Source organism: Microcella pacifica (assembly GCF_009371975.2).
Classification (GTDB): domain Bacteria; phylum Actinomycetota; class Actinomycetes; order Actinomycetales; family Microbacteriaceae; genus Microcella; species Microcella pacifica.
This window is the reverse complement of record NZ_VIKT02000015.1, coordinates 1-55,791: the sequence shown is the minus strand read 5'-3', so window position 1 is coordinate 55,791 and position 55,791 is coordinate 1. Positions and strand designations below refer to the sequence as shown.

Here is a 55,791-nt window from a genome sequence, read left to right as displayed (position 1 = left end):
CAGGTCTGGCTCGTAGAGCTCGGTCTCGAGCGGTTCAGTGGTGACGAGCTCGTGCACTCCCGTGAGTATCTCGCTCGGGCGGAACGGGTACTTGGCGATCTCGGTTTCGTCGCTGATGCCCGTGAGGACGAGCACGGTGTGCAGGCCGGCTTCGATGCCGGCGACGATGTCGGTGTCCATGCGGTCGCCGATCATGGCCGTGTTCTCGCTGTGCGCGCCGATGCGGTTCATGGCGGAGCGGAACATCATCGGGTTGGGCTTGCCGACGACGTAGGGCTCCTTGCCGGTGGCTTTCGTGATGAGGGCGCTGATCGCGCCCGTCGCGGGCATGGGGCCGTCGGCGCTCGGCCCGGTCGCGTCGGGGTTGGTGGCGATGAAGCGCGAGCCGGTGCCGATGAGGCGGATCGCCTTCGTGATCGCGTCGAAGGAGTAGTTGCGGGTCTCGCCGACGACGACGTAGTCGGGGTTCGTCTCGGTCATGATGAAGCCCGCCTCGTGCAGGGCGGTCGTGATGCCGGCTTCGCCGATGACGTAGGCGGTGCCGTTCGGCATCTGGCTCGCGCAGAAGTCGGCGGTGGCCATCGCGGAGGTCCAGATCGACTCCTCGGGCACGTCGAGGCCACTGGCGCGCAGGCGCGCGGCGAGGTCGCGCGGCGTGTAGATGGAGTTGTTGGTGAGCACGAGGAAGGGCGTGCCCGTGTCTCGCCACTGCTGGATGAGTGCGGCGGCGCCGGGGAGGGCCGCGTTCTCGTGCACGAGCACGCCGTCCATGTCGGTCAGCCAGCACTCGATCTCGCGACGGTCGCTCATGCGGCTCAGCCTACCGAGGCGGTCGGGGGCCCGACGTGCGTCGCTGCGAGAGCTCCGGGGGTGCGGCCTCCGTTGCCGGCGACGGGATGCTCTGCGCATCGCTGAGCGTCGTGACGGGCATCCCGAGCCGGTCGCTCATGACCTGCACCGCCTCGGGGTTGGCGTCCATGCTCACGCTGCGCCGGCCGAGGTCGCGGGCGGCGGCGGCTGTCGTGCCGCTGCCGGCGAAGGGGTCGAGCACCCAGTCGCCCTCGCGGCTCGAGGCGGCGACGATGCGCCGCAGGACGCCGAGCGGCTTCTGGGTCGGGTAGCCGGTCTTCTCGCGGCCGTTGGTCGTGACGATCGTGTGCCACCAGACGTCGGTGGGCAGCTTGCCGCGCGCTGCCTTCTCGGGCGTGACGAGGCCGGGCGCCATGTACGGCTCGCGGTCGACAGAGTCGGAGTCGAAGTAGTAGGTGTCGGGGTTCTTGACGTAGACGAGGATTGTGTCGTGCTTGGTCGGCCAGCGCCGGCGGGATTTGGCGCCGTAGTCGTAGGCCCAGATGAGCTCGTTGAGGAAGCATTCGCGACCGAAGAGGGCGTCGAGGGCGACCTTCGCGTAGTGCGCTTCGCGCCAGTCGAGGTGCAGGTAGAGGGTGCCGTCGTCGCGCAGCACGCGGTGGGCCTGCTCGAGTCGCGGGGCGAGGAAGCCCCAGTAGTCGAGGAACGTGTCGTCGTAGCGGCCGAGAGTCTCGACGGTGCGGCGGTAGCTCGTGCCCTGGAAGCCGAGGTAGGCGCCGTCGGGGTCGCGCGTGCTCGTCGTGCTGCGGCGCTGCTGCGTTCGGCCCGTGTTGAAGGGCGGGTCGAGGTAGACGAGCTGCATGGTCTCGTCGGGCAGGTGCTCGAGGGCGGCGAGGTTGTCGCCGTGGAGGAGCAGGTCGTCGCCGTCGGGAGTCCAGATCTGCGGAGGTGCCGACTGCGGGATCGCGCGCTCGGGGGCCGACGGTGGCAGATCCGAGCGCGCGGGGTCGGAGAGAGGCGCGGCCGAGCGCGCGGGGGTCGACAGCGGCGCAGCCGAGGGCGCGGGGGTCTCTCGCGGCGCGCTCATGGGCCGAGGTTAACAGGCGAGGCGGGTCGCCGGGTCGGTGCGGTACTGCCGGCCACTGGGTGCCGTCCACTCGAGCACGCCGCCGCCTGCCTGGTGCACGAGCCAGGCGGTCTGATGCTTGAGTCGGTGGTGGGCCTCGCACAGGTGCGCGAGGTTGTCATGTCGTGTGGCCCCGGCGTGCTGCCAGTCGACCGTGTGGTCGACGTCGGCGCTCGCCGCGCTGCGACCGCAGCCCGGGAACCGACAGGTCTCGTCGCGGATGCGCAACCACAACCGCAGGTCGCGTGGAACCGCGTAGCGGTCGCGGCCGACGGAAAGCACCGCGCCCGTCTCCGGGTGGGTGAGGAGGCGGGTGAAGCTGGGGGCGTGAGCGGCGAGGCGCCGGGCGACGTCGGCCGAGATGGGGCCGTAGCCCTCGAGTGTCGCCGGCGGGACGGGAGAGTCGAGCGCGCCGCTGCCCCTGTCATGGGCCCTGACAGTTGCCCTGACCCTGGTGCTGGCGGAGCCAGTGTTGGCAGAGGGTGGGACATCGGAGGCGCGCTCAGCGCCGCGGTCGAGGAGGGTGAGGGCGGGCACGGTCACGAGGACCTGCGCCCGCACGCCGCGCCCCGCGCCCGAGCCGGAGACGATTCCGTCGTGCAGGAGGTCGGTCATGACGTCGGCGCGGCGCTGCGCGAGAGTGCGGTCGTCGCGCTGCTCGGCGTCACCGGAGCCGGCGAGACCCGTGGCGATCTCGCTCACACGCCGATAGGCCGCGATCGCGTTCTCGGCCGGAAGGTAGGCGGTGAGCCAGGCCATGCCGTCGCGGGCAGGCTCGAGGCGAACATCACGGCGTTCGCGAGCGTCCCGACACCGCTCGTCGATCGATTCGGGGTGCAGACGTTCGCGCACGACGCGGGCGCGTTGGCGGAGGCCCGCCGCCGTACGCGTGGTGGCCTCCGGCAGGAGGGTCTTCTCGAACTCGGCGTGCGATGACGCCGGCAGGTTGCTGGCCTCCTCGACGATCGCCACAGTGTGGGCGTAGCTCAGCGCACCCTCGCGCAGCCCCGCGTGCGTGCCCGGGAGGGTCGTGGTGAGGGCCGCACTCTCATTGAGGAGGGATTGCGCGGCGGACTCCGAAACACGTAGCGCGGTGGCGAGCTCCGTCGCGGCCACGCGGCGGGCGGTCACCGCGGTATCCCAGCCGCCCGAGCGCCCACCCCGCGCATCCTGCTCGGCAGCCGTCAGGATGAGGCGCCGCAGTTCGTCGATCGCGACCGCCCGCGACGCCGCGAGAGAAGCGGTCAGCCGCTCGAGCGCGACGATCGCGTCGAGGATCGCCGAGACTCCGCCGTCGACGGCAGCGGTCGCCGTGCGGGGGAGCTCGGAGGTGGTCATGCGTCTATTCGAGCAGGGACCACCGACACTCGAGAGGGGGAGACGCGGAGGCGTGTGCCCTGGGGAAAAGCCTTCTGATCAGGGCTTCTGTGAAGGAGCGGCGGGATTGTCACCGGATGGGTGTGCGGCCGCGGGTGGGTGTGCGGCCGCTGGCGGGACTGCGGGTGCAGGTGCGGGAGTGGCCGCTGGCGCAGCCGCAGCTGCGGCTGCGGGCTCCGGCTCACCGCCCGGCTCACCCACCGGCTCCACCACTTTCCGGCTCCACCAATTTCCGCCGCCGCCCGCGCAACTGCACGGCAAGCGCGAGCAGCAGCACGCCGAGCGCCGCGCCCGCCGCGGGCGAGAACCCGACGAGCAGGATCACGGTCACGCCCGCGACCCCCAGCAGCACCTTCGTGGCCGCGAGCAGGGGCGACATCGTCACCTCGCGGTCGTCGTGCCTGCTGCGGTCGAACTGCCGCACGAGCATGACGATCGGCACGAGCGCAAGGGCGATCGCCACGAGGAAGAGCGGCCGCGTCTGCCACCACTGCAGGCTCAACGGCTCGGGGAACGGCAGGTTCGAGATGAGCATGACCACCACGACGAGCACGATCACGGGTACGTGCCACAGGTAGATCGTCATCGAGTTCGCGTTCACCCACAGCCCCACGCGGGCGACGCGCGGCCTGTCGGCGACCGCCCGCAGCCACGGGTGCGCCGTGGCGAACAGCATCAGCTGACCCACCCCCAGCACGAGGATGCACACGGTCGGCGGGTTCAGGTTCTCGTACATGTCGGTCGAGTAGCCGAACACGGTCGTGAGGAACAGGAGCAGGGCGAACGCCGCGACGGCGAGCACGAAGAGCGCCCAGCGAGGCAGGACCCCGATGATGCCGTCGGCGTAGGCGAATCCGAGCTGCTGGATGAGCACCCACACGAAGAAGAGGTTGAGGGCTCCGAGCAGCTCGAGGCCCGTCGCGGCCACGACGGAGTCGACCGCGACCGCCGCGAGCAGCAGGGCGGCGAGGGTGAGGCGCGGGGCGCGCTCGTGCAGGGCGGTCATCCAGGGAACCAGCCCCGCGCATCCGATGTACACCGCCAGGAACCACAGCGGCTGCCCGATGCGGAAGCCGACCTCGCGCAGAATGTCGGCCGGCAGCCCGGTGAGGGCGAGGATCGCGAGCGTGAGCCCGACGAGCGCGAACAGCAGCACGGCCGGCCGCACGAGGCGCGTGATGCGCATGCGCACGTAGTCGGAGGCCGACACGCCAGCGCCCCGCAGGCGCCGCCACTGCGTGAGGCTCGAGAACCCGCCCAGCAGGAAGAAGAGAGGCATCACCTGCACGGCCCACGTGGACCACGCGAAGATCGGATGCCCGTCCAGAGCATTCGTGATCGTGAGCCCCTCGGCGCCGACCGTGAAGCCCGCCATCATCGCGTGCAGGCCGACGACGACGAGCAGGCACGCAGCCTTCACGAAGTCGACCGCGGTGTCGCGCCCCGTGCTGGGCACGGGTGGTGGTGAGGCGGCGGTGCCGGAATCGCGGCTGGCTGAGTCGGTCACGGCGCGTCAGGCTCCGGATGCTCGAAACGGGTCGTACGCACGCTCGCGCTGCACGATCTGACGGTTGAGGTCGGTGAGGCGGCGCACCAGCTCGGTGGGGTCCTGCGCGACGGACGCCGGCCAGCCGTACGCCGTCGCAACGGCGACGTCGAGCTCGCGGTGCAGGGCGGCCAGGTCGCGGAACCCGCCGTCCTCCATGAGGTTGTACAGCGCGGTTAGGCCCATGCTGTGCTCGCGGCACAGCTCGCTGCGGCGCGCATAGAGGGCGGATGCTGCGCTCGCCACCGCATGGCGCTGGTCGTCGGTCACGGGGTCGGGCCAGGGGAAGGTCGCGAAGACCGTCGTCGGCGTGTAGCGGAGGTCGCCCTTAAGGGTCGACGACTGCGCCCACGCCCACGCGTCGTGCGCTCGGGAGAGCAGGATTCCCATGCTGTAGTCGTCGTCGAAGGCGAAGACCATGTTGGCATTGTTGGCTAGCGTCCACGGGTCGAGCCATGTGAGGTTAAGGCGTTTGGCGTGGGCGCCGACGGCGATTGACCGCGTGAGAGGAGCAACTGCCTTTCGCAAGCTAACGCGGGGCTCACCGTATTGCCACCAGCGAAGTCGGTGATTCTCCCGTCGAACCGTCTCGCGGAAGGGCTTCACACGTTCACGGACGATGCTGAGCGCGGCGGGAAATCGCACTGCCGCCTCGAGTGACATCTGCGCGAAGTCGATGATCCACCGGCTCGGCGATTGGTCGGGGCGCGATGCGATGTCGTCGCTGGTCAGGAATGGCCTAACTACCCGCGCGTAGTCCGCAGAGTCATCGGCGAGCATCCCCTTCGCTTCGTCCTTGGTGACGATGAAGCCCTTGCCGACCGGGATCGGCCCCTGGAAGCACTTGTTCTTGTTGGCGGCGAGGGTCTGCGGCTCCCACCCACCCGCGAGGCCGTCGCGCAGGGAGGCCGTGATGCCGGGCACGTCGTCGCCGTCGAGCACGAAACGCTCGACGGGCTCGGCGGGCTGCTTAACCCAGTTGACGAGACTCACGTGCACTTTCGCGTCGCCCGGCCAGCGCTGCGACGACACGGCGTCGGTGATGACTCCGCCCTGCTCGACGATGTACTCGAGCGATGCCCCGCGCGCGGTGTTCTGCGAGACCGAGTTGGTGCCGACGAGCCCCGCCCGCTGCCCGGGCTTCAAGTGGTCGTGCGCCTTGCGGAACCAGTACACGCACAAGTCCTTGATGCCGATGCCGAAGGTCGAGCTGAGCCACTTCAGGTAGCCGTCACCGAGGCTCGCGCGCAGCAGCTGCGAGCCGAGGAACGGCGGGTTGCCGATGATCGCGTCGACCTCGGGCCAGTCAGACTGGAGGGCGTCGATGGCGCGGATTCCCGACAGGTCGGTGAGCGGCAGCACCGGTTCGGCGGTGCCGAAGCGCTCCACCATCTGACGGTGGCCCATCCACAGCGTGACGCGCGCGACCATGACGGCGACGCGCTCAATGTCGATGCCCCTAATGTTCGAGAGCGGGTAGTACGGCAGGTCGGCCTCGACCGGTGTGCCCTGCTCGGCAGCGAGACGGGCGTAGCGCTGCTTAAGCTCGTACTCGAGCGCGCGCAACTCGCGGTAGGCGACGTAGAGGAAGTTGCCGCAGCCGCACGCCGGGTCGAGCACGCGGAACGCGCACAGCTCGTCGAGCAGCGCTCGGCACTCCGCCGGGCTCGCGGCGGCGTCGATGCGGTCGCGCCAGGGCCGCACGATCGTCGGCGCGACGATCTTCATGATGTCGGCCTCGTGCGTGTAGTGGGCTCCGAGTCGCTCGCGGCGCTCGTCACCCAGAATGCCCTCCATGAGCGAGCCGAAGATCGTCGGGTCGACCGCGCGCCAGTCGAACTCGGAGGCACGCCGCAAGTGCTCGAGCTCGTCCTTGCTCATGAGCACCTTCGCAGGTCTAGCGAACAGCTCGCCGTTGACATAGCGCGTGCCCGTGTAGCGGCCCTTGCGGTTGTGGTCGCCCTTCTGGTTGAGCAGCTCGAACAGATAGCCGATGTCGCGCGCGCTATCCGGGTCGGGCTGGCTCAGCAGCTCGAGGATCGTCGACTGCAGCGGGTAGCCGTCGAGCATGCCGAGGTCTTCGGCGAAGAGGCACCACACCACCTGCATCGTGAAGCGCTGAATCTCGTCAATCGGCGCCGCGCCGCGGTCGGCGAGCGACTGGTACAGGTCGGCGATGTGGCGGGCGGCGTCGGTCGTGAGCTCGCGGCGGTGCTCGGCGAACACCGGCTCGATCGTCTCGCTCTGCAGGAAGAGCAGCGCGTCATACCGGTCGGGCAGCTCGTCGAGCGCGAACCGCGCGCGGGGTGCCTTCGGGAACCGCCCCGGCTCCCACACCTCGAACTCGCGGAAGTTGCAGGCCACGACCCATCGGGCCGCCTGCACGTCCTCCTCAGGGTTCGACGACTCCAACCAGTAGCGCTGCCGCTGCTCGGCGGCCTTCGCCAGGTCGACGTTCGGCGCCTTCATCTCGACGATGAGCACGCCGGGCCAGTGCAGGTCCATGAACCCGGCGGACTCGGTGAAATCCTCGAAGAGCGCCCCAATCTCGCCACGGTCGCTGCCGTAGCAGGCGAACAGCTCGTTGAGGAAGGTCTGCGCCTCAGCCTTCTCCGACCCCGTGTAGCCGCCCCACTTCGCGACGAAGGCGGCGAGGGCCGCCTGAATCTCGAGACCGCTGCGCACGGTCAGAGCAGACGGAGGGTGTCGCCGGCGTAGTAGGTGTCGTGCATGAAGCGCTTGTGCGTGCGCTCGAGGTCGGCAATGAGCTCGGTCAGGGCGAGCTCGACATTGTGCTCGCCGCCCGACTTGCGCACCCGCTGCAGGGCCTTCTTTGCGCGCGTGCGCGTGTGTTCCAGATTCAGCAACACGTCGCTGATCTCGCCGAGAGCCTGCTCGCGCGCGGCCTCGGCGGCAGAGCGATCGTTGGCTGCTGCGGCGCTCATCGTTCCCCCTCCGGGATCTGGGACGGTCACGTTGTCGTGTGCGGTCAGTCTACGTGTCGGCACCGACGCGCGGCGGAGTGAGAGCATCCGTGTGAGATATCGGCCGATAGCCTCCAGGTGTGAGCGAGCCCTCTCCTGAACCCACCCCCGAGTGGACCACCCACGGCCTCGGCCCGCACCCCCGCCCGTGGCCCGACGACCCGCGGCTCGACCCCGAACTGCTCGAACACGGCGACACCCGCAACGTGCTCGACCGCTACCGCTACTGGAGCATGGCCGCGATCGTCGCCGACCTCGACGAGCGGCGGCACCCCTTTCACGTCGCGATCGAGAACTGGCAGCACGACATGAACATCGGCTCGATCGTGCGCAGCGCCAACGCGTTCCTCGCGGCCGAAGTGCACATCGTCGGCCGCCGCCGCTGGAACAAGCGCGGCGCCATGGTCACCGACCGCTACCAGCACGTGCGCCACCACGAGAGCGTCGACGACCTCATCGCCTTCGCGCGTGCGCACGACCTGCCGATCGTCGCGGTCGACAACGTGCCCGGCTCCGTTCCCGTGGATGCTGCGCCCCTGCCGCACGCCTGCATCCTGCTCTTCGGGCAGGAGGGGCCGGGGTTGAGCGAGGCGGCACTTGCCGCGGCCGACCAGGTCATCGAGATCCGCCAGTACGGGTCGACGCGGTCGATCAACGCGAGCGCCGCGGCCGCCGTCGTCATGCACGAGTGGGTGAGGGTGCACGCGGCGGGAGCGGAGCATCCCGAATCTCACGGCGCTTGACGGCGCCCGCCGCAACCGGTGGACTGACCTCATGACTGCGATCACCGACGATCTGCCCGCCCAGCTCATCCGCCAGGAGCACGACGGGTGGGAGGCGCTGTGTCGCGGCGAAGGCGGCACCCACTACCACCACGCGATGACCGAGGACGCGGTCATGGTCGTCGACACGGGCGTCATCGAGCGCGGAGCCGTGCTCGCGGCGCTCGAAGGCTCCCCGTGGGACTCGTACGAGCTGAGCGAGCAGCGCGTCGTGCGCCTCGGCGACCGCGCGGCGATCCTCGTCTACCGGGTGCGTGCCGTGCGGGGCGACGACGTCGTGGATCGGCGCATGAGCACGACCTACGTGTATCAGGAGGGCCGCTGGCGCACGGCGGCGCACCAGCAGACGCCCGTGCTGTAGCGGCCGCTCGCAGGGCGTGCCTCAGCGCACGCGACGCACCCTGATCGGTCCCTTCGCCGTCGACGGGTCGACGACGCGGCCACCCTGCGTGATCTCGACCTCGCCCGCGGCGACGAGGCGTCGGGCCGCGCGTCGGGCGGGCTCCATGAGCACGCGCCAGGGCTCGGTCGCCGGATCGGCGGTGGGCGCATCCGGGCCGGCAGAAGCGACGGCACGCGCATCCAGGCTGGCGGCGGCGACGGCGCGCGCCGCCTCGCTCGGGCAGATCGTCGTGTCGGCCGCGCGGCTGGCCAGCAGGCTCCGGATGCTCGCCTCGAGCTCGCGATCCACCGCGGTCACGCCCCGCCGACGGCACGCGTCGCTGCACCAGCGCACGTGCTCCCAGTCGCGCGCCCACCGTGCGCGCCACTCGATGCGCCGGCCGCACGATGCGCAGGTCTTCGGTGCTCGCGCGGCCGAGTCGCCATCCACGAGGTCTCTCTGTCGGCCCACGCATACAGTGTCGGCGCCAACACCGTGAGTCGGCCGGGTGCCGCACTCCACGCGGCACACCCAGCACCCCGCCCATCTCCACAATTCAGGAGATGCGGCTCGGCCTCGGCGCCCACAGTCCCGAGGGTGAGGGCCGCACCGGCGTGTCGCGAGTCGGAAGCGCGCAGGATCTCCTGAGTTGTGGAGGTCAGCGTCGTCGCACGAGCAGCATCCCGACCACGGCGATGAGCGCGACGGCCACGCCGGTCCCGCCGAAGAGCAGCAGCGCGCCGCCCGCCTCGTAGGCGAGGCCGGAGACCGCGGCAGCGATCGTCGCGGCGGCGAGGCCGATGCCCCGCACCAGGCCCTGCGCCGCGCCGGCCCGGGCGGGGTCGACCGCGTGGGCCATGGCGGCGCCCGCGCCGATGACGGCGAGCGCCTGCCCCGTGGACTCCACGAAGCCCATGCCCGTGGCGACCCAGGGGTTGCCGATGATGCCGTAGAGGCCGACGATCGGCAGCAGGACGAGGAGCCCGCGCCAGTAGGCGGCGATTCCGCCGCGACGGTCGGCGAGGCGCCCTGCCCAGGCGGCGAGGAGAACGTAGGGGATGGCGAAGAGCACGTAGCTCGCGGCCGTCAGCAAGGGCCCGGCGCCGAGGTCGGCCATGTACCGCGGCCAGATGCCGTCGTAGGCGCCCGTCGGCACCATGACGGCCGCGTAGAGCAGCACGATGCCGACGATGCTGGGGCGTCGCAGGAGGTCGAAGCTCGAGCGTGGAGTGGAGGTCGCGGGAGGCGTCGCGGTGGGCTGAGCGGTGGGCTGAGCCGCAGACTCGGCGGTGGGCTGGGCCGCGGGCTCGGCGGCGCGGTCGAACCCGACGACACCGGCCGCGATGCCCGCCACGCCCGCGGCGATGCCGCCCGTGTACGGGTGCGGCTCGTCGCCGAGTGCGGGCACGGTGCGGTGCTCACGGAACCCGAGGAGGACGGGCACGAGGGCCGCGACCACGCACGCCGCAGAGACGGCGAGGATGAGGGAGGGCGAGGCGATCGCGACCGCCGCGCCCGAGGCGAGCGGCCCGACCGCGATGCCCGCGAGCTCGGCCGCGCCGAGGCGACCGAGCAGCTCGCCGCTGCGCGCAGGGTCGCTGCGCACGAGGAGGGCGCTCGCCGCGATGACGAAGATGCCGAAGCCGAAGCCGCCGAGCCCGCGCGCGGCGATGAGCTGCCACCCCTCGCCGGCGGCGGCGCTCAGGGCGAGGGAGGCGGCGACGAGCAGCACGCCCGCGACCGCCATGAGGCGAGCGTGGCCGCGGTCGGCGGCGGGCGCGACGAGCAGCTCGGCGATGAGGGCAGCACCGAATCCGGCGGCGGCGAGGTAGCCGATCTCGGCGGTGCTCACGCCGAGGGTGCGCTGCAGAGCGGGAATGAGCGGAAAGATGACGAAGGATCCGCTGGAGAGCAGCACCATGCTCGCGACGACGCTCGGCACGAGCCGCGCTGTGGGGCGGGGCGCGCGGGCGTGGGGGGCGGTGCGGGTGCGGCTGAGCATCCCGTTCTCTTTCCGATTCTGGGCGCGGTGCGCCACTGTTATCCAACTGGACAATAAAAGTAACACGTGCTGTCCACCTGGACAATGGGGCGCCGGTCGCGCCTATGCTCGAGGCGTGGCAGAACGCAAGACCTCCGACGAGCGGCGCGACGAGATCGTGCGCGCCACGCTGCGCCTTGTCGCCACCAAGGGCTTCGCCGGCGTGACGCTGCGGGATGTCGCGGCCGAGGTCGGCGTCGTGCACGGGCTGATACGCCACTACTTCGCGAGCCGCGACGACCTCGTCGCCGCCGCGTTCGACGACGCCGTCACGCGCGAGCTCGCGAGCGACCGGGCCCAGCTCGAGGGGCTGGAGCCGCTCGCCGCTCTCGCCGGCTGGCTCTCCGCCACGCCCGAGCACCACTACCGCGTGTGGATCGACGCGTGGAGCGAAGCGCCCCGCACGCCCGCGCTCGCCACCGCCCTCGACCGGCACCACCGCGACTGCGAGCGCATCCTCATCGACCTCATTGAGCGCGTCGTCGACGCGGGCATCGCGACGAGCGCCGACCCCGCCGCCGACGCGCGCATGCTCACCGCCGTCGCGGACGGCGTCGCGGTGCAGCACCACGCCATGGACATCATCGGGGTCGACGAGGCCGACACGATCGTGCTCGGCGCCGCGGAGCAGCGGCTGGGCCTCGCTCCCGGCAGCCTTGCGCGAGCGCACCCCGCGCCCGCGCGCGGGCACTGGGCCGCGGTCTGACGCGCGGTCGCCTCCCCGACTCCCCGTGCGGGCGCCCGCCCGCAGTCCGGTGCGGGCGAGGCCGATAGACTCAGGGGTCATCCCGACTCGATCCGAAAGGGACCGCCATGCCTGCCGTCGTCATCATCGGAGCCCAGTGGGGCGACGAGGGAAAAGGCAAGGCGACCGACCTCCTCGCCGGCCGCATCGACTACGTCGTCAAGTTCAACGGCGGCAACAACGCCGGGCACACGGTCGTCGTCGGCGACGAGAAGTACGCCCTGCACCTGCTGCCGAGCGGCATCCTCACCGAGGGCGTCATCCCCGTCATCGCCAACGGCGTCGTCGTCGACATCGAGGTGCTCTTCGACGAGCTCACGGCACTCGGCGCGCGCGGTGTCGACGTGTCGAAGCTCCTCCTGAGCGGCAACGCCCACGTCATCACCCAGTACCACCGCACGATCGACAAGGTCACCGAGCGCTTTCTCGGCAAGCGCCAGATCGGCACGACCGGGCGCGGCATCGGCCCCGCCTACGCCGACAAGATCAACCGTGTCGGCATCCGCGTGCAGGATCTGTTCGACGAGAAGATCCTGCGGCAGAAGGTCGAGGGCGCGCTCGACCAGAAGAACCACCTGCTCGTCAAGGTCTACAACCGCCGGGCGATCCTCGTCGACGAGGTCGTCGACGACCTGCTGGCCTACGCTGAGCGCCTGCGCCCGATGGTCGCCGACACCGCCCTCGTTCTGCACGAGGCGCTCGAGCGTGGCGAGACCGTCCTCTTCGAGGGCGGCCAGGCGACGATGCTCGACGTGGACCACGGCACCTACCCCTTCGTCACCTCCTCGAGCTCGACGGCGGGCGGCGCGGCGACCGGCTCGGGCATCGGGCCGAACCGCATCGACCGCGTCATCGGCATCGTCAAGGCCTATACGACGCGCGTCGGCGCCGGGCCCTTCCCGACCGAGCTCTTCGACGAGTCGGGCGAGTTCCTGCGCAAGACCGGCTTCGAGTTCGGCACGACGACGGGGCGCCCGCGCCGCTGCGGCTGGTACGACGCCCCGATCGCGCGGTACACGGCGCGCATCAACGGCGTCACGGACTTCGTCATGACCAAGCTCGACGTGCTCACGGGCCTCGAGCGAATCCCGGTGTGCGTCGCCTACGAGGTCGACGGCGTGCGGTTCGACGAGATTCCCGTCTCGCAGAGCGACTTCCACCACGCGAAGCCGATCTACGAGGAGCTGCCCGGGTGGACCGAGGACATCACCGGCGCACGCACCTTCGACGACCTGCCGGCGAACGCGCAGGCCTACGTGCTCGCGATCGAGGCGATGAGCGGCGCGCGCATCTCGGCGATCGGCGTAGGGCCGGGCCGTGACGCGATCATCCAGCGGCACGACCTGCTCGACTGACGGCCTCGCGCATGTACCCGACGACCCCGCCACCGTTCGAGGAGCTCTCCGGCTACGGCGTGACGCTTGAGCCGTACCGCGACGAGCACCTGCCCGGGCTCACGGCGGCGCTCGCGCACCGCGAGGTCTTCGCGGGCGGCTGGGGCGGCGGCCCGGCGGGCTTTCGGGAGGGGGAGGATTTCGCCGGCTGGTTGCCGACGTACCTGCCGATCGGTCGCGGGCATCCGTATGTGGTGCGGGATGCCCGGGGCGAGGTTGTGGGAACCTCGAGCCTCACCGACTTCGCCCCGATCCTGCAGTACGCCCACCTGGGCTGGACGGCCTACGCGCCCGAGCACTGGGGCTCGGGCGTCAACGCCGCTTGCAAGCTCCTGCTGCTCGGCCACGTCTTCGCGCACGGCTACGGCCGAGTCAAGCTGCAGGCCGACATGCTCAACGAGCGCTCGCGCGCGGCGATGGCGGGCATCGGCGCGCAGTTCGAGGGCGTCGTGCGGCGCGAGCAGCCGCGGTCTGATGGCTCGTGGCGCGACACCGCCCAGTTCGCGGTGACGATCGACGACTGGCCCGACGTACGGGCCGTGCTCGAACGGCGGGTTGCGCAGCGCCGCGCCTAGGCACTCGGTCCTGGGGCACCGGTTCTAGAGCGCGCCGCCCACGGGTGCGAGCGGCGGCGGCGTCGCCGTGAGGCCGGCGCGCGGGGACTGCTGCCGGCGCAGCCAGCGCAGGAGGGGGAACTCTCGCGGCCAGTGCCGCACGATCGTGTACAGGCCGCGCCAGAGGCGCACGAGGAGTGCGCCATCGAGGGCGAGTGGGCTCGCGGAGGCGGGCAGCGTCAGGCGCCGATCGGTCGCGATCGTGCGCTGCGGGCCGATGTGGATGCTCAGGTCGATGTCGTCGTGCATGCGCGCGTCGTGGCGGCACACCTCGCCGCGCACCTCGTTCCACACCGTGCGCCGCATGGCGAGGGCCGAGCCCCACAGCGGGGGGTGGCCAAGCGCGAGCCCCACGAGCGTGAAGTACGACCGCATATAGAGGCGCGAGGAGCGCAGGTGCGGTCGACCGTCGTCGTCCATGAGCGTGCCGCGGCCCGTGACGGCGGCGAGTTCGGGGTGGCGCTCGAGCAGCTCGCAGACCGAGGCGATCCAGGTCGGGCCCGGCACGCTGTCGGCATCGACGCGGGCGATGAACTCGCCGCGCGCGGCGTCGTAGCCCGTCGCGCTCGCGGCCGGGATGCCCACCTCGCTCTCGTGCAGCACGACCGCGCCGTAGCGGGCGGCGACGGCGGCGCTGTCGTCGGAACTGGCGTTGTCGACGACGATGAATTCGAAGGGCGGATGCGTCTGCGCGGAGAGCGCGTCGAGGCAGCGCTCCACGTGGTGCCAGTCATCCCGCACCGGAATGACGACCGAGACGGTCGCCCGCGGACTATGTCGCGCCGCGCCTGTGAGCGTGCTCATCGCCATGGTGTCCCCCCAGAACTGTCATCCCCTCAGGCAACCCAAGCGAACCGTCCGAGTGTCGTCAATCCGACCCCCACCCCCTGGCGCGCGCCGCTGCGGTGAGCTACTATCCGCTCCCCGCTGTGCCTTGATCGACAGCCTGGACGCGAGCGGCCCCATATCGCTCTTCACGACAGCCCGTCAACCCCCTTTTCGTGGGACGTTCAGACTTCTACCGTCATGGACATGACTCTGACGACACACCAGGTTTCGACCGCCACGACGCCGCGCCACCGTGCCGCCTCGTCGACGGTCCTCGACCCGACGACCGAGCGGCTCACGCTGCCGCGGGCCGCCGGGCCCGTCAGCGCGGCGATCCGCGTGACACTCTCCGCCTCCCCCGACCAGCCGCGCATCATCCTCTCCCTCGTGGGGCAGATCGAGCGCGCGATCATCGCGACGCCTGAGCTGCTCGCCGACGAGGACCTCCTCCTCGCCGACCGCATGCTCGAGGGCCTGCACGAGGATCTCTGGGCGGAGGTCGACCATCGCTGGGTGGAGGACCCCGAACTGCAGGAGGCCCGGTCCACCCTGCGCACGGCGATGCTCGAGGAGCGCTCCACCGCAGGGAGGTAGCGCGAGACAGTACGCTGTGGAGCATGGACGCCGCTGCCACCGATGAGCTCGCCTCGCTGCGCAAGAGCATCGACAACATCGACGCGGCGCTCGTGCACCTCCTCGCCGAGCGCTTCAAGTGCACCCAGACCGTGGGTCGGCTCAAGGCGGTGACCGGCATGCCGCCGAGCGACCCCGACCGGGAGCGCGTGCAGATCGAACGCCTGCGAGCGCTCGCCGAGGAGGCGGAGCTCGACCCCGCCTTCGCCGAGAAGTTCTTGACCTTCATCGTCGCCGAGGTCATCCACCACCACGAGCAGATCGCCTCCACCGGCAGCATCGGCACGCCGGGAGACGCCTGACGACGTCCGCCCGCCCGCGGGTTTCGGACGGCGCGATCGGCGCATGACATCCGCCGCCTTGCCGGGCAGTAGTCTCACTCCGTGAGTCACGAGAACCCAGCGGGGGCGACGCCAGAGAACTCCGGCGCAGCCCCGTTCGACGGCGATGAGCCGGCACCCGCGACCGTACCGGTCGCCCTCCCCGAGACCACCGAGGCGGCGCCCGCCGCGACGTCCACCTCGGAGACCTGGATCGCCATCCAGTTCGGCCTCGCCGGTCTCGTGTGGGGCGCGAGCTTCCTCTTCATGGCGCTCGCCCTCGAGGGCCTCTCGCCCGCGCAGGTTGCGACGGGGCGCACCCTCTTCGGCGCGCTCACCCTCGGCCTCATCGCGCTCGTCACGCGCGACCGGCTCCCCCGCGACCGAAGGGTATGGGGCCACCTCGCCGTGCTGTCGGTCACGTTCGCCGCCCTGCCGTACCTGCTCTTCGCGTGGGCTCAGCAGTACCTCGCCTCCGGGGTGACGAGCATCCTCAACGCGACGACCCCGATCATGACGGCCCTCCTCGCCGGTCTGCTCTTCAAAGTGGAGACCCTCACCCGTGAGCAGATCCTGGGCATCGTCGTCGGCACCCTCGGCGTCGTCGTCATCGTCGGCCCGTGGCAGGGGCTCGGCGCGGGCACGGGCGGCATCGTGCCGTACCTCGCCGTGCTCGGCGCCACCGCCTGCTACGGCGTGAGCCTCAGCTACATGCGCCGCTTCCTGCGCGACAGCGGCTTGAGCGCCATCATGCTGTCGTTCGTCATGATCGCCCTCGCGGCGGTCTGGATGCTCATCCTCACGCCCGCGATCGGCCTCGACCCGGTCACCCTCACGCCCTCGGTGGTCATCGCGATCGTGCTGCTCGGGGCCCTGGGCACGGGCTTCGCCTACGCGTGGAACCAGAACGTCGTGCGCGTGTGGGGCGCGACCCGGTCGGCGACCGTCACCTACATCTCGCCGGTCGTGGGTGTCGCGCTCGGCGTGCTCGTCCTCGGCGAGGTGCTCGTGTGGAACGAGCCGGTCGGCGCCCTGCTCGTGCTGCTCGGCGTGCTGCTGGCCCAGCGACGGCTGCGGCTGCCCGCGCGGCGACGGGCTCGCGTCGGGGTCGTCTAGCGCCGTTGTCTTTCGCGCGCCGCGCGGTGGAGTCCCGTTAGCGCGGGTCGCTGCGCGAGACGATCCGGTGCATGACCTCGAGCAGGAGGGAGCCGATCGCGCTCGCCCCTACCGCGACGAGCACGAGGTCGAGCGGAGCGGCACCGAGCTGCAAGAAGTCGACGGCAGCGGGGATCGCGAACACCACACCGAGACCCGCGTAGGCGGCGACCACGACGAGGCTCGTGATCCACGTGAACGGTCGGGAGAGGATCACGAGAACCCACAGCGCTGTGAGCGTGAGGGTGATGACGGCCGCCGTCTGCACGACCGGCGGGGCGTATCCGCCGAGGTAGGCGTAGGCGACGACGGAAATGAGCGTGCCGCCGACGACGAGCCCGGAGGGGATGCAGAACCGCGCGGCACGGGTGAGGAACCCTGGCCTGTAGCGCTGGATGTTGGGCAGCAGCGCGAGCACGAGCGCGGGCAGCCCGATCGTGAGCCCGTCGACGATCGACAGCTGCCGCGGCAGGAACGGGAAGGGCCACAGGAGCGCCCCGAACACGACGGCGAAGAGGATCGCGTAGGTCGTCTTGGAGAGGAAGAGCTTGGCGAGCCGTTCGACGTTCGCGATGACCTGCCGACCCTCCGCCACGACGCGCGGCAGGCGACTGAACTGGCCGTCGAGCAGCACGAGGCGGGCGACCGCGCGCGTCGCGGCGGCTCCCGAACCCATCGCGATGCCGAGGTCGGCGTGCTTGAGCGCGAGGGCGTCGTTGACGCCGTCGCCCGTCATCGCGACCGTGTGGCCGAGCCGTTGCAGCGACAGAACCATGGCCTTCTTCTGCTCCGGCGTCACGCGCCCGAAGACGCGGTGCTCGGCCATGATGGCGTCGAGCTCGGCCTCGCTCCCCTCCTGATCGGGGTCGGGCAGCTGGCGGGCGTCGAATCCGGGACCGTCGTGCTGGATGCCCGCCTCGCGCGCGACCGCGGCCACCGTGCGCGGGTCGTCGCCGGAGATGACGCACAGCTCGACCTCCTGCTCGCGAAAGTAGCCGAGCGTCTCGTGAGCGTCGTCGCGCACCTTCTCGCGGAACGACACGAGGGCGACCGCCGTGAGGTCGGCGGGCAGGTCGGGCTCGGGCGGCCTCTCGCCCTCGGGCGCCTCGATGGGAGGGGCGAGCACGACGTCGGTGCGAGCGAGTACGACGGTGCGCTCGCCGGCCGTCGCGCGCTCGTCGAACCGCAGCAGGGCATCCTCAGAATCGGGCACGTCGGCGAGGACGATGTCGGGGGCTCCGAGCACCCACGTGCCGCGGGCCGGGCCGTCGGCGAAGGAGACGGCGCTCCACTTGCGGCGGCTCGAGAACTCGATCGCTCGCACCGGCTGCTCGGTCGGCGGCTCGGTGAAGCGCTCGACGAGCGCGCGGGTCGTCGCGTTGGCGTCGCGGTCGGCGCCCATCCACGCGAGCACGGCTTGCGCGGGAGGCGTGAGGTCGGTTGCCCTGAGCGGCTCCACGCCGTCGAGCACCATGCGGCCCTCGGTGAGAGTGCCCGTCTTGTCGAGGCACAGCATGTCGACGCGCGCAAGGCCCTCTACGGCCGCGAGCTCCTGCACGAGCACCTCGTGCTGGGCGAGCTTCACGGCGCCGACCGCGAGCGCGACGCTCGTCATGAACACGAGCCCCTGCGGGATCATCGCGATGAGGCTCGCCGTCGCCGCGACCGCCGCCTCGCGCCACGCGCCCGACTCGATCGCGACCGCCCACCCGCCCGCCGCCTGCATCTGGCCGTTGACGACGATCGTGCCGACCGGCAGCAGCAGCACGGTGATCCAGCGGATGATGCGCGCGATGCCGCCGCGCAGCTCGCTGCGCACGAGCGAGAACTGCTTCGCCTCGGCCGTGATGCGCGCGGCGTAGGAGTCGCAGCCGACCCGGGTCACGCGCGCGAGCCCGCTGCCCGCGACGACCGTCGAGCCCGACATGAGCTCACGCCCGGGGCCGGAGGCGACGGGGTCGGCCTCACCCGTGAGCAGCGACTCGTCGACGTCGAGCCCGTGCGCCTCGATGACCTCGGCGTCGGCGGTGACCTGGTCGCCCGCGGCGAGCACGAGGATGTCGTCGAGCACGACCTCCGCGGTGGGCGCCTCGACCGTCGTGCCCTCCCGCAGCACGCGCGCCTTCGGGGCGTTGAGCACCGCGAGCCTGCTGAGAGTGATCTTGGCGCGGAACTCCTGCGCCACCCCGATGACGACGTTGGCGATGACGAAGAGCCCGAACAGGGCGTCCTGCCAGTAGCCGAGCACGAGCAGCAGCGCGAACGCGCCGCCGACGATGAGATTGAACAGCGTGAACAGGTTCGCCTGCATGATGCGCCAGAACGAGCGCCCCGTGCTGCTCGGCATCGCGTTGCCCTGGCCGCGCTCGAGGCGCTCGCGCACCTCCGCCGCGCCGAGCCCCTGCATGCTCAGCCGCCGACGAGCGGGCCGAAGTGCTCGGGCAGGGTGCCGCGGTGCGCCGCCGCGAGGTCGGCGTGGCTGAGCGTGAAGCGGTCCTGGATCTCGAGGCCGTCGACCTCGCCGTCGGTCACGCCGACGCGCAGCACGGGCACGTCGCGCCCCGCACACAGGCCGCGGAACTTCACGTCGTCCTCGCGGGCCACCGACACGAGCACGCGGGCGGTCGACTCTGCCAGGAGTGCGGTGAGAGCATCCACGTCATCGCGCTCCATGAGCTCGGTGATCCAGACGCGCGCACCCACACCGAAGCGCAGCACGCCCTCGGCGAGGGTCGCGAGCAGTCCGCCGTCGGAGAGGTCGTGCGCGCTCGTCACGAGGGCCTCCTCGGCGGCGGCGGCGAGCAGCCCGCCGAGGTTGCGCTCGGCGGCGAGGTCGACGCGCGGCGGCAGCCCGCCCAGGTGGTCGTGGATCGTGCCCGCCCACGCCGAGCCGTCGAGCTCGTCGCGCGTGACGCCCAGCAGGTAGAGGTTCTCGCCCTCGTCCTGCCAGCCCGAGGGCAGGCGGCGGTCGACGTGGTCGATGACGCCCATGACGGCGACGACAGGGGTCGGGTGGATGGGCACGTCGCCGGTCTGGTTGTAGAAGGAGACGTTGCCGCCCGTGACCGGGATGCCCAGCTCGAGGCACGCGTCGGCCAGACCCGTCACGGCCTGCTGGAACTGCCACATCACTGCCGGGTTCTCGGGACTGCCGAAGTTGAGGCAGTCGCTCACCGCGCGGGGCACGGCGCCGGTCGCCGCCACGTTGCGGTACGCCTCGGCGAGGGCGAGCTGCGCGCCCGCGTAGGGGTCGAGCTGGCAGTAGCGGCCGTTCGTGTCGGTCGCGAGCGCGACACCGAGGCCGCTGACCTCGTCGATGCGGATCATGCCGGCATCGTCGGGCGTCGCGAGGGCCGTGTTGCCCATGACGTAGTAGTCGTACTGGTCGGTGATCCAGCTCGTGTCGGCGAGGTTCGGCGACCCGAGAACGCGCAGCGCCTGCGCGCGCAGCTCGGTGTCGTCGGCCGGCCGGGGCAGCGCGGCGGCGCTGTCGGCCTGTAGGGCGTCCTGCCACTCGGGGCGGGCGAGGGGGCGCTCGTACACGGGGCTGTCGATCGCGACCGTCTTCGGGTCGACGTCGACGATCTTCTGGCCCTTCCAGTGGATGACGAGTCGACCCGTGTCGGTGACCTCGCCGAGCACGCTCGTCTCGACATCCCACTTCTCCGTCACGGCGAGGAACGCCTCGAGCTTGTCGGGCGTCACGATCGCCATCATGCGCTCCTGGCTCTCCGACATGAGGATCTCCTCCGCCGTGAGCGTGGGGTCGCGCAGCAGCACGGCGTCGAGGTCGATGACCATGCCGCCGTCGCCGTTGGCCGCGAGCTCGCTCGTTGCGCACGAGATGCCGGCGGCGCCCAGATCCTGGATGCCCTCCACGAGCTCGCCGCGATACAGCTCGAGGCAGCACTCGATGAGCACCTTCTCGGCGAACGGGTCGCCCACCTGCACTGCCGGGCGCTTGGTCGGGCCGCCCTCGCTGAAGCTGTCGCTCGCGAGGATGCTCGCGCCGCCGATGCCGTCGCCGCCCGTGCGCGCGCCGAACAGCACGACCTTGTTGCCGACGCCGCGCGCGTTCGCCAGGTGCAGGTCCTCGTGCCGGAGGGCTCCGACAGCAAGCGCGTTGACGAGCGGGTTCGCCTGGTACACGGCGTCGAAGTAGGTCTCGCCGCCGATGTTGGGCAGCCCCAGACTGTTGCCGTAGTGGCTGATGCCGCTCACGACACCGGGCACGACGCGAGCCGTGTCGGGGTGGTCGATGGCACCGAAGCGCAGCGCATCCATGACCGCCACCGGGCGGGCGCCCATCGAGATGATGTCGCGCACGATGCCGCCCACGCCCGTCGCCGCGCCCTGGTACGGCTCGATGTAGCTCGGGTGGTTGTGGCTCTCGATCTTGAACGTGACCGCCCAGCCCTCGCCGATGTCGACGACTCCCGCGTTCTCGCCCATGCCGACCATGAGGTGGGTCGTCATCTCGTCCGAGACCTTCTGGCCGAACTGACGGAGGTGCACCTTCGACGACTTGTAGGAGCAGTGCTCGCTCCACATGACCGAGTACATGGCGAGCTCGCCGCTCGTCGGGCGACGACCGAGGAGGGCCTTGATCGCCTCGTACTCGTCGGGCTTGAGGCCGAGAGCTTCGAAAGGCTGGTGCTTCTCGGGCGTCGCGGCGGCGTTGTCGACCGTGTCGGGAGCGGGGATCGTCGCGGGGCTCGTCACGCACTCCAGCCTATCGGCGGCCTAGGCTGGACGACGTTCGCCCCCAACGCCCCCACAGGAGAATCATGAACGCCAAGTATCTCTGGATGTACGCGATGATCGCCATCCTCGTCTTCATCGGTGCCTTCTTCATCGGCGCCGCGATCAACCAGTAGCGGGGCGGGCGAGCACATGCGGCTCTCGCGAGGTGCCGCCCCACTTACTTCCCGCCGATGTGCCTGACAGGTCGCTATCGACCCGGTGCTTCCTTGCGGAGCCCAGGGTGCCTCGCGTGACATTCGACAGCGCTATTGCTCGTCTCCCCATGCGTATGCCACCGCCCACCCTTTCCGCCGCCCGTTGTCACTGACTGTCACTGGAGCTCACTGGTACAGTGACGAACTGATGCAAGTGACGCACGAGTCTGACTTGCGTGAAGCGAATTGAGGATCAAGAGTGGACGCGCCAGAACTCCAAGAATCGGTCGATCAAATGCGCCGGCTTGGCAGGGATACTTCTGAAGTCGAGGTAAAGGCATCTGTCGGTGGCCTACCCACGTCACTCGGTACAACCGTCAGCGCATTCAGCAACACGCATGGCGGCACAATCATCCTTGGCCTCGACGAGAAGCAAGGCTTCGCGCCCGCCGATGGTTTCCAGGCTCTGCCGATAGCGGACGCATTCAAGGAACTTGTGCGTCCGCGCCAGTCTGGAGAATCCCAACCCAACCTGCAACCAGATCCCATCGTTGAGATCCGGATCATGGAGTTCGAGGGTGCAGAAATCGTCGTGGGAACCGTGGAGGAGCTTCCCCCAGAGAAGAAGCCGTGCTTCGTGACGACGAAGGGCAAGGAGCAAGGTAGCTACGAGCGATTGCTGGATGGCGACCACCGGATGAGCACTCACGCAATATTCCTACTCAGCTCGAATCACCAGCAGCCAGTTCGAGACATCGACGTGGTTCCGGGCACATCCCTTGCAGATCTGGACGAGGAGCTCGTGGCGGGATTGCTTTCGCGAGTTCGACGAACTAGGCCACGCCTCGCAAAGGTGGCTCGGACGGACGAGGAAGTTCTTGCGCACCTTCGAGTACTTGACCCAGATCTCCGGAGCGTGACTTTAGCTGGCTACCTAGCGCTGGGCTCGTACCCACAAGAACGGCTGCCTCAATTAATGATCAGCTATGCACACTTCCCGGCAGCTTCGCCTGATGGGGCAATGGGCGAAGTTCGTATGCTTGACCGCGCGAACTTCGAAGGCCCCATTCCATGGATGATTAGCGATGCTGTCGCGAAGTTGGAGGGCACCTTGCCCCGCCGTCGTGTGAGCTTGGGGTCCTCTTCTCGAGATGTTGGCGAGATACCGGCCGACGTCATCAGAGAAGCACTTGTGAACGCTGTAGCCCATCGCGATTACTCGGCCTTCTCCGAAGCGGAACAGGTGCGCGTGGAGTTGTACCCCGATCGACTCGATATCACGAACCCGGGTGGCATTTGGGGAGGCCGACGCGAAGTCGACTTGTTGGACGGCACTTCGCGATCCAGGAACTCCTACTTGACCAGATTGCTACCGGATGTGCCATTGCCCGATAGCTCGACCGTCTCCGAGAACCAGGGAACGGGGATCCGATTCATGGTGGGCTCGATGAAGTCCCAGGGACTTCCCCTTCCAACCTTCCGTGCCAACAATCTGCGCTTCACGACATCGCTAGCGCGTCACGGGCTTATGGATCCGGCGATAGTCGAGCATCTTCGACTTGTCGGGGCAGGAGATCTCGACGAGAGGTCTTTGGGTGCTCTCGCCCTCGCGATTCAAAAGAATGAAATTGACGATCAGGTCGTCAGATATCAGCTCGACATGGACAGCCTTGACGCATGGCGCTTGCTCGTTGAGCTCGAGAGTGAGGGCTGGCTGGAGCGGGGCAGACGCGGTGGACACTTCTACGCAACGACCCAATTGGTGCAGGCGCCACTCTTCGATTCACGCACGCGAGAGAAGGATCTCCACCCTGAACCGATCCTGGCGATGCTGCTGAACCGTCAGCCTCTGACCGTCCACGAAATCTCGACCAGTCTTGAAATTGGACTTGATCAGACCAGACGTGAACTGCGCAGACTCGTATCCGAAGGCAAGGTTGTGCCGACTGCTCCCGCCACGAGTCGACGGCGGGCGTACCGTCTTCCCAGCTAGGCCTTGGGCACGGGCGGGCCGAGGATCAGCAGCACCGTGAAGAGCACCACGACGGCGAGCAGGATGAGTGCCGCCAGCAGATACGGGTGGTTGAGCATCCAGCGCACCAGTCGATCGAACCAGCGCGCGTCGCGCGGGTCGTCCGTCGCCTCGCGGCGCCACGCGCCCTCGAGCCTGCCGGTGCGGTGCGCCCAGATGTCGAAGGGGATCGTCGCGTAGGGGATGACCGCCGTGATGACGGCGAGCAGGCCGAGGCCGACGCTCCAGCGCTGGTTGATGGCGGTGAGGATCGCCGTCGCGCCGTAGGCGAGGAACACGAAACCGTGGATGCTGCCGCCGATCGTCACCGCGATCGCGAGGTCGCTGGTGGCACGGAGGATGAGGCCCGTGATGAGGAGGGTCCACGTGATCGCCTCGGCGATCGCGACGATGCGGTACAGCTTCTTCGGGGTGAGGCCGGTCGGGGCCGGGCCAGAGGGGTGCTGTGTTGCGCGGGGGGCGGCGACGCTGGGGGCGTCGCCGTGCGGGGTAGTCGTCATGGGGTCCAGCACATCACGATTCACCCAGAAGTCGGTGGGAGCGCGCGGTTGAGGGCGGCGTGAAGCGCGGCGCGGTCGGGATGCACGCCCCGCAGCGCGGCCAGCAGGCCGGTGCCCTCGACGAGGGCGATGAGGTCGTGCGCGAGGTCGCGTGCTGCGCCCTTCGAGCCGGTGAGGGGTTCGAGGGCGCCGGCGAGCTCGGCTGCGCTCGCCGTGTGCGCTGCCCCGATCGCCTCGCTCGCCCGGGGCGCGACGGAGGTGAGGAAGGCGTAGTACGCGGTCGGGGAGGCGTAGGGGGCGACGGCGTCGATCGCGTCGACGTAGTCGTCGACCATGCGGTGGGCGAGAGCGACGGGCTCGGTCGGTCGGGGGGCGTCGGTGGGGTCGAGCAGCGACGTGAAGAACCGCTCGATGACGGCCTCGAGCAGGGCCTCCTTGCTCGCGAAGTGGTGGTAAACGGCACCCTTCGAGTAGGGGACGGTGTCGAGGATGCGCGCGAGGCTCGTCGCCTCGTAGCCGCGCTCGAGGAAGAGCCGGAAGGCGGCCTCGACGATCTCATCACGTGCACGCGTCGTCATGCGGAGCCCGCCTCTCTCACCGGGTGCACCATGACATGCACGGTCACGGGGCGCACCGCCACACTCGCGGCGAGGTCGAAACCCCACCGACGGTAGTGGTCGACATTCTCGCTGTTCTCGGTCTCGAGGCGCACGCCCCAGGAGTTGCCCTGCTCGCGCGCTCGATCGACGGTCGCCTCGACGAGGGACCGGCCGATGCCGCGGCCCCGCGCGGCCGCGGTGACCCCGACGGCGGTGAGCACGTGGTGCGGGTCGCCCGGGGCGTGGCGGCGGGAGGCCCGATCGGCGTCGTTGAGGAGGGTGAGGCCGCGCCTGCCCAGGAGCGGGAGCATTCTCAGAAATCTGCCGCCCGCCCGCACGCGACCGGCGAGGGTGCGCAGTCGGCCACGAGAGGGGTCGAGGATGATGGCCGCGCCGAGCAGGGTGCCCTCGTCGACGGCGACGAGCACGGTGCCGCCCTGGTCGAGCGTGGTGCTCAGGCTCGTGCGGAAGATCGCGGCACGCGCGGCGTTTGGTGCGGATGCTCGGGCCGTGGCCGCACGGACGAGTGGGTCGTGGGCGAAGGCGTCGGCGAGCAGGCGCGCCGCCGGCTCGTGCTCGTGCGCGGCTGCTGGCCGGATCGTCACTGCGGTCGCGGTCATGCCGGAGCCCCCGTCTGCGGCGGAGCGGTCGTGTCGTGCGGGAGTGTGTGACTCAGCTCGTGGTTGCGCGCCTCAGCACGCTGGTCGACGGCGAACGCGTACGCGACCTTTGTGGCGAAGAGTGCGCTGACGATGAGAAGGGTCGGGCTCTGGTCGGGCAGCAGGGGAAGGCCGCACAGGATCACCGCGAGCAGGAGTCCCGCCACGACACGCTGCTCAGGGTGGCGAACGAGCAGGTTCACGACCGTCGCGGCGACGATTGTCGCCGCCCAGGCGACCAGGGCCGGCGTGAGGGCCAAGTCGAGCAGGAGCGCGACGAGGGGCAGGTGCACGTGCACGGTGATGAATACCCAGCGCAGGCGCGGTCGCGCCGCGTAGAAGTCGGTCGTGCCGCGCGTGAGGTTCGCGATCGCGCCCGCACCGATGTCGGCGACCAGGAGGGCGGCGAGGATGCCGCGCCACACGGCCACGTCGGCGAGCGCGGGTGAGACGGCGAGAACGGGCATGACAGCCGCGACTGCGACGAGGACGAGCGCGAGGCGGGACTGCTGCTCGCCGAGCACCTCGTGGAGGGCCGAGGGGACGGGGACAGAACTCATGATGCAGAACATACCGACTGGTCGGTACTGACGCAAGAGCGCGTGTCGCCGGGTTCGCGCTGCGGGGGCTTCCACAACTTCGGAGTGGAAGGACCCTGCGAGGCGCGCGGGCACCACTCCGAAGTTGTGGAAGGCGCGCGGGCGCGTCAGGCGCTGGCGAGGGTGGCGGTGAGGATGCTCGTGAAGAACGTCAGGCCGTCGATGCCCGAGCGCATCGCCGCGGGGGTGTCGGGCCCGAAGCCCGGCTCGACGGCGTGTTCCGGATGCGGCATGAGGCCGACGACGTTGCCGCGCTCGTTGCGCAGACCCGCGATGTCGCGCAGCGATCCGTTCGGGTTCACGTCGAGGTAGCGGAAGGCGATGAGACCCTCGCCCTCGAGGCGGTCGAGCGTCTCCTCGTCGGCGATGAAACCGCCCTCGCCATTCTTGAGCGGGATCGTGATCTCCTGGCCCGGCTCGAAACCGCTCGTCCACGCCGAGTCGGTGCTCTCGACGCGCAGTCGCTGATCGCGGCGGATGAAGTCGCCATGATCGTTGCGCACGAGGCCGCCCGGCAGCAGATGGGTCTCCACGAGGATCTGGAAGCCGTTGCAGATGCCCAGCACGGGCATCCCGCTGTTCGCCGCATCGATGACCTCCGCCATGATCGGCGAGTTCGCCGCGATCGCGCCGCACCGCAAGTAGTCGCCGTAGCTGAAGCCGCCCGGCAAGACGATTGCGTCGACGCCCATGAGGTCGTGCGTGCCGTGCCAGAGTGCCACGGGCTCGGCGCCCGCGAGACGGATCGCGCGCATCGCATCGCGGTCGTCGAGAGAGCCGGGGAAGGTGATGACCCCGACGCGCATCAGTGCGTCTCTCCTGCAGGGCTCTCGTCGAGGACCTCGACCGACAGCACCGTCTCGATCACCGAGTTCGACAGCATGTCGGCGGCGACCTTCTCGATGCTCTTCAGCAGCTCGTCGTCGACAGTGTCGACCGAGAGTTCGAAGCGCTTGCCGATGCGCACATCCGTCACGTGGTCGTGGCCGAGGCGGTGCAGGGCGCCTGCGACAGCCTTGCCCGCCGGGTCGAGCAGCTCGGGCTTGGGCATGACCTCGACGACGATCGTGGGCACAGAAGGCTCCCTGCATGAGGCGGGTGGGGTCGAGACCGAGTCTACCGGCGTGGTTACGCTGGAGGGCACGACCACCCCCGACCGTCCGAGCGGGAACCGCTCGAGAACAAGGAGACGCTGTGCCCAATTGGTCGCTCGACATCCACTGGCCCCTGCTCGCCGACGTCGGCATCGCGCTGCTCATCGCCCTCGTCGCGGTCGTGCTCGTCGTCGCCGTCATCTCCCTCATCGTGCGGCTCGTCGCGCGACGGTGGGTGGGCGTGTACGCGACGTTCGGACCGTCTCGGCGGCGGTTCCGGATCCTGCTGCTCATCCTCGCCGTGTGGATTGCGCTCGCCGTCGCGTTGCCCGAGGAGTACTGGCTCGACGTCTACACACGCGTCTTCGTCATCGTGACCATCGCCGCCGGCGCGTGGTTCATTTCTGCCGTCGTCCGTCTGCTCTTCGACCGGATCCTTCTGCGGTACGACGCGAGCGCGGTGACCGGGCCCGACAACCGCGTGGCGCGTCGAGCGCAGACGCAAATCACCATCCTGCGCCGTCTCGCGGCCGCCCTCATCGTCATCCTCGCCGTCGCCGCGATCCTGCTCACCTTCCCCGGGGCTCAGGCCGCCGGAGCGAGCCTCCTCGCCTCCGCCGGCCTCGTGAGCGTCGTCGCAGGTCTCGCCGCCCAGTCGAGCCTCGCGAACCTCTTCGCGGGCATGCAACTCGCCTTCAGCGACGCCCTGCGCATCGATGACGTCGTCATCGCCGAGGGCGAGTACGGCCGCGTCGAGGAGATCACCCTCACCTACGTCGTCGTCAACACGTGGGATCAGCGTCGACTCGTGCTGCCCTCCACGTACTTCACGACGACGCCGTTCCAGAACTGGACGCGCGCGAGCTCCGAACTGCTCGGCACCGTCTACCTCGACGTCGACTGGACGGTCAGCCCCGCTGCCGTGCGGCACGAGCTCGACCGCATCCTCGAGGAGACCGAGATGTGGGACGGCCGCTCCTCGGGCGTCATCGTCACCGACGCGACGGGCGGGTTCGTGCAGATTCGCGCCCTCGTGAGCGCCGCCGACGCGGGCACCCTGTGGGACCTGCGCTGCCTCGTGCGCGAGAAGCTCGTGCAGTGGGTGCACGACCAGCAGCCCGAGATCCTGCCCCGCAGCCGCGTGACCTCGCGCAACCAGAGCATCGAGCGCGCCGAGTCGCGGCGGGCGCTCGTCGACGGCGTCGAGCACGCGGACGAGGACGACGCGGCGTCGGCGCTCGCCGCGGGCGACGGTATCGGCACGGCCGACTCGTAGGGCGGGCGGCTCTGTGCCCCGTCAGGGGCTGAGCAGGTAGTCCGCTCGCTCGAGGGTCGCCGCGATCGCGGCCGCGTTGCGCTCGTCGGGGCCGAGAGCCCAGGCGCGCGCAGCATCCGGATCCTTGCCGAAGGCGATGTGGCGCGCGATGAGACGATCGCGGCGCACCGCGTCGTCGACGACGATGCCGACGGCGGCATGCAGCAGCGGGGCGACCGCCTCCCAGCCGCCGTGGTCGAGCAGCAGGTAGTTGCCCTCCACGATGACGGTCGACAACTCAGGACTCAGAGCCACGGCGTCGGGCACCGGCTCTTCGCTCTCTCGGTCGAAGCCGGGGGCGAGCACGGTTCGTCCTGAGTTGTCGACATCACGCAGGGTCGCCAGCAGGGTCGTGAAGCCGGCCACGTCGAACGTGTCGGGTGCGCCCATGCGGTCGCGGCGGCCGAGGTCTCGCAAGCGGGACTGCGGAAGGTGGAAGCCGTCCATCGGCAGCACCGCGGTGCCGGGGAGCGCGGTGGCGAGCGCCGCGGCGACCGTCGATTTGCCCGCACCGGGAGCACCCGCCAGGCCCACCAGCAGGCGACCTGAGGCGGGCGGGTGTTGGTCGCGTAGCCGCGCAACGACGGCCGCGAGGGCCGGGATACCGGCGAGACGTTCGGGCCGTGCGCGGTCGTCGGCGGTGCCGCCGCGCGCACGGGTCACGAGGGCAGGACGCGGGCGATGCCGTGCGACCACGCGTCGTCGAGGGCGAACTCTGCCCACTCCCGGTACCCCTGCGCGCTCGGGTGGAAGTCGTCGGTGGCGAAGAATCCCTCGCTGTACGGGGGCAGCTCCGGTGACATATGCGCTCGCGGGAATCTCTCGAGCGCGCGCCGGGCGGCCACGTCGAGCGCGCGGGCGTGCAGCGAGAGCGTGCTGCGCAGCGGCTCGGGCAGAATCTCGAAGCGGTGGAACGCGGGCAGAGCCCCGATGAGCACGATCGCCCCGGGGTGCGCGGCGAAGATGTCGTGCAGGATGCGCTTCACGTCGCGCCGGAAGGCCCGATGGGAGCGCACCTGCATCGCATCGTTCGCGCCGATGCTCAGCACGATGAGATCGGCTGGCTCGCTCAGCGCCTCGGCGAGGTGGTCGTCGATGACGTCGCGCGCGGTCGCCCCGTTGCGCCCCCGGGCGCGCCATCGCACCGGATGCCCTGTCCGCACCGTGAGCCCCGCCGCGAGGTGCCCGGCCAGCCCGTCGGAGGCATCGTCGACGCCCACGCCGACCGCCATCGAATCGCCCAGCACGAGCAGCTGCAGCGGATCGGTGCCGCCGCCGCCCTCCCACGGGCGCGGCGCCTCCGGCAGTTTCGGCACCGTGCGCCGCACCTTCACCGTCTGCGGCACGAGCACGGGGGCGAGCGCGAGGGCGATGGCCCGGCTCAGTCGGCGGCCGCGCAGCGGTCGTGAAGTCTGCGGCTGGGGAGTCTGCGGGCCGAGCGGCTGCGGACTGGGCGACTGCGGGCGCGAGGTCGGAGGCACGACCGCGAGTCTACGGCGGGGCGGAATGGACGCGAGCGGGCTCAGTGCTCGTCGAGCAGCCGCAGAAACCCGATGCTCTCGGCGTCGTCGACGGCGAAGTCGGCCCAGTCTTTGTACCCGATCGCGCTCGGGTGAAAGTCGTCGCTTGCGAAGAACCCCTCCGTGTAGGGCGGTGGAGGGGGAGACATGTGGGCGCGGGGGTGCGCGTCGACGAGGGCGCGGGCCTCCCGCTCGAGGGCCTGCGAGTGCCGGTACAGGCTGCGGCGCAACGGGTCGGGCAGCAGCCGGAACCGGAAGAACGCGGGCAGCGATGACATGAGCAGGGCGGTGTCGGGATGCGCGGCAAAGGTGCGCGCGAGAATGCGTCTGATGTCTCGGCGGAAGGCGCGGGCCGAGCGCAGGGCGAGGGCGTCGTTGGCTCCGACCGTGAGGAAGACGAGGTCGTAGGGCCGCTCGAGGGCCGGGGCGAGGTACTGCCGCACGAGGTCGCGCGCGGTCGCCCCGTTGCGGCCCGCCGCCCACCACTGCACGGGTCGCCCGGTGCGGGCGGAGAGCGCTTCCGCCAGGCGACCGCCGAGCCCCAGCGCGGCGTGGTCGACGCCCACGCCGGCCGCGGTCGAGTCGCCGATGACCAGCAGGCGCAGCACTCGCTCGCTGCCACCACCCTCCCCGCCGGGGCCGTCGACCCTGCCCTCCCAGGGCAGGGGAGCGTCGGGCAGCCGCGGCGTCTCGCGGCGCAGCCTGCGGCCCTGCCCGAGCAGCACGGGCGCCTGCGCGGCGGCGATCGCGCGGCTCAGCCGCAGCCGCCGCGGGGGCCTCCACTCGCTCACGCCCGCGAGTCTAGGCGCCCGAACCCCCGCCCTCCTGTGCCAGATCTGGCGCACATGGGCGCTCGAGCCCGAGCGTGAACGCCCTTTCGCGCCAGATCTGGCACAGGGGGTGCGGGTTACGCAGAGGCGAGGCGGATGCGCGTGCCCCACGGGTCGTCGAGCTCGAGCGTGCGGCCGTCGTCGCGCGGGTCGAGCCCGTAGTGCCGCAGCCGCTCGGCGGTGGCGCCGAGCTCATCGGCGTCCGGCACGGCGATGTCGACCTGGCCGAGCCCGAGCGCGGGCATCCGGCGACCGGCACCGGCGCTGCGCCACACGTTCATCGCCATGTGGTGGTGGTAGCCGCCCGCGCTCACGAAGATCGCCTGCCCGCCGAACGAAGTCGTCAGGTCGAAGCCGAGGCGGTCGACGTAGAACTCGCGTGCGGTCGCCGTATCGCCGACGCTCAAGTGCACGTGGCCGACGACGCTCGGCGCCGAGCCGTGCGCGGCGAGCGCCTCCTCGGTCAGATGCTCGCGCAGGAAGGCGTTCGGGTCGAGGAAGAGCGTGCCCATCTCGACCGTGCCGTGCACCCACGACCACTCGGTGCGGTCACGGTCCCAGTACAGTTCGACGCCGTTGCCCTCCGGGTCGTCGTAGTAGAAGGCCTGGCTGACGAGGTGGTCGGCGGAGCCGGTGAACCGTTGCGGATGCGCCGTCGCGACCGTGTACACCGCCGCGGCGAGGGCGGCCTGCGTCTCGAACAGGATCGCCGTGTGGAACAGTCCCGCCTCGCGCGGCCCGGCATGCTTCAGGGTCGGGCTGTGCCGCAGAACGACGACCGGTACGGATGCTGCGCTCGAGCCGCCCGCACGACCGAGCACCACGACCGGCCCGTCGGAGGTGAGCACACTCAACCCGACCGCGTCGCGGTAGTAGGCCGTCATCACGTCGAGGTCGGCCACGTCGAGGGTGACGGCGCCCATGGCGGTGTCGGCGGCGAGCCGTGCAGAGTCGGTCATGCGTGCGTCAACGCGCGAGCATCCCGCCCCATTCCATGCCGCGCCGCCGCGCCACGCGCCTGTTTGCGCCAGATCTGGCACGAATGGGCGCTCGAGCACGAGGTGAGCGCCCTTATGCGCCAGATCTGGCCCGGAAGTCACGCGGTGAGGCGGGCGAGGAGCTCTCGGTATCGCGCGGCCGTGCGCTCGACGATCTCCGGGGGCAAGGTCGGCGGGGTGCCGGTGCGGTCCCAGTTGGACGCGAGCCAGTTGCGCACGATCTGCTTGTCGAAGCTCGCCAGGCGATCCGGCCCGCCGGCCGCGTACAGCTCGGCGTCCCAGTACCGCGAGCTGTCCGAGGTCAGCACCTCGTCGGCGAGGGTCAGCACACCCGTGGCCGGGTCGGTGCCGAACTCGAACTTGGTGTCGGCGAGGATCACTCCGCGGGAGGCGGCGAGCGAGCTCGCGCGCGCGAAGATCGCGAGCGACGCATCCCGCAGCGCTGCAGCGACGGGCGCACCCACGAGCTCGACCGAGCGCTCGAACGTGATGTTCTCGTCGTGCTCGCCCATCGGCGCTTTCCACGCGGGCGTGTAGATGGGCTCGGGCAGTCGGTCCCCGTCGCGCAGTCCCGCGGGCAGGGGGATGCCGCACACGCTCTGCGTGGCCTGGTACTCGACCCAGCCGGATCCGCTCAGGTAGCCGCGCACGACGCACTCGACGGGGTGCATGTCGAGCCGCCGCACGAGCATCGCGCGGTCGGCGACCTCGGTGGGAACCTCGGGCAGGTCGTCGCCAGCGGCGAGGTGGTTGGGCACGTCGAGCTGCTCGAACCACCAGCGGCTCAGCTCGGTCAGAAGAGCGCCCTTGCCCGGGATGCCCGGCTCGAGCACGTGGTCGAACGCACTGACCCGATCACTCGCGATGACGAGCATGAGTGCCGGGTGCGCGGCGTGCTCGTAGAGCTCGCGCACCTTGCCCGAGTACGCGTGCTGCCAGCCGAGCTCGGCGAGAGCATCCGTCATGAGACCGTACCCATCAGACAGCGTCCATCAGACCGCACCCATCAGGCGACGCGCGCCGCGATATCGGTGCGGTACTGGCCGCCCTCGAGGTGCAGCAGCCCGATCGCCTCGTAGGCGCGCGTGCGGGCTTGCGCGAAGTCGGCGCCGGTCGCGACGACGCTCAGCACGCGTCCGCCGGTGGCGACGTAGCCGTCGTCGGTGCGCGCGGTCGCCGCGTGGCAGAGGTGCACGCCTTCGACGGCCCCGGCGGCCTCGACCCCGGTGAGCGGGCGGCCGGTCTGGGGCGAGTCGGGGTAGCCCTCGCTCGCGAGCACGACGGTCACACAGGCGTCCTCGCTGAACTCGGGTCGGGGCATCCCGCTCAATCGTCCGGTCGCGGCGGCGTACAGCAACTCGCTCACGGGTGTGGTGAGGCGCGGCAGCACGACCTGCGTCTCGGGGTCGCCGAAGCGCGCATTGAACTCGATGACACGGATGCCCTGCTCGGTGACGATCAGGCCGCAGTAGAGCAGGCCAATGAAGGGGGTTCCCTCGGCGTCGAGTTGGCGGACGGTGGGCTCGGCGACCGTGCGGATCACCTCGTCGACGAAGCCCTCGGGTGCCCACGGCAGCGGCGAGTAGGCGCCCATGCCGCCCGTGTTGGGGCCGGCGTCGCCGTCGAGGGCCCGCTTGTAGTCCTGCGCGGGGCTCAGCGGCAGCACCGTGTGGCCGTCGCTCACGAAGAAGAGGGAGACCTCCTGGCCGGCGAGGAACTCTTCGACGAGCACGCCGCCCTGCTGCAGGTAGTTCTCGGCGTGCGCGAGGGCGGCGGCGCGGTCGTCGGTGACGATGACGCCCTTGCCGGCGGCGAGTCCGTCGGCCTTGACGACGTGCGGGGCGCCGAGCTCGTCGAGCGCGGCCTCCACCTCGGCGAGGGTGCCGACGCGCACGGCGCGACCGGTGGGAACCCCCGCGGTGTCCATGATGCGCTTCGCGAACGCCTTGGAGCCTTCGAGCTGCGCGGCGGCGGCGCCGGGCCCGAACACGGCGATGCCGCGCTGACGAACGGCGTCGGCGACGCCCGCGACGAGCGGAGCCTCCGGCCCGATGATGAGCAGCTCGATGTCGTTGTCGACGCAGTAGTCGGCGACGACGGCGCCCTTGGTGGCGTCGAGCGCGACGGTCGGCACGGCTGCGGCGATGCCGGCATTGCCGGGCGCGGCCGTGATGTCGTGGGGTGTCGCGCTGCCTTCGGTGAGCAGTGCGGTGATGATGGCGTGCTCGCGCGCGCCCGAGCCGAGGACGAGGATTCTCACCCGCCCAGCCTACTGACGCTGCGCGCCCCTGCGCGGCGTACTCTCGGGGCATGGCCAGGCCCCGCATCGACGACGCCGAGGGCCGCGCTGCCGTTGCGGCGATCGCCGCGGCGAGGGGCGACGCGGATGCTCGGCTCGAGAGCGAGACGCTCGCACTCGCCGCGCGCTACACCCTGCAGCTGCTCGCCGAGGCGGCGCCGGGCCGCTCAGTCGAGGTGCGGGTTCCCCCGTTCGGTGCCGTGCAGATCGTCGAGGGTGTGCGGCACACGCGCGGCACGCCGCCCAACGTCGTGGAGCTCGACGCGCACACGCTCCTCGAGATCGCGACCGGCGGCACCTCGTGGTCGCAGGCCTCGGAGGCCGGTCGCGTCCGCGCGTCGGGCAGTCGCTCCGACCTCTCGGCGCTCTTCCCGCTTGACCTTCCCTGAGCGGAAGCTCGGGCCGCGCGCAGGGCGCGGCCCGAGTGGGATGCGCTACTTCGCCATGAAGCCCGCGTCAACGGGAAGCGTGACGCCACTGACGTAGCGACCCATGTCGCTCACGAGGTAGAGCACCGCGTTGCTGATGTCGATCGACTCGACGACGGGGACAGGCATGAGGTTGGCCATGGCGTTGCCCATGTCGGGGTTGGCCGCCATCATCTGCTCGATGGTCTCGTTCATGATCATCGGTGTCGCCACGCCGGTGGGGTGAATCGAGTTGACGCGAATGTTGTGCGGGGCCAGCCAGTTCGCCCAGGTGCGCATGAGGCCCACGACGCCGTGCTTGGCCGCCGCGTAGCCGTCGCCGCCACCCGTGCCGGCACCCCCTCGGCCCGTCAGGCCCTGGGTGGAGCTGGTGAGCACGACCGAGCCGCCTTCGCCCTGGTCGATCATGTGCTGAACCGCGGCGTGCACGGTGTTGCGCACTCCCGCGAGGTTGACGGCAATCACGTCGTTGAACGCTTGGATCGGGTCGGGGTCGTCGACGCCCTGCGTGACGATGCCAGCGTTGGCGAGAATGATATCGACGCGACCGAGCTCGGCGACGCCCTTCTGCACAGCCGCCTGCAAGGCACCCATGTCTCGAACGTCCGCTTGGGTTGCGACGATGCGGCGGTCGAGTGCTTCGACCTGCTTCACCGTCTCCTCGAGGTCTTCCGACGTTGCCATCGCATAGTGCACCGAGGGGATCTGCTCGCAAATGTCGACCGCGATGATGTCAGCGCCCTGCTCGGCGAGCGTGATGGCGTGACTGCGACCCTGTCCTCGTGCCGCGCCTGTGATGAAGGCGACTTTTCCGTCCAGCATTCCCATGAGGTACTCCTTTGTCCCGAGAGATGTGTGTGTGGCACTGAGTGCCATTAACGGTCACGCTAGTCCTGGCTCTCCGGCGTGGCAAGGGTCGTTCCCCTCGGCAGACTCCTCGGTGGACACTTCAAGGGGGACCCGGAGCGCTCGACCCTGGCGCCCAGAGTCGTGCGCAAGAATGAGACGGTGAACGATCAGTCGACCCCCCTGCCCGCAGACGCGACTGCCGGCCGCGACCGCGTGACGGTGCGCCGCGCGCCGCGCATCGGCGCCTTCCTCGTCGTCGGCGGCTTTCTCGGGTTCCTGGCGACTCTCATTGTCACGAGCCTGTACGAGGCCGACCCCGGAGTGGGTTTCGCGGCGTCGCTCGCCTACTTCTCGCTCTACGGCGTCTCGGCCGGCGTGCTGGTCGGGGCCGTGCTCGCGGTCCTCGTCGATCGACGCTCCCGTCGTCGGGCTCGCACGATCGAGGTGGAGCGCGAGGAGGTGCCCGCCGAGCCGGAGTCCGCCGAGCCCGAGCCCGCACCCGCCGAGTCCGAGCCCGCCGACCCTGCGCACCCCGCGTCGTCACCCGCGACCGCGCGCGGCGACGACCAGCCCACCACCTGAGCCCGCGAGCGCAGCTTCTGCGAGGGCCTCGACCCCGAGCATCCACCCTTCTGTGGTGCTCGCTTCGGAGCGCTCCCCGCATCGGTTTGCCCGATTCTAAAAATTCTCGGCAGATTCGCGTCATAGAACGGTCTGTCCTGTCTCTTTCCCCGTAACGAGGGCACCACGACCGTGCTCTCGCCCCACGGATGAAGGGATGGGCACATCATGAATTCGTCGACGCTCACATCGGGCACGACACGGGCACCGCGGTGGCGCCGCTGGGGTGCAATCGGCACCTCGAGCGCGGCCATCGCCGCACTGACCCTCGTGGGAGTCGCGAGCCCCGCGGCGGCCGACGAGGATTCGGGAGAGTCGTACGCACGCGGCCAGCTGCTCTCGGGCACGGTCGCGGGCATCGACCTCGCCCGCCTCGTCGCGGTTGCTCCCGCGGAGGCGCGCAACTCCGGCAACGACGGCAGAGACTCAGAAGCGGATCCGCTGTCGGCCACCGCGCTCGACACGGTGACGGTGAGCGCGCCGAACGGCGTGAACCTCGACCTCGGCTCCATCATCGACCTCGGTGCGGCCGGCCAGTATGCGGAGGCCTCGGCGAACGGGGAGTCGCACGCTTCCGTCGGTGCGCTCACCAACCGCGGAGCGGTCGAGGTGACCGACGGGCCGGGCACGCGCGGCGGCGACGCCACGGTCGATCTCGACGGCATGCTCGGCGGCGTCGACGGTTCGGTGATCACCGATCTCGACCTGCGGCTGCAGGCCGTCGGCGCGGCGGCGACGGGCACCCCCGAGGGCGCGCAGGGCGAGTACGCGCTCGCCGGGGCGACCCTCGCCGTGAGCAGCCCCGCCATCGCCGACCTCACGAGCAAGGTGCTCGCGGCCATCGATCCCGCTGAGGATGCTCTGCTCGCGCTCGGCGGCTCCGACGGCGCCATCGCGCGTTCGCTGTTGCCCGAACTGAACCGACTTCTCGGGCCCGTGGGCGGCGGCATCGACGTGGGGGTGAGCGTCGACAGCGACCTGCGCAGCGTCGTGGAGCCGCTGCTCACGAGCTCGTTCTCGAGCGACGCCGTGTCGTTCGACCTCGAGACGGGGGCGGTGCTCATCGACCTCGAGACGCTCCTGGGCTCCGAGCTCAACGCGCTACCGCCGAACACCGAGCTGCTGACGGCGGACGTGGTTCTGCCGGTGCTGCGCGGCATCACGACGACGGTCGCCGAACTCTCGGATGACGTGCTCGACACCGTCGCGGAGGCGCTCGACACCGTCGACGTCTCGGTGACCGCGGACCTCTCGGTGCTCACCGCGCAGGAGGATCGTATGGAGGAGCGCTGCGTGGAGGTTCCCGTGGAGCTGCTCGGTGAGGACGGCGTCGCCGACGACCTCGTCGGCGGTCTGCTGGGCGGCCTGGGGGGACTCGGCGGCCTGGGCGACGAGGTCGACGACCTCGTCGGTGACGTGACCGAGCTGGTGTGCACGCTCGTGCCGATCGCTCTGCCCGACCTGCGCACGAGCCTCGACGTGGACATCCACGGCGAGCTGCGTCAGCTGCTGAACGGCTCCGCCTCGGCGGACGCCACGCTCACCCTGCTGGGCGCGCCGGTCTCGGTGAACGTCTCGGCGCTGCTCGGGGGTCTCGGCTCGAACCTCGACGGCCTCGTGTTCGACAACGACGACGTGATCGCCGAGGTCGAGCAGAAGCTGCAGGACGGCCTCGTGGAGCCGAGCGTGACGGGCCTGCTGGGTGACGCGGGCCTCGGCACGGCTCTCACCGACATCCTGTCGGTGCAGGTCAACGTGCAGGAGGTCGGCTTCGATGCGGCCGCCGGCGGTGACGCCTTCACGCAGACGGCGGTGCGCGTGACCGCGCTCGGCGGTGTCGGGGGCTCGGGCCTCGCGACGGTCAACCTCGCGGCGGCCACGGTCGGCCCGAACGTCTCCGGCACCGACGGCCCCGGCGACCCCGGAGGCCCGGGTGACCCCGACTGCGTCGAGGACTGCGACGGCGGGGGCATCATCCCGAGCAGCGACGGCCCGGGCAGCCTCGCCTACACGGGAGTGAACCTCGCGCTCGCTCTCCTCCTGCTCCTGGGCCTCGCACTCACGGGCGGTGCCCTCCTGTGGGATGCGAAGCGCAGGAAGACCGCGGTATCCATCACCGGATAACGCCGCGGTGACCAGGCGGTCGGGGCCGATTTCGGGTGGCCCCGACCGCCGCCGCAGCAGGGTAGACCTTGCGGTCTAGCCCTAAGAGGAGTACACCAGGAGGCACGCGCGAGGGGCGCGGGCTTGTGACACGAGGGCCGGGGGCCGAGCAGATGAGCCGCACACGAGAAGCAGCGACCGCAAGCAGCAGCAGTGCCGAGTCCGGGGTGGACGCGGGGGTCGGCCCGGGTGCCGCGACCGCGACCTCTCGCCTGAGCGAGTTGTCGGACGAGCGGCTCATCGCGCGCAGCAGGCGCCGGGACCGCGCCGCCTACGCGGAGCTGTGGCGCCGCCACCAGCCGTCCGCGCTCGCCGCGGCGCGACGGTTCACGTGGATCGACGCCGACGACCTCGTGGCGGAGTCGTTCACGCGCATCTACGCGTGCCTCCTCGAGGGCCGCGGGCCGCGCGGACCCTTCCGGCCGTACCTGTACACGACCGTGCGCAACCTCGCGGCCCGGTGGGGAGCATCCGCGAAGGAGATCGCGGTCGATGACCTGGAGACCTTCCAGGCGCCGGAGGATCTCGACGACCCTGTCGTGCAGTCGCTCGACCGCACGCTCACGGCGCGCGCGTTCCGCAGCCTGCCGCCGCGCTGGCAGTCGGTGCTCTGGTACACGGAGGTCGAGGGACTCGACCCGCACGACGTCGCCCCGATCATGGGGCTGAGCGCCAACGGGGTCGCGGCGCTCGCGTACCGGGCCCGCGAGGGGTTGCGCACGGCGTGGCTGCAGGAGCACGTCACGCACGCGACGGCGACCGGGGAGTGCGCGTGGGTGCTCGCGCACGCGGGCGACCATGCGCGCCACTCCGTCTCTGATCGGGATGACGCGCGCATGCGCGCGCACCTCGCCTCGTGCAGCTCGTGCTCGATCGTGTGCGAGGAGATCGACGACCTCGGCGCGCGGCTCGCCCTCGTGCTCGTGCCGCTCGTGCTGGGCGGCATCGCGGGCGGGGCCCTTCTGCGCTCCCTCACCTCGACCACGGGGGCGGAGGCGACCCTCGCGCACGCGGCGGGCGCCGCCGGTTCCGCACCGGCGATGCCCGAGTCGGTCGTCGCCGCGGGCGCGGGCGCTGTGGGGCTGTGGGCGACCCTGAGCACCCCCGCCGTCGTGACGGGCACTCTCGTGCTCGCGCTCGGTGTCACGGGGCCCGTGCTCTCGGGGTCCCTCGCGTCGGGGGACGACGACACCGAGACGACGTCGTCGCAGTCGGAGGGGGCGACGGCCGACGGCTCCGCGCACAGCGGCATGGGGCTCGACCTGCCCGAGCCTCCGCCCACGACCGCCGCCGAGGGGCCGGAGGAGCCGACGACCGAGGCCGCTGAGGAGAACGACGGCGAGGGCCCGGTGGAGGACCTCGTCGACGCCACGGTGTCGACCATCACGGGTGGCGACGCACCCGAGGGTCACACGGCACCGGGCGGCGTCGTCGGCGCCGACCTCTCGCTGTCGCTCTCGGGCACGGGAACCCCCGGCGCGCACCTCTCGCTGCAGGCCGCCGGGCAGGTCTACGCGACGACGACCGTCGACGAGTCGGGCAACTTCACGCTCGCGGCGACGGCGATACCCGGCGGGCTGGAGTCGCTCGAGCTCGTGCAGTACGTCGACCACGAGTACCTCGAGGGTCTCCTGCCCGACGGGGCGCTCTCGGGACTGCTCGGCGGGCTCGACGACCTCATCAGCGACCTCATCGAACCCGTGACGATCCTCGCGAAGGACGCGGCGGGGATCACGATCGTCGTCGCGCAATAGAGCGGTCGTGCAATAGCGCGGCGGCCCGGCCAAGGGTGCGCCCGGCCGCGCTGCGCGCTCAGCTGTTCTGGTTGGCCTCGACCCACGCGAGGTACTCGGGGCTCACGGTGCCCGTGATGTACTCGCCCGTGAAGCAGCTCATCTCGAGCTCGGTGATGCCGCTGCCCTCGAGAATCGCCGCCTGCATGTCCTCCACCTCCTGGTAGATGAGGTGGTCGGCGCCCATCTCGTGGGCGATCTCCGGAATCTTGCGACCGTGCGCGACGAGCTCGTGCGAGGTGGGCATGTTGATGCCGTAGACGTGCGGGAAGCGCACGGGCGGGGCGGCGGAGGTGAAGGTGACCTCGTTCGCGCCGGCGGCGCGGGCCATCTCGACGATCTCGCGGGAGGTCGTGCCGCGCACGATCGAGTCGTCGACGATGAGGATGTTCTTGCCGGCGAACTCGCTCGACATGGCGTTGAGCTTCTGCTTGACGCTCTTCTTGCGCTCCGACTGCCCGGGCATGATGAACGTGCGGCCGACGTAGCGGTTCTTGTAGAAGCCTTCGCGGTATTCGATGCCGAGCTTCTGGGCTACCTGCATCGCGGCGGGCCGCGAGGAGTCGGGAATCGGCATGACGACGTCGATGTTGCCGGTCGGCGCATAGCGCTCGATCGAGGTCGCGAGGCGGTTGCCGAGCCGCAGCCGCGCCTCGTAGACGGAGATGCCGTTCATGACCGAGTCGGGCCGCGCGAGGTACACGTACTCGAACGAGCACGGCGCGAGGCGCGGGTTCGCGGCGCACTGGCGGGAGACCATCTCGCCGTTGGAGGCGATGAACACGGCCTCGCCGGGGGCGAGGTCGCGCACGATCTCGTAGTCGCCGGCTTCGAGCACGAGCGACTCGCTCGCGACGATCCATTCGTCGCCGGTGAGGCCCGTCGTGCGGCGCCCGAGCACGAGGGGGCGGATGCCGAACGGGTCGCGGAAGGCGAGCAGACCGTGGCCGGCGATGAGGGCGATCGAGGCATAGGAGCCTTCGACGCGCTCGTGCAGGCGGCTGATCGCGGCGAACACCTGGTCGGGGTCGAGATCCTCCCCGCTCACCTGCTGCTGCAGCTCGTGGGCGAGCACGTTGACGAGCAGCTCGGTGTCGCTGTTGGTGTTGAGGTGCCGGCGGTCGACCTCGAACAGCTCGCGCGTGAGCTCGCGCGTGTTCGTGAGGTTGCCGTTGTGGACGAGGATGATGCCGTACGGCGCGTTCACGTAGAACGGCTGCGCCTCCTCCTCCTTGGAGGCGGAGCCGCGCGTCGCGTACCGCACGTGGCCGAGCCCCATCGTGCCGAGGAGCGAGCGCATGTCGCGCGTGCGGTAGGCCTCGCGCACCTGGCCCTTCGCCTTGACGAAGTGCAGAACGCGCCCTTCGGCGGTCGCGATGCCGGTCGAATCCTGGCCGCGATGCTGCAGGAGGGCGAGTGCGTCGTAGACCTGCTGATTGACGGGGCTCGACGAGACGATCCCCACGATGCCGCACATGCGGTGCCTGCTCCAGACCGTAGAGTGGTGAGTGCTTGCGACCAGTCTGGCAGACCGCGGATGGGATGAACGAATGACGAACTCCTACGCCGCGGCAGGCGTCGACACGGCCGCGGGGGATCGCGCCGTCGAGCTCATGAAGGCCTCCGTCGCGGCAACACACGGCCCCGAGATCGTCGGCGGCGTCGGCGGATTCGCGGGCCTCTTCGACGCGAGCGCCCTGCTCGGCTACCGCCGCCCGCTGCTCGCCTCGAGCACCGACGGCGTGGGCACGAAGGTCGCGATCGCGCAGGCCCTCGACATCCACGACACGATCGGGCAGGACCTCGTGGCGATGGTCGTCGACGACATCGTCGTGGTCGGCGCGAAGCCCCTCGTCATGACCGACTACATCGCGTGCGGCAAGCTGCACCCCGAGCGCATCGCCGACATCGTGCGCGGCATCGCCGAGGCGTGCGCGGCGACCGGCACGGCCCTCGTCGGCGGCGAGACCGCCGAGCACCCCGGCCTGCTGGGGCCGGACGACTACGACGTCGCGGGCGCCGCGGTCGGCGTCGTCGAGGCCGACGACCTGCTGGGGCCCGATCGCGTGCGCGACGGCGACGTCATCATTGCCATGGCGTCGAGCGGACTGCACAGCAACGGCTTCTCGCTCGTGCGACACATCTTGGCCGAACGCGGCATCGGGTACCACGATGAGCTGCCCGAGTTCGGGGGCGTCGTGGGCGAGACGCTGCTGACCCCCACCGCGCTCTACACGGCGCCGCTGCTCGAACTGCTCGCCGAGCATCCGGGAGCCGTTCACGCGCTCAGCCACGTGACCGGCGGCGGCATCGCGGCGAACCTCGCGCGCGTGCTGCCGGTCGGCAGCTGGGTCGAGCTCGACCGCGCGAGCTGGAGCCCGCCGAGCGTCTTCCGCGTGCTCGCCGAGCTCGCTGGCGACAGCCTCGAGTCGACCGAGGGAACGTGGAACCTCGGTGTCGGGATGCTCGCCGTCGTCGCGCAGGACCGTGCGGCCGACGTCGTCGCGGCTCTCGAGTCGCGCTCGATGCCCGCGTGGGTGGCGGGCACGGTGTCGACGGCGGCGCGGGACTTCGACGGGTTCGAGCAGGGCGCCAAGGGCGTCACGGGGGGAGCGGCGCGACTCGTGGGCTCTTACCGGGCCTGAGCGGAGCATCCGATCGATCAGTGCGGCGCGAGCACTACGACACCGTTCGCGCGGCACGCATCGGCGAGGCGATGGTCGTACGTGACGACGGCCTCCAGATCGTCCCCGAGGCCCAGCGCCGAAGCCAGGTGCAGAGAATCGAGGGCACGCAGTGTTCGAGGTTCGAGCCGGCCGGCAGCTTCGAACACTTCGGTCGTCACCGGTACGAGTGTGAGCGACTCAAGCACTTCACGTGCCGACACCAGGCGGTCGGGAGCACCGCGACGAACCGTGCGAAGGAGCTCGGTTCGGGTGAGGTCGCTGCTGACCGGTTCGGCCGTCGATACGCGCACGGTGTCTCGCAAGGCGGTCGTCTCAGGTTCTGCGACGACGAGCTTCACGAGTGCTGATGTGTCGAAGTACAGTGCCACGGATCAGTAGCGCTCGTCGTCGCGCATCTCGGCCAGGACGGGAGTCAGGGGCGGCGCCTCGGTCGGCGCGGGAAGCGAGGCGAGGTCGCGACGCGCACGGCGCGCCGTGCCGTTGGCCAGCATGCGCTGCAGTGGCGATGCCGCGATGGAGGTTAGCTGCGCCACCGGGCGACCACGATCAGTGATCGTGACCGTCTCGCCGGCAGCCGCGTCAGCCACGACCGCGGATGCGTTCTGCTTGAGCGCTCGAATTCCGACTTCTGCCATGTTCTTCATTGTAGAACAATGGCCGAGATCACGGTGCAATGATCAGCCAGGACCTCCGCTGGGGAGTGTTGCCGCTGATGGATCGTTGGGAAGGAGGGACGGGTACCCGCCAGCGTCACGCGGTCTGCGCGTCGTCTTCCGTCTCGTCGTCGTCCTCAACGAGGTGCGCCCACTTGTCTTCGTAGTCGGGCTCGCTCGAGGGCACGCCGAGCTCACGCTCGAGCGCGCTGAGGTTGGTGTTCGGGCTGGAGTACTTCAGCTCGCGTGCCACCTTGGTGTGCTTTGCCTTCTGTCGGCCGCGCCCCATGCGTGACCCCCTCACAAGTGTGTCGACGGGTGGCCCGGTGAAGGACCGAGAGCGTCGAGTCGGGATGATACAAAAACTGTGGCGAAGTTTATCACGCGAGGCCTGCTCGACGAGCCCGGCGGCGGTGCCCGCGCCCGGGTGCGCCCGGTAGCCTATTCCGGGTGAGCGCGCCCGATCTGACCACCTCCTGCGTGGTCATCGGCGCGGGCCAAGCGGGTCTCTCCGTCGCCTTCTATCTGCGCCGCCTGGGCCTCGAGCCGGGTGAGGAATTCGTGGTGCTCGACCGCGGGCCGCGCACCGGTGGCGCGTGGCAGCACCGCTGGGAGGCGCTGCGTCTCGGCTCGGCCCACCGCGTCAACGACCTGCCGGGCATGGACGAGCTCGGCCTGAGCTTCGAGACGGCCGACCACCACGCGCCTGCGCGCGAGGTCGTCGCCGACTACTACGCGCAGTACGAGGAGCACTACGGCCTGCAGGTCGTGCGGCCCGCGTCGGTCACGCGCGTGGAGGATCTCGGCGGGCCGCTGCTCGTGCGCTTCGACACGGAGAACGGCCCGTTGGAATTGGCGGGGTCGACGATCGTCAATGCGACCGGAACGTGGGGCTCGCCGTTCGTGCCGCATTATCCGGGCATCCGCGAATTCGCCGGCCGCCACGTGCACACGGCCGATTATGCGGATGCGACCGATTTCGCGGATCAGGACGTCGTCGTGGTCGGGGCCGGTACGAGCGCGATCGGTTTCATCCTCGAACTCGAGCCGCACGCGCGCAGCATCACGTGGGCGACGCGGCGGCCGCCCCAGTTCCTCGACGAAGCGGTGCTCAACCTGGAGGCCGCCGAGAAGGCCGTTGCGGCGCAGGATGACGCTGCACGCGCCGGTCGGGCCCTGCCGAGCATCGTGAGCGGCACGGGCGTGCCTCGCACGCGGCGCATCCAGGCGGCGGTCGATCGGGGCGTGCTCGAGTACCGCCCGATGTTCGACCGCATCGAGCCCGACGGTGTTCGCTGGGACGAGTTCGACGTCTTCCAGCCCGCGCAGGCGATCGTGTGGGCGACGGGCTTCCGCCCCGAGCTGCGGCACTTGGCGCCGTTGAAGTTGCGCGAGAAAGAGGGCGGCGTGACCGTGGCGAGCCACCACTCGGAGCGCGACCCGCGCGTCTTCTTCGCCGGCTACGGGCCCGCGGCGTCGACGATCGGCGCGAACCGGGCCGGGCGCAACATCGCGCGGCAGGTCGTCGCGACGCTCAGCAAGATGGGACGGTAGCCATGGACCTGATCACGATCGTGCTCATCGTGACGCCCATCGTGCTCGGGGTGATCCTGCTCGTCATCGGGGTGATCTTCTTCACCGTGGTGATTCCGCCTACGCGGAAGAAGCTGGCGGAGCGGCGTGCTGCCGAGGCTGCCGAGCGCGAAGCGAGCGAGAGCTCAGGCGAGTAGAGACGCGACGGCGAGGCCGAGGAGCGCGGCGGGCACGGCGAGGGCGAGGTTGAGGGCGACGCTCGCGGCTGCGGCGCGGTGCTTGCCCTCCGACACGAGCTGGATGGTCTCGACGGCGAAGGTGCTGAAGGTCGTGAGGCCCCCGCACACGCCGCTCACGATGACCAGCTGCACGGTGGGGTCGAGGGGTGCGCCGAGGGCGACTCCGGCGACGAACGACCCGACGACGTTGACCACGAGCACTCCCCACGGGACGCGACCGCGGCCGGCGAGACTCACCGACGTGAGCTGACGCAGGACGGCGCCGAGGGCTCCGCCCACGGCGACGGCGAGCAGCACGAGGGGGGTCACTCGTCCACCTCCACCATCGCGGGCGACTCGCCGTGCGTCAGCCGGGAACCGAGCACGAGGCCGAGCCAGGCGGCGAGCATCCCGAGCCCGATGCTGAGCACGATCGACAGGATCGCGCCCACAACATCGCCAGCCTGCGCGAGGGCGACGATCGAGACCGCGAGCGCCGAGAACGTCGTGAACGACCCCAGGATGCCCGGCCCCAGCCCCACGCGCACCCAGCCCGGCACGCGAGGCCAGAGGGCTGCGACGAGCAGGCCGAGCACGAAGGCTCCGACCACGTTCACGAGCAGGGTGCTGAGGGCGAACTGCTCGGGCGTGTGCGGCAGCGCGAGGTCGAGAAGCACCCGCAGGGTCGTGCCGGTGAGGCCGCCGACGAACACGGCGAGCAGGTCGCGCGGGGACGCGCCCGCCCTGCTGCGTACCGGTGCCGTCACCTGCGCGAGCCTAGCCCCGCCGGGCCCGATGCGCGGGACCAACGGCCCTGCCGACGCCGAGGTGCGCTCATTACACTGGCCGGGTGACTGACGCCGCGCCCTCCGCCGATCGGCCGCGGCGTCGGCGGCTCTGGCCGTGGATCGTCGGCGGCGTGCTCGCGATCGTGCTCGTGCTCGTCGCCCTCGTCGTCGTGCCCATCCTGCTCGCGACGCCGCAAGGCTCCTCCGGGCAGGCGCGCGTCGACGGGTATCCGACGAGCGTCACCGCCACCGGGGACGACGGGCGCACGCGCACCCTCGACGTCGCCACACCTGACGGGGATGCGCCCGAGCTCGACTCCGTCAGCGCGGGCGACCGCCTCGTCGTCACGGGCGACGGGTACGACGGGTCGCGCGGCCTCTACGTGGCCGTGTGCGCGATACCCGAGCAGCTCGACGGCAAGCCGGGGCCGTGCCTCGGCGGCGTCGGCTCGCAGGAGGTCGAAGAGTTCGAGGAGGGCGTCGTGCAGTACGCCGCCTCCAACTGGATCAACGAGGCCTTCGCCTGGCGCCTCTTCGGCGCGCGCTCCTTCGACGACGGCGAGGCCGGCACCTTCACCGCCTACATCGAGCTGCCGCCCGCCGCCGACGAGAACATCGACTGCCGCACCGTCGAGTGCGGCCTCTACACGCGCAACGACCACACGGCGTCGGCCGACCGCGTGCAAGACCTCTACGTGCCGCTGCGCTGGGCTGAGTAACCGCGCCTAACGCACGAGCCCCAGCACGTCGGCGCGCAGGCGCGACAACCGCGACTCGAGCTCGTCGACCGCCGACTCGAGCTCGGCGCCGCGCGCCGCCGCCGAGCGCAGCTCCGTGCGCACGTCCTGACGAAACTCGGCGAGCAGCACCTCGGCGCGCTGCACCTGAGCCCGAGCATCCGACCGCGACTCGTGCAGCGTCGAATGCAGCGACGTCGTCGCATCCCGCACCGCCTCGTGAGCCTCCCGTGCGGCGTCACGCGCGGCGCTCGACGCCGTCGCCGACGATGCGGCACCCGCCTCGCGACCCGCCGCGAGCTCCGCGCGCAGCGACGTCATCGCCTCCGACACCGACGCGCGCACCTCGTCCGCCAGGCGCCGCACCGAATCGCCGATGCCGTTCTCGATGCCCTCCAGCTCGTCGCGCCGATCGTTCAACTCGGCCCGCCCCGCGTCGGTGATCGCGTAGACCGACTTGCGACCGTCCGACTCCTTCGTGACGAGCCCCTCCGTCTCGAGCTTCGCCAGGCGCGGATAGATCGTGCCGGCCGACGGAACATATGTGCCCCCGAAGCGGTCGCTCAGCGCCTGGATGATCTCGTAGCCGTGCATCGGCCGCTCATCCAGCACGAACAGCAGATACAGCCGCAGGTGGCCGTGGCCGAAGACCGCCGGGCTCATGAGGCGGCCCCCGAAGCGGCAGGCTCGCCATCGACAGCACCACCGGATGCTCCGCGCACCGTGTGCACGACCGACACATCACCCGACACCGAGTTGGCGCGCACCTCGGTGAACGACCCCGCCAACTCGCCGTAGCGACCCGTGTACTGGCCCTTCACCCCGCTGATCTGCGCGTCGTCGAGCTGCAGTCGACCGCTCAGGGTGCTGATCGAGTACTGGGCCGGGCGGCCCGCGTCGAGCCGCACCGTCAGGTCGCCCGACACGGTGCTGTTGCGCACCCGATCGGGCCCGCCGTGCAGGTCGGCCACCACGTGCGCGGAGACGCCGTCGCACGTGAACCGGCGAATCTCCCCCGACGCGGTCACGTCGCCGCTCACCGTCTGCACCGTCAGATCGCCGTGCAGCCCGCGCACCGACACCTCGCCGTTGACCGCGTGCACCGACACGTCGCCGACGATGCCGTCGAGCACGACATCACCGTTGACGGTGTTCACCGTCACCTCGGAGTGCAGGCCGCTGATGAGGCCCTCCGCCGACACGGCGTTGAACGACAGCGTCGCCGAGCGCGGCACGAGGATGCTCACCTCCGCGCGCGCCTTCACCCCGAACAGGCGGAAGTTCTCGAAGAAGGTCTCCCACTTCAGCTGAGGGTGGTCGATCACGAGAGTGTCGCCCTCGAGCGCCACCTTGAGGTCGCGACCCGACACCGAGTGCACTTCCATGCGGGCGCCCGGCTCGTCGTGGCCGACGATGTCGATCTGCCCGCCGATCAAGCCCACCTTCAGCCGACGCACGATCTCCAGATCGATGACGGTCGGGTCGGTGACGATCCAGGTCTCCTGGGCCATAAACGTGCTCCTCGCTCGAGCCCCGGCGGGGCATCCATAACGCGATATATCGCGTGTTCGGAACTCACGATATATCGCGAGTGCGGCCTGCGCAAGAGGGAGCCTCGGCCTGGTCCGACCCAAGGCGCCACGCCGCGCTCAAACACGCCGAAAGTGACAAACCACGCGAAACGTTCGGCGTGAGTTGTCACTTTCGCAGTGACCTGCGCTGCCGCGCGCCGCGCGCCGAGCGCCGAACCCTGAGTCCAGCCGCGCATGGGGCGGCGCGTCCGTCACGCGATGCGCGTCTACGCGCGGAACGAGCTCGCGTAGTACCCGTGGTGCGAGCGGACGGGTAGGGGCCCATACCCGTCCCTCGCGATCACCTCGACCGTCGCGATGATCGCCCACACCGCGAGGCCGGCGAGGGCCGTCGTGAGCGCGATCACGAGCCCACCACCACGATCGGCGCCGTCGGGTTCGTCGGGTCGTCAGGGTTCGGGCGAGGCGCACCCGGCTGGAGCGGGCCGGCGACGGGCGTAGCCGCCGATCCGCGGTCTGTTGACGTCGGCGCGGGCGCAGCGGCACCGGGCGCTGTGCGCGAATCCGCCGCATCGGAGGGCAGCGGCACGCGCAGCCGCGGCAGCGTCACGTGCACCATGGGCCCGATGAGCAGCGCGAACGCGACCGTGCCGAGCCCGACGTTGCCGCCCAGCAGCCAGCCGATCGTCAGCACCGTGAGCTCGATCGTGCCGCGCACCGCCCAGATGGGAAAACCGAAGCGCGCGTGCGCGCCCGTCATGAGGCCGTCGCGCGGCCCGGGGCCGAACCCCGCGCCCACGTAGAGACCGGTCGCCACGGCCAGCAGGGCGAGACCGCCGCCGAAGATGAGGATGCGCGCCCACAGCTCCTCGGGAGCCTCGAACGCCCACAGCCCCACCTCGAGGGCCGGCCCCACGAGCAGCACGTTGAGCACCGTGCCGATACCGGGCTTCTGCCGCAGCGGAATCCACAGCAGCAGCACGAGGGCGCCAATCAGCACCGTGACCAGTCCAATTCCCCACCCGGTCTGCAGGTCGGCGCCCTGCGCGAACACCGTCCAGGGGTCGAGCCCGACGGCCGCTTCGATCATGAGCGCCAGGGCGATTCCATAGAGAAAGAGGCCGACGAAGAGCTGGGTCCAGCGGCGTACGAGGAGACGAGGAACAGGGTGCTGGGGGGACGGCATGACGACAGTCCACCGCGTGAGTGGACCGTTGCGCAAGAGGCCAATTCAGGTACTGTGGACCCGTGCCCTCGCTCACGCCCCGACGATTGGCCGCCCAGCTCGGTGACTGGCGGCCCACCAACGGCGACCCGCTGTACGCGGCGCTCGCCGACCGCGTCCGCCTCCTCATCCTCGACGGGCGCATCACCCTTGGCGCGCGACTGCCCGCCGAGCGGCAGCTCGCCCAGCACGAAGACCTCAGCCGCACGACCGTCGCCGGCGCGTACGCGCGCCTGCGCGAGCTCGGTTTCCTCCAGAGCGTGCGCGGGTCAGGCAGCGTCGCCCGCCTGCCCGACGGGCCGGGCATCCCCGAACCGACCGCGACGACCGCGGGCCTCCTCGAATTCTCCAAGGCGACCCTCACGGCGATCCCCCTCGTCGCCGACGCCGCCCGCGACGCCGCCGCGATGCTGCCGCAGCACCTCGGTCTCGCCGGATTCGACCTCTACGGCCTCACCGAGCTGCGGGAGGAGATCGCCGACCGCTACACGCGGCGCGGCCTGCCCACGACCGTCGACGAGGTCATGGTCACCCTCGGCGCCCAGCACGCCATCGCCCTCGTCGCCCGCGCCCTCGTCGCGCGCGGCGACCGCGTGCTCGTCGAATCGCCCAGCTACCCGCACGCGCTCGAAGCCTTCCAGCAGGTCGGCGCCCGACTCGTGACCGTGCCCGTCACGACCGAGAACGGCTGGGATGATGAGGCCCTCGAGCAGGTCTTCCCCCGCACGGCTCCCGCGCTCGCCTACCTCATGCCCGACTTCCACAACCCCACGACGCGCACCATGCCCGCGGCCCAGCGCGCCCGTGTGGTCGCCCTCGCCGAGCGCCACGGCACGACGATCGTCGCCGACGAGACCATGAGCGACCTCGGCTTCGACAGCGACGCTCCCCCGCCGCTCGGCGTGCACGGCACCGTCATCACGATCGGCTCCGTCGGCAAGAGCGTGTGGGGCGGCATCCGCCTCGGCTGGATCCGCGCCGAGCGCTCCACCATCACGCGCCTCGCCCTCGCCCGCACGTCGAACGACCTCGGCAACCCCACCCTCGAGCAACTCATGCTGCTGCGCCTCCTGCAGCAGTACGACCGCGTGCTCGACTCCCGTCGCGAGCAGCTGCGCGCCGGTCACGCCCTCCTCACCGGGCTGCTGCGCGAGCGGTTCCCGACCTGGCGCGTGCCCGAGGTGGCCGGCGGCCTCACCCTGTGGGTCAACATCGGCGCGCCCCTCGCCTCGCAGCTCGCCCTCGCGGCCCGCACGCACGGCGTGCTCATCGGGGCGGGCCCGCGCTTCGGCCTCGACGGCGCCTTCGAGCGCTACCTGCGCCTGCCGTTCTGCTACCCCGAACCCGACACGCGCGCCGCCATCGACGGCCTCGAGCGGGCGTGGCACGACATCGCCGCGCACGAGCCCTCCCGACCCGTCGACGAACTGCTCGACACGGTCGTGTAGCGCAGGCCGAGCATCCCGCGCCCCGATGCGGCGGGTGCATACCTGCCGCATGGGGAATGCCCAGTAATCTCTGGGATGCTCGCCCACGGTCCCGCGTCCCCGCACGCGCGCCGCCCCTGCCCCCACGCCGCGTGACGGCACCCACAGCATCGGAGACCCACGTGCACCTGCTCTCGGTGTTCAGCCTGCGCAACCGAGCGCTCATCGCTCTCGTCACGATCGTCGTGGGACTGTTCGGCGCTCTCGCGCTCAACAGCCTCAAGCAAGAACTGATCCCCTCGATCAGCTTCCCGCAGATCATCGTCATCACGCAGTACCCGGGCGCCGCACCCGCCGTCGTGGAAGAGGACGTCTCGACGCCCATCGAGACCGCCATCCAGGCCGTGCCAGGGCTCGAAGAGTCGAACGCGACCTCCAACACGGGCTTCTCGCTCGTGAGCGCGAGCTTCCAGTTCGGCACCGACATCGCGCGCGCCGAGCAGCGCGTGCAGCTCGCCGTCAACCGGCTGCAGCTGCCCGACGACGTCGAGCCGCAGGTGCTCACGGGGTCGATCGACGACCTGCCGGTCATCCAGATCGCCGTCACAAGCGATCTCAGCCCCGGCGACCTCGCCGAAGCGCTCGACGCGCAGGCCGTGCCCGACCTCACGCAGCTCGAAGGAGTGCGCGAGGTCTCCGTGTTCGGCGCCGTCGGCGATCGCGTGACGATCACTGCGGACGACGACGCGCTCGCCGACCTCGGGCTCGTGCGCTCCGACATCGTCGACACGCTCGACGAGTACGGCGTGCTGCTGCCCGCCGGCACCATCACCGAGGACGGCCAGACGCTCGCCGTGCTCACGGGCGTGCGCATCGAGACGCTCGAGGAGCTCGCCGCCCTGCCCATCATCGGCGCAGAGAGCGCCGACGTCACAACGATCGACGACGTGGCGGACGTCGCCGTCGTCGGCGACCCGATCGAGGGCTACTCGCGCGTCAACGGCGAGCCCTCCCTCACGCTCGCCGTCACCAAGACCCCCGACGGCAACACCGTCGACGTCTCGCGTCTCGTGCAAGAGACGCTGCCCGGGCTCGCGACCGCCATCGGCTCCGGCACCGCCTTCACGGTCGTGTTCGACCAGGCGCCGTTCATCGAGAGCTCGATCGAGGCGCTCGCGACCGAGGGCACGCTCGGCCTGTTCTTCGCCGTCATCGTCATCCTGCTGTTCCTGCTCTCGGTGCGCTCCACGCTCGTCACCGCCATCTCGATCCCCACCTCGATCCTGCTCACCTTCATCGGCATGCAGGTCTCCGGCTACAGCCTCAACATCCTGACCCTCGGCGCCATCACCATCTCGATCGGGCGCGTCGTCGACGACTCGATCGTCGTCGTCGAGAACATCAAGCGCCACCTCGCGCTCGGCGAGGAGAAGATGCAGGCGATCCTCGTCGGCGTGAAGGAGGTCGCGACCGCGATCACCGCCGCGACCGCGACGACCATCGCCGTCTTCCTGCCCCTCGCCCTCGTCGGCGACATCACGGGCGAGCTCTTCCGGCCGTTCGCGCTCACGACCGCGATCGCCCTCGGCGCCTCGCTCTTCGTCTCGCTCACGATCGTGCCGGTGCTCTCCTACTGGTTCCTGCGCCCGCCCAAGGTCGGCTCGCACGCGGCCGCGATGTCGCTGGAAGAGGAGTCGGCAGCGCCGACGCGCCTGCAGAAGAGCTACCTGCCGATCCTGCGCTGGACCCTCCGCCGCCCCGTCGCGACCATCATGCTCTCGCTGCTCATACTCGGCGGCACGGCCGGGCTCGCGACGAACCTCAAGACGAACTTCATCGGCGACTCCGGCCAGAACACGCTCACCGTGTCGCAGACCCTCCCCAACGCGACGAGCCTCGACGAGCTCGACCGCGCGGCCACCGTCGTCGAAGAGGAGCTGCTCGAGGTCGAGGGCATCGAGACCGTGCAGGTGGCGATCGGCTCGGGCGACGGCTCCGCGCTCTCGCTCTTCGGTGGTGGCGGCGACATCACCTACTCGATCACGACCGACGAGAGCGCCGACCAGGTCGCGCTGCAGGATGCTGTGCGCGAGGCCATCGCCGACCTCGACGACGTCGGCGAGATCGCTCTGCAGGCGGCGGGCTCGGGCTTCGCATCCTCATCGATCGATGTCGACATCAGCGCCGCCAACGAGAGCGACCTGCAGGAGGCCGCGACCGCGATCCTCGACGCCGTCTCCGACCTCGACGTCACGGCCGAGGCGAGCAGCAACCTCGCCGCCACGCAGCCGTACCTCGCGATCGAGGTCGACCGGCAGCGCGCCGCCGAGCTGGGGCTCAGCGAGGTCACCGTGGGCGGCATCGTGGCGCAAGCGATGTTCCCGGCCTCCGTCGGCTCGGTCATCATCGACGAGAAGACGCTCTCGATCTATCTCCCCAACGAGAACGCCCCCACCACGGTCGAGGAGCTGCGCGACTTCGAGCTGCCCACCGCGATCGGGCCGCAGCCGCTCAGCGAGCTCGCCTCGGTCGAGGAGTCGTTCGGCCCCGCGACGATCACGACCATCCGCGGCATCCGCAGCGCGACGGTGAGCATCACGCCCTCCGTCGAGGACGTCGGCGCGGCGTCGATCGCCATCCAGGAGGCTGTCGACGGCGCCGACCTGCCCGATAGCGCGAACGCGACCCTCGGCGGCGTGACCGCGCAGCAGGCCGACGCCTTCAGTCAGCTCGGCCTCGCGCTCCTCGCTGCGATCCTCATCGTGTACGTCGTCATGGTCGCCACGTTCAAGAGCCTGCGCCAGCCGCTGCTGCTGCTCGTGTCGATCCCCTTCGCCGCGACCGGGGCGATCGCCCTGCAGCTCATCGCCGACATCCCGCTCGGTGTGCCCTCGCTCATCGGCGTGCTCATGCTCATCGGCATCGTCGTGACCAATGCGATCGTGCTCATCGACCTCGTGAACCAGTTCCGCGAGCGCGGCATGAAGACCGGCGAGGCCGTCATCGAGGGCTCCTCGCGCCGCCTGCGCCCGATCCTCATGACGGCGGCGGCGACGATCTTCGCGCTCGTGCCGCTCGGCCTGGGTCTCACAGGCAGCGGCGGGTTCATCTCGCAGCCGCTCGCGATCGTCGTCATCGGCGGTCTCGTCTCCTCGACGATCCTCACGCTGCTCGTGCTGCCCGCGCTCTATTTCCTCGTCGAGGGCGCCAAGGAGCGCCGCGAGGAGAAGCGGTCGGCGCGCGCTGCCGAGCTCGAGGGGCGCACGGCGTAGCAGACGGGTCGCCGGCGCCGGTCAGGTCGGCTCAGGCGAGCTCGCGCGCCATGCACACGCTCGTCGCGCTGCCCACGTAGGGACCGAACGCGGGAATGCGCTCGTACCCGCGCCGGGCATAGAACCGCAGGGCGGCATCGCTGCGGGTGCCGGTCTCCAGACGCAGGGTGCGGATGCTGCGCTCACGCGCGGCCTGTTCCAGAGCATCCATGATCGCGTCGGCGACGCCCTGACCGCGCGCCGCATCGTCCACGAACAGGCGCTTGAGCTCGCCCGCGCCGGGGTCCTGCTCGACGAGCGCGGCCATGCCGAGCGCGGCGCCCTGCGCATCGCGCGCCACGAGCACCGTTGTGCCGGGCGTCGCGAGTTCGTCGACGGAGAGCAGAAAGCACTCCTCGGGCGCGTAGAGCGTGCGCGCGAACGCCTCGCCCGCCCGGAGCATCGCCGCCACCTCCGGCTGGCGGGGGTCTTCGACCCCGACGGTGACAGTCGCCGTCACGGAACGTCGCTTCCGAGCGCGACCGCGGACTCGACGGCCACGAGGTGAGAGTGGAGGAAGGCGAGCGCACGGTCGGCGACCGCGGAGTCGACGAGCTCGAGCGAGTGCAGGGAGTCCTCGCGCACGAGGAACTCGACCTCTGCGCCCGCGCGCTGCAGTGCGCTCACGAAGGCCTCGGCCTGGCCGAAGGGGATGAGCTGCTCCTCGCGCCCATGCACGACGAGGAAGGCAGGCGCGTGAGAGGAGATCGCGTGCTGCGGCGAGGCCGCGCGGGCGACGGGACAGGCGGCGAGGCTCTCGCAGCCCAGGTAGTCGAGAGTCGGGCGCGCGAACTGCGGCGAGGCGGCGGCGCCGGCGGTGAGGTCGAGGGGGCGCTCAGACTCACGACCGCACTGACCGCTCCCGCCCCCGACAGGCCGTCCCGCAGGCCCACGAGGGCCGCGAGATTGCCTCCAGCGCTACCACCGAACAGGGCCACGCGGGCCGAGTCGATGCCGAAGCGCGCCGCGAAGTGCGGATCCTGGGTCGAGGCGAGCGCCGCCGCGACATCGTCGACCCCCGCGGGGAACGGGAACTCGGGCGCGAGGCGGTAGCCGACCGACACCCCGACGAGGCCCTCGACGGCCAGCCACTCACACACCGCGCGCCATGCCTCATGCGCGCGGTCGCCGCGAGCCCAGCTTCCCCCGTGCACCGCGAGGACGGCGGGGCGCACGGCGCCCCCGGCTCCGCTGCCCGGAGGCAGGCACACATCCACGGCGGAGCCCAAACCGGGGATGCTCACATCCGCGACCACGGTCACCTCGGTCGCGTCGACGTCGGCGAACGGCGCGAGGCCGGAGCTGGATGGCCCGGCTGCGGTGCTCGCGGCCGCGGCGATCGGGGTGCCGGATGGCTCGGCCGCGCATCCCGACGCGAGAACGGCGAGCACAGCAAGCGCGCCGAGGGACGACGCGAGGCGCGACGGGCGAGGGCGGGAGGGGGGCACGGTAGCCATAGAATAGTGCTGAGTCGAGCGAAACGGTCTTCTCCAGCCTCGTCAGGTACCCTCAAGGGTCGGCTAGAGACGGGCGAAGCGATTCGCCAGAGAACGTGTGCGTCTCCAGGGCCGGTACATCCCCGCCGATCGGCGGTGCGATGACACCTCGAGTTGTGACGGCCCCAGTCGAAGACTGCCTGGGATAGCGGCGCGAAAGCGCGCCGACGATGCTTCTTGCACTATCCGAAAGACGAACAGCCATGCCCCAGAACAAGAAGGCGCGCCCCGGGCGCGCCAGCACTCCCGC

The 55,791-nt window shown here is 70.6% G+C and carries 57 protein-coding genes (1 of these 57 only partly in view); 20 read left to right on the top strand and 37 right to left on the bottom strand.

Annotation, left to right across the window (positions count from 1 at the left end; translation table 11 throughout):
- The 6 genes from FK219_RS09535 to FK219_RS09510 all read right to left on the bottom strand — a co-directional run.
- Window positions 1-810: the 5' portion of an HAD-IIA family hydrolase gene (locus FK219_RS09535; RefSeq protein WP_152583878.1), read on the bottom strand. Its footprint begins 15 nt before the window's first position; 810 of the gene's 825 nt are visible here — the first part of the coding sequence; its start codon is at window positions 808-810; its stop codon lies off the left edge, out of view.
- A 10-nt stretch (window positions 811-820) separates the two neighbouring features.
- Complete coding sequence (locus tag FK219_RS09530) at window positions 821-1,897, bottom strand: DNA-methyltransferase (protein WP_152583877.1); 1,077 nt, start codon at window positions 1,895-1,897, stop codon at window positions 821-823.
- 9 nt (window positions 1,898-1,906) lie between these two features.
- A complete protein-coding gene (locus FK219_RS09525; RefSeq protein ID WP_152583876.1) occupies window positions 1,907-3,274 on the bottom strand; it encodes an HNH endonuclease signature motif containing protein in 1,368 nt (455 codons plus the stop codon).
- 232 nt (window positions 3,275-3,506) lie between these two features.
- The gene (locus FK219_RS09520) at window positions 3,507-4,820 is read right to left on the bottom strand and encodes an acyltransferase family protein (RefSeq protein ID WP_152583875.1); all 1,314 of its coding nucleotides are present in this window, start codon (window positions 4,818-4,820) and stop codon (window positions 3,507-3,509) included.
- A 6-nt stretch (window positions 4,821-4,826) separates the two neighbouring features.
- On the bottom strand, window positions 4,827-7,544 hold the full coding sequence (locus FK219_RS09515) for a DNA methyltransferase (protein WP_152583874.1): 2,718 nt from the start codon (window positions 7,542-7,544) through the stop codon (window positions 4,827-4,829).
- Between the two features lie 2 nt (window positions 7,545-7,546).
- Window positions 7,547-7,804, bottom strand: coding sequence for a hypothetical protein (locus FK219_RS09510; RefSeq protein WP_152583873.1), 258 nt, complete (start codon window positions 7,802-7,804; stop codon window positions 7,547-7,549).
- A gap of 119 nt (window positions 7,805-7,923) precedes the next feature.
- On the opposite strand from FK219_RS09510, the gene FK219_RS09505 reads away from it, so the two are divergent.
- Together FK219_RS09505 and FK219_RS09500 are read left to right on the top strand one after the other, a co-directional pair.
- Window positions 7,924-8,586, top strand: a complete 663-nt coding sequence (locus tag FK219_RS09505) for a TrmH family RNA methyltransferase (protein WP_152583872.1) — start codon at window positions 7,924-7,926, stop codon at window positions 8,584-8,586.
- Between the two features lie 31 nt (window positions 8,587-8,617).
- Complete coding sequence (locus FK219_RS09500; RefSeq protein ID WP_152583871.1) at window positions 8,618-8,986, top strand: nuclear transport factor 2 family protein; 369 nt, start codon at window positions 8,618-8,620, stop codon at window positions 8,984-8,986.
- 21 nt (window positions 8,987-9,007) lie between these two features.
- Here the strand turns inward: FK219_RS09500 and FK219_RS09495 are convergent, their stop codons facing one another.
- Window positions 9,008-9,478, bottom strand: a complete 471-nt coding sequence (locus FK219_RS09495) for a DUF3253 domain-containing protein (RefSeq protein WP_328821667.1) — start codon at window positions 9,476-9,478, stop codon at window positions 9,008-9,010.
- Window positions 9,479-9,665: 187 nt separating this feature from the next.
- On the bottom strand, window positions 9,666-11,009 hold the full coding sequence (locus tag FK219_RS09490) for an MFS transporter (RefSeq protein WP_152583870.1): 1,344 nt from the start codon (window positions 11,007-11,009) through the stop codon (window positions 9,666-9,668).
- 115 nt (window positions 11,010-11,124) lie between these two features.
- Here FK219_RS09490 and FK219_RS09485 point away from each other — a divergent pair, with 115 nt between their 5' ends.
- The 3 genes from FK219_RS09485 (at window position 11,125) to FK219_RS09475 (ending at window position 13,762) form a co-directional block, all read left to right on the top strand.
- Window positions 11,125-11,754 carry a TetR/AcrR family transcriptional regulator gene (locus FK219_RS09485; protein WP_165638106.1) on the top strand — a complete coding sequence of 210 codons (630 nt, stop codon included), beginning with the start codon at window positions 11,125-11,127 and terminating at the stop codon, window positions 11,752-11,754.
- Between the two features lie 107 nt (window positions 11,755-11,861).
- Window positions 11,862-13,148, top strand: coding sequence for an adenylosuccinate synthase (locus FK219_RS09480; protein WP_152583868.1), 1,287 nt, complete (start codon window positions 11,862-11,864; stop codon window positions 13,146-13,148).
- An 11-nt stretch (window positions 13,149-13,159) separates the two neighbouring features.
- The gene (locus FK219_RS09475) at window positions 13,160-13,762 is read left to right on the top strand and encodes a GNAT family N-acetyltransferase (RefSeq protein WP_152583867.1); all 603 of its coding nucleotides are present in this window, start codon (window positions 13,160-13,162) and stop codon (window positions 13,760-13,762) included.
- Window positions 13,763-13,786: 24 nt separating this feature from the next.
- Here the strand turns inward: FK219_RS09475 and FK219_RS09470 are convergent, their stop codons facing one another.
- Window positions 13,787-14,605, bottom strand: a complete 819-nt coding sequence (locus FK219_RS09470; protein ID WP_165638105.1) for a glycosyltransferase family A protein — start codon at window positions 14,603-14,605, stop codon at window positions 13,787-13,789.
- Between the two features lie 228 nt (window positions 14,606-14,833).
- On the opposite strand from FK219_RS09470, the gene FK219_RS09465 reads away from it, so the two are divergent.
- The 3 genes from FK219_RS09465 to FK219_RS09455 all read left to right on the top strand — a co-directional run bounded on the left by FK219_RS09465 (window position 14,834) and on the right by FK219_RS09455 (window position 16,698).
- Window positions 14,834-15,223 (top strand): hypothetical protein, encoded by a 390-nt coding sequence (locus FK219_RS09465; RefSeq protein ID WP_152583865.1) that lies wholly within the window; start codon window positions 14,834-14,836, stop codon window positions 15,221-15,223.
- A gap of 23 nt (window positions 15,224-15,246) precedes the next feature.
- Window positions 15,247-15,564, top strand: coding sequence for a chorismate mutase (locus tag FK219_RS09460; protein WP_152583864.1), 318 nt, complete (start codon window positions 15,247-15,249; stop codon window positions 15,562-15,564).
- An 81-nt stretch (window positions 15,565-15,645) separates the two neighbouring features.
- Window positions 15,646-16,698, top strand: a complete 1,053-nt coding sequence (locus tag FK219_RS09455; RefSeq protein WP_152583863.1) for a DMT family transporter — start codon at window positions 15,646-15,648, stop codon at window positions 16,696-16,698.
- Window positions 16,699-16,735: 37 nt separating this feature from the next.
- On the opposite strand, the gene FK219_RS09450 is transcribed toward FK219_RS09455, so the two are convergent.
- Complete coding sequence (locus FK219_RS09450; RefSeq protein ID WP_152583862.1) at window positions 16,736-19,144, bottom strand: HAD-IC family P-type ATPase; 2,409 nt, start codon at window positions 19,142-19,144, stop codon at window positions 16,736-16,738.
- Window positions 19,145-19,146: 2 nt separating this feature from the next.
- Complete coding sequence (gene purL / locus FK219_RS09445) at window positions 19,147-21,459, bottom strand: phosphoribosylformylglycinamidine synthase subunit PurL (RefSeq protein ID WP_152583861.1); 2,313 nt, start codon at window positions 21,457-21,459, stop codon at window positions 19,147-19,149.
- 435 nt (window positions 21,460-21,894) lie between these two features.
- On the opposite strand from purL, the gene FK219_RS09440 reads away from it, so the two are divergent.
- On the top strand, window positions 21,895-23,628 hold the full coding sequence (locus FK219_RS09440; protein WP_152583860.1) for an ATP-binding protein: 1,734 nt from the start codon (window positions 21,895-21,897) through the stop codon (window positions 23,626-23,628).
- Here the strand turns inward: FK219_RS09440 and FK219_RS09435 are convergent.
- The 6 genes from FK219_RS09435 to purS all read right to left on the bottom strand — a co-directional run bounded on the left by FK219_RS09435 (window position 23,625) and on the right by purS (window position 27,099).
- Window positions 23,625-24,167, bottom strand: a complete 543-nt coding sequence (locus FK219_RS09435) for a DUF3817 domain-containing protein (protein WP_152583859.1) — start codon at window positions 24,165-24,167, stop codon at window positions 23,625-23,627. The genes FK219_RS09440 and FK219_RS09435 overlap by 4 nt on opposite strands.
- Window positions 24,168-24,187: 20 nt before the next feature.
- The gene (locus FK219_RS09430; protein ID WP_152583858.1) at window positions 24,188-24,745 is read right to left on the bottom strand and encodes a TetR/AcrR family transcriptional regulator; all 558 of its coding nucleotides are present in this window, start codon (window positions 24,743-24,745) and stop codon (window positions 24,188-24,190) included.
- Window positions 24,742-25,386, bottom strand: a complete 645-nt coding sequence (locus FK219_RS09425) for a GNAT family N-acetyltransferase (RefSeq protein WP_152583857.1) — start codon at window positions 25,384-25,386, stop codon at window positions 24,742-24,744. Before FK219_RS09425 ends, FK219_RS09430 begins: the two co-directional genes overlap by 4 nt.
- Window positions 25,383-25,985 (bottom strand): hypothetical protein, encoded by a 603-nt coding sequence (locus FK219_RS09420; protein WP_152583856.1) that lies wholly within the window; start codon window positions 25,983-25,985, stop codon window positions 25,383-25,385. The genes FK219_RS09425 and FK219_RS09420 overlap by 4 nt, the downstream gene beginning before the upstream one ends.
- A gap of 146 nt (window positions 25,986-26,131) precedes the next feature.
- Window positions 26,132-26,830: a phosphoribosylformylglycinamidine synthase subunit PurQ gene (purQ, locus tag FK219_RS09415; RefSeq protein WP_152583855.1), complete on the bottom strand. Its 699-nt coding sequence runs from the start codon at window positions 26,828-26,830 to the stop codon at window positions 26,132-26,134.
- Window positions 26,830-27,099, bottom strand: a complete 270-nt coding sequence (purS, locus tag FK219_RS09410; RefSeq protein WP_152583854.1) for a phosphoribosylformylglycinamidine synthase subunit PurS — start codon at window positions 27,097-27,099, stop codon at window positions 26,830-26,832. The genes purQ and purS overlap by 1 nt, the downstream gene beginning before the upstream one ends.
- Before the next feature lie 119 nt (window positions 27,100-27,218).
- Here purS and FK219_RS09405 point away from each other — a divergent pair, with 119 nt between their 5' ends.
- Window positions 27,219-28,394: a mechanosensitive ion channel family protein gene (locus FK219_RS09405; protein WP_165638104.1), complete on the top strand. Its 1,176-nt coding sequence runs from the start codon at window positions 27,219-27,221 to the stop codon at window positions 28,392-28,394.
- Between the two features lie 21 nt (window positions 28,395-28,415).
- On the opposite strand, the gene FK219_RS09400 is transcribed toward FK219_RS09405, so the two are convergent.
- The 6 genes from FK219_RS09400 to purD all read right to left on the bottom strand — a co-directional run bounded on the left by FK219_RS09400 (window position 28,416) and on the right by purD (window position 34,041).
- A complete protein-coding gene (locus tag FK219_RS09400) occupies window positions 28,416-29,096 on the bottom strand; it encodes a nucleoside/nucleotide kinase family protein (RefSeq protein ID WP_328821666.1) in 681 nt (226 codons plus the stop codon).
- Complete coding sequence (locus tag FK219_RS09395) at window positions 29,093-29,914, bottom strand: SGNH/GDSL hydrolase family protein (RefSeq protein WP_152583852.1); 822 nt, start codon at window positions 29,912-29,914, stop codon at window positions 29,093-29,095. The genes FK219_RS09400 and FK219_RS09395 overlap by 4 nt, the downstream gene beginning before the upstream one ends.
- Before the next feature lie 41 nt (window positions 29,915-29,955).
- Window positions 29,956-30,744, bottom strand: a complete 789-nt coding sequence (locus tag FK219_RS09390; protein WP_165638103.1) for an SGNH/GDSL hydrolase family protein — start codon at window positions 30,742-30,744, stop codon at window positions 29,956-29,958.
- Window positions 30,745-30,860: 116 nt separating this feature from the next.
- Window positions 30,861-31,742, bottom strand: a complete 882-nt coding sequence (locus FK219_RS09385) for a VOC family protein (protein WP_152583850.1) — start codon at window positions 31,740-31,742, stop codon at window positions 30,861-30,863.
- 137 nt (window positions 31,743-31,879) lie between these two features.
- Window positions 31,880-32,746 (bottom strand): phosphoribosylaminoimidazolesuccinocarboxamide synthase, encoded by an 867-nt coding sequence (locus tag FK219_RS09380; RefSeq protein WP_152583849.1) that lies wholly within the window; start codon window positions 32,744-32,746, stop codon window positions 31,880-31,882.
- 41 nt (window positions 32,747-32,787) lie between these two features.
- The gene (gene purD, locus FK219_RS09375; RefSeq protein ID WP_152583848.1) at window positions 32,788-34,041 is read right to left on the bottom strand and encodes a phosphoribosylamine--glycine ligase; all 1,254 of its coding nucleotides are present in this window, start codon (window positions 34,039-34,041) and stop codon (window positions 32,788-32,790) included.
- 50 nt (window positions 34,042-34,091) lie between these two features.
- On the opposite strand from purD, the gene FK219_RS09370 reads away from it, so the two are divergent.
- Window positions 34,092-34,469 (top strand): sterol carrier family protein, encoded by a 378-nt coding sequence (locus FK219_RS09370; RefSeq protein ID WP_152583847.1) that lies wholly within the window; start codon window positions 34,092-34,094, stop codon window positions 34,467-34,469.
- 45 nt (window positions 34,470-34,514) lie between these two features.
- Here the strand turns inward: FK219_RS09370 and FK219_RS09365 are convergent, their stop codons facing one another.
- Complete coding sequence (locus tag FK219_RS09365) at window positions 34,515-35,336, bottom strand: mycofactocin-coupled SDR family oxidoreductase (RefSeq protein WP_152583846.1); 822 nt, start codon at window positions 35,334-35,336, stop codon at window positions 34,515-34,517.
- Window positions 35,337-35,516: 180 nt separating this feature from the next.
- On the opposite strand from FK219_RS09365, the gene FK219_RS09360 reads away from it, so the two are divergent.
- The 3 genes from FK219_RS09360 to FK219_RS09350 all read left to right on the top strand — a co-directional run bounded on the left by FK219_RS09360 (window position 35,517) and on the right by FK219_RS09350 (window position 39,895).
- Complete coding sequence (locus tag FK219_RS09360; RefSeq protein WP_152583845.1) at window positions 35,517-35,939, top strand: hypothetical protein; 423 nt, start codon at window positions 35,517-35,519, stop codon at window positions 35,937-35,939.
- A 207-nt stretch (window positions 35,940-36,146) separates the two neighbouring features.
- Window positions 36,147-38,102, top strand: coding sequence for a choice-of-anchor G family protein (locus FK219_RS09355; RefSeq protein ID WP_152583844.1), 1,956 nt, complete (start codon window positions 36,147-36,149; stop codon window positions 38,100-38,102).
- A 152-nt stretch (window positions 38,103-38,254) separates the two neighbouring features.
- Window positions 38,255-39,895 carry a sigma-70 family RNA polymerase sigma factor gene (locus FK219_RS09350; protein WP_152583843.1) on the top strand — a complete coding sequence of 547 codons (1,641 nt, stop codon included), beginning with the start codon at window positions 38,255-38,257 and terminating at the stop codon, window positions 39,893-39,895.
- 58 nt (window positions 39,896-39,953) lie between these two features.
- On the opposite strand, the gene purF is transcribed toward FK219_RS09350, so the two are convergent.
- Entirely contained in the window at window positions 39,954-41,411 is a 1,458-nt protein-coding gene (purF, locus tag FK219_RS09345; protein WP_152583842.1) for an amidophosphoribosyltransferase, read from the bottom strand.
- Window positions 41,412-41,484: 73 nt separating this feature from the next.
- On the opposite strand from purF, the gene purM reads away from it, so the two are divergent.
- Window positions 41,485-42,579, top strand: a complete 1,095-nt coding sequence (gene purM, locus FK219_RS09340) for a phosphoribosylformylglycinamidine cyclo-ligase (RefSeq protein ID WP_152583841.1) — start codon at window positions 41,485-41,487, stop codon at window positions 42,577-42,579.
- A gap of 17 nt (window positions 42,580-42,596) precedes the next feature.
- Here the strand turns inward: purM and FK219_RS09335 are convergent, their stop codons facing one another.
- From FK219_RS09335 to FK219_RS09325, 3 genes are all read right to left on the bottom strand, one after another.
- On the bottom strand, window positions 42,597-42,989 hold the full coding sequence (locus FK219_RS09335; RefSeq protein WP_152583840.1) for a type II toxin-antitoxin system VapC family toxin: 393 nt from the start codon (window positions 42,987-42,989) through the stop codon (window positions 42,597-42,599).
- A gap of 3 nt (window positions 42,990-42,992) precedes the next feature.
- Complete coding sequence (locus tag FK219_RS09330; RefSeq protein WP_152583839.1) at window positions 42,993-43,256, bottom strand: type II toxin-antitoxin system Phd/YefM family antitoxin; 264 nt, start codon at window positions 43,254-43,256, stop codon at window positions 42,993-42,995.
- Between the two features lie 115 nt (window positions 43,257-43,371).
- Window positions 43,372-43,563 carry a DUF3073 domain-containing protein gene (locus FK219_RS09325; protein WP_152583838.1) on the bottom strand — a complete coding sequence of 64 codons (192 nt, stop codon included), beginning with the start codon at window positions 43,561-43,563 and terminating at the stop codon, window positions 43,372-43,374.
- A 161-nt stretch (window positions 43,564-43,724) separates the two neighbouring features.
- On the opposite strand from FK219_RS09325, the gene FK219_RS09320 reads away from it, so the two are divergent.
- Both FK219_RS09320 and FK219_RS09315 read left to right on the top strand, forming a co-directional pair.
- Entirely contained in the window at window positions 43,725-44,828 is a 1,104-nt protein-coding gene (locus FK219_RS09320; protein WP_152583837.1) for an NAD(P)-binding domain-containing protein, read from the top strand.
- Window positions 44,829-44,830: 2 nt separating this feature from the next.
- Entirely contained in the window at window positions 44,831-45,004 is a 174-nt protein-coding gene (locus FK219_RS09315; RefSeq protein WP_165638102.1) for a hypothetical protein, read from the top strand.
- Here the strand turns inward: FK219_RS09315 and FK219_RS09310 are convergent.
- Complete coding sequence (locus FK219_RS09310) at window positions 44,993-45,355, bottom strand: fluoride efflux transporter FluC (RefSeq protein ID WP_152583836.1); 363 nt, start codon at window positions 45,353-45,355, stop codon at window positions 44,993-44,995. The genes FK219_RS09315 and FK219_RS09310 overlap by 12 nt on opposite strands.
- The gene (locus FK219_RS09305; protein WP_152583835.1) at window positions 45,352-45,792 is read right to left on the bottom strand and encodes a fluoride efflux transporter FluC; all 441 of its coding nucleotides are present in this window, start codon (window positions 45,790-45,792) and stop codon (window positions 45,352-45,354) included. Before FK219_RS09305 ends, FK219_RS09310 begins: the two co-directional genes overlap by 4 nt.
- 83 nt (window positions 45,793-45,875) lie before the next feature.
- Here FK219_RS09305 and FK219_RS09300 point away from each other — a divergent pair, with 83 nt between their 5' ends.
- On the top strand, window positions 45,876-46,532 hold the full coding sequence (locus FK219_RS09300) for a hypothetical protein (protein ID WP_165638101.1): 657 nt from the start codon (window positions 45,876-45,878) through the stop codon (window positions 46,530-46,532).
- A 6-nt stretch (window positions 46,533-46,538) separates the two neighbouring features.
- Here the strand turns inward: FK219_RS09300 and FK219_RS09295 are convergent, their stop codons facing one another.
- The 4 genes from FK219_RS09295 to yczE all read right to left on the bottom strand — a co-directional run bounded on the left by FK219_RS09295 (window position 46,539) and on the right by yczE (window position 49,268).
- A complete protein-coding gene (locus FK219_RS09295) occupies window positions 46,539-47,213 on the bottom strand; it encodes a PadR family transcriptional regulator (protein WP_152583834.1) in 675 nt (224 codons plus the stop codon).
- Entirely contained in the window at window positions 47,210-48,061 is an 852-nt protein-coding gene (locus tag FK219_RS09290; RefSeq protein WP_165638100.1) for a DUF4097 family beta strand repeat-containing protein, read from the bottom strand. The genes FK219_RS09295 and FK219_RS09290 overlap by 4 nt, the downstream gene beginning before the upstream one ends.
- Before the next feature lie 287 nt (window positions 48,062-48,348).
- Complete coding sequence (locus FK219_RS09285) at window positions 48,349-48,489, bottom strand: hypothetical protein (protein ID WP_165638099.1); 141 nt, start codon at window positions 48,487-48,489, stop codon at window positions 48,349-48,351.
- Window positions 48,486-49,268 (bottom strand): membrane protein YczE, encoded by a 783-nt coding sequence (yczE, locus tag FK219_RS09280; protein WP_235923874.1) that lies wholly within the window; start codon window positions 49,266-49,268, stop codon window positions 48,486-48,488. The genes FK219_RS09285 and yczE overlap by 4 nt, the downstream gene beginning before the upstream one ends.
- Before the next feature lie 62 nt (window positions 49,269-49,330).
- On the opposite strand from yczE, the gene yczR reads away from it, so the two are divergent.
- Together yczR and FK219_RS09270 are read left to right on the top strand one after the other, a co-directional pair.
- Entirely contained in the window at window positions 49,331-50,755 is a 1,425-nt protein-coding gene (gene yczR, locus FK219_RS09275) for a MocR-like transcription factor YczR (protein ID WP_152583833.1), read from the top strand.
- A 131-nt stretch (window positions 50,756-50,886) separates the two neighbouring features.
- Window positions 50,887-54,006, top strand: a complete 3,120-nt coding sequence (locus FK219_RS09270; RefSeq protein WP_328821664.1) for an efflux RND transporter permease subunit — start codon at window positions 50,887-50,889, stop codon at window positions 54,004-54,006.
- A gap of 31 nt (window positions 54,007-54,037) precedes the next feature.
- Here FK219_RS09270 and FK219_RS09265 read toward each other — a convergent pair whose 3' ends face one another.
- Genes FK219_RS09265 through FK219_RS09255 form a run of 3 tightly spaced genes read right to left on the bottom strand, consistent with a single transcriptional unit; the run spans window position 54,038 to window position 55,493 of the window.
- A complete protein-coding gene (locus tag FK219_RS09265; protein ID WP_328821663.1) occupies window positions 54,038-54,505 on the bottom strand; it encodes a GNAT family N-acetyltransferase in 468 nt (155 codons plus the stop codon).
- Window positions 54,502-54,723 carry an alpha/beta hydrolase gene (locus FK219_RS13730; RefSeq protein WP_328821662.1) on the bottom strand — a complete coding sequence of 74 codons (222 nt, stop codon included), beginning with the start codon at window positions 54,721-54,723 and terminating at the stop codon, window positions 54,502-54,504. The genes FK219_RS09265 and FK219_RS13730 overlap by 4 nt, the downstream gene beginning before the upstream one ends.
- Window positions 54,669-55,493: an alpha/beta hydrolase gene (locus FK219_RS09255; protein WP_165638097.1), complete on the bottom strand. Its 825-nt coding sequence runs from the start codon at window positions 55,491-55,493 to the stop codon at window positions 54,669-54,671. Before FK219_RS09255 ends, FK219_RS13730 begins: the two co-directional genes overlap by 55 nt.
- Window positions 55,494-55,791 lie beyond the last annotated feature (298 nt).

Excerpts from the sequence above, each read along its gene's own strand:
- FK219_RS09530 (WP_152583877.1), bottom strand. The coding sequence starts at position 1,897 with ATGAGCGCGCCGCGAGAGACCCCCGCGCCCTCGGCTGCGCCGCTGTCG.
- FK219_RS09525 (WP_152583876.1), bottom strand. The coding sequence starts at position 3,274 with ATGACCACCTCCGAGCTCCCCCGCACGGCGACCGCTGCCGTCGACGGC.
- FK219_RS09510 (WP_152583873.1), bottom strand. The coding sequence starts at position 7,804 with ATGAGCGCCGCAGCAGCCAACGATCGCTCTGCCGCCGAGGCCGCGCGC.
- FK219_RS09500 (WP_152583871.1), top strand. The coding sequence starts at position 8,618 with ATGACTGCGATCACCGACGATCTGCCCGCCCAGCTCATCCGCCAGGAG.
- FK219_RS09490 (WP_152583870.1), bottom strand. The coding sequence starts at position 11,009 with ATGCTCAGCCGCACCCGCACCGCCCCCCACGCCCGCGCGCCCCGCCCC.
- FK219_RS09480 (WP_152583868.1), top strand. The coding sequence starts at position 11,862 with ATGCCTGCCGTCGTCATCATCGGAGCCCAGTGGGGCGACGAGGGAAAA.
- FK219_RS09475 (WP_152583867.1), top strand. The coding sequence starts at position 13,160 with ATGTACCCGACGACCCCGCCACCGTTCGAGGAGCTCTCCGGCTACGGC.
- FK219_RS09470 (WP_165638105.1), bottom strand. The coding sequence starts at position 14,605 with ATGAGCACGCTCACAGGCGCGGCGCGACATAGTCCGCGGGCGACCGTC.
- FK219_RS09465 (WP_152583865.1), top strand. The coding sequence starts at position 14,834 with ATGACTCTGACGACACACCAGGTTTCGACCGCCACGACGCCGCGCCAC.
- FK219_RS09460 (WP_152583864.1), top strand. The coding sequence starts at position 15,247 with ATGGACGCCGCTGCCACCGATGAGCTCGCCTCGCTGCGCAAGAGCATC.
- FK219_RS09450 (WP_152583862.1), bottom strand. The coding sequence starts at position 19,144 with ATGCAGGGGCTCGGCGCGGCGGAGGTGCGCGAGCGCCTCGAGCGCGGC.
- FK219_RS09435 (WP_152583859.1), bottom strand. The coding sequence starts at position 24,167 with ATGACGACTACCCCGCACGGCGACGCCCCCAGCGTCGCCGCCCCCCGC.
- FK219_RS09430 (WP_152583858.1), bottom strand. The coding sequence starts at position 24,745 with ATGACGACGCGTGCACGTGATGAGATCGTCGAGGCCGCCTTCCGGCTC.
- FK219_RS09425 (WP_152583857.1), bottom strand. The coding sequence starts at position 25,386 with ATGACCGCGACCGCAGTGACGATCCGGCCAGCAGCCGCGCACGAGCAC.
- FK219_RS09420 (WP_152583856.1), bottom strand. The coding sequence starts at position 25,985 with ATGAGTTCTGTCCCCGTCCCCTCGGCCCTCCACGAGGTGCTCGGCGAG.
- purQ (WP_152583855.1), bottom strand. The coding sequence starts at position 26,830 with ATGCGCGTCGGGGTCATCACCTTCCCCGGCTCTCTCGACGACCGCGAT.
- FK219_RS09385 (WP_152583850.1), bottom strand. The coding sequence starts at position 31,742 with ATGACCGACTCTGCACGGCTCGCCGCCGACACCGCCATGGGCGCCGTC.
- FK219_RS09380 (WP_152583849.1), bottom strand. The coding sequence starts at position 32,746 with ATGACGGATGCTCTCGCCGAGCTCGGCTGGCAGCACGCGTACTCGGGC.
- FK219_RS09370 (WP_152583847.1), top strand. The coding sequence starts at position 34,092 with ATGGCCAGGCCCCGCATCGACGACGCCGAGGGCCGCGCTGCCGTTGCG.
- FK219_RS09365 (WP_152583846.1), bottom strand. The coding sequence starts at position 35,336 with ATGGGAATGCTGGACGGAAAAGTCGCCTTCATCACAGGCGCGGCACGA.
- FK219_RS09355 (WP_152583844.1), top strand. The coding sequence starts at position 36,147 with ATGAATTCGTCGACGCTCACATCGGGCACGACACGGGCACCGCGGTGG.
- FK219_RS09350 (WP_152583843.1), top strand. The coding sequence starts at position 38,255 with ATGAGCCGCACACGAGAAGCAGCGACCGCAAGCAGCAGCAGTGCCGAG.
- purF (WP_152583842.1), bottom strand. The coding sequence starts at position 41,411 with ATGTGCGGCATCGTGGGGATCGTCTCGTCGAGCCCCGTCAATCAGCAG.
- purM (WP_152583841.1), top strand. The coding sequence starts at position 41,485 with ATGACGAACTCCTACGCCGCGGCAGGCGTCGACACGGCCGCGGGGGAT.
- FK219_RS09330 (WP_152583839.1), bottom strand. The coding sequence starts at position 43,256 with ATGGCAGAAGTCGGAATTCGAGCGCTCAAGCAGAACGCATCCGCGGTC.
- FK219_RS09325 (WP_152583838.1), bottom strand. The coding sequence starts at position 43,563 with ATGGGGCGCGGCCGACAGAAGGCAAAGCACACCAAGGTGGCACGCGAG.
- FK219_RS09315 (WP_165638102.1), top strand. The coding sequence starts at position 44,831 with ATGGACCTGATCACGATCGTGCTCATCGTGACGCCCATCGTGCTCGGG.
- FK219_RS09295 (WP_152583834.1), bottom strand. The coding sequence starts at position 47,213 with ATGAGCCCGGCGGTCTTCGGCCACGGCCACCTGCGGCTGTATCTGCTG.
- FK219_RS09290 (WP_165638100.1), bottom strand. The coding sequence starts at position 48,061 with ATGGCCCAGGAGACCTGGATCGTCACCGACCCGACCGTCATCGATCTG.
- yczE (WP_235923874.1), bottom strand. The coding sequence starts at position 49,268 with ATGCCGTCCCCCCAGCACCCTGTTCCTCGTCTCCTCGTACGCCGCTGG.